The 55,543-nt window shown below is 67.1% G+C and carries 54 protein-coding genes (1 of these 54 running past the window's edge); 30 read left to right on the top strand and 24 right to left on the bottom strand.

The genetic code is table 11. The annotated features are described in order from the left end of the window. The 3 genes from V5B60_RS18340 to V5B60_RS18330 form a co-directional block, all read left to right on the top strand. On the top strand, positions 1-880 hold the 3' portion of the coding sequence (locus V5B60_RS18340) for a c-type cytochrome (RefSeq protein ID WP_332348959.1). It extends 92 nt beyond the left edge of the window; the window shows 880 of its 972 coding nt (coding positions 93-972); the start codon falls outside the window, past its left edge; the stop codon is at positions 878-880. A 249-nt stretch (positions 881-1,129) separates the two neighbouring features. Next, complete coding sequence (locus tag V5B60_RS18335; RefSeq protein ID WP_332348957.1) at positions 1,130-1,693, top strand: acetate uptake transporter; 564 nt, start codon at positions 1,130-1,132, stop codon at positions 1,691-1,693. Between the two features lie 110 nt (positions 1,694-1,803). Then, positions 1,804-2,358 carry a cache domain-containing protein gene (locus tag V5B60_RS18330; RefSeq protein WP_332348955.1) on the top strand — a complete coding sequence of 185 codons (555 nt, stop codon included), beginning with the start codon at positions 1,804-1,806 and terminating at the stop codon, positions 2,356-2,358. A gap of 121 nt (positions 2,359-2,479) precedes the next feature. Here the strand turns inward: V5B60_RS18330 and V5B60_RS18325 are convergent, their stop codons facing one another. The 4 genes from V5B60_RS18325 to V5B60_RS18310 form a co-directional block, all read right to left on the bottom strand. Next, on the bottom strand, positions 2,480-3,361 hold the full coding sequence (locus tag V5B60_RS18325) for an alpha/beta fold hydrolase (protein ID WP_332350626.1): 882 nt from the start codon (positions 3,359-3,361) through the stop codon (positions 2,480-2,482). A 38-nt stretch (positions 3,362-3,399) separates the two neighbouring features. Then, complete coding sequence (locus V5B60_RS18320; RefSeq protein WP_332348953.1) at positions 3,400-4,011, bottom strand: class I SAM-dependent methyltransferase; 612 nt, start codon at positions 4,009-4,011, stop codon at positions 3,400-3,402. Between the two features lie 168 nt (positions 4,012-4,179). Next, on the bottom strand, positions 4,180-4,698 hold the full coding sequence (locus V5B60_RS18315; protein WP_332348951.1) for an O-acetyl-ADP-ribose deacetylase: 519 nt from the start codon (positions 4,696-4,698) through the stop codon (positions 4,180-4,182). A gap of 17 nt (positions 4,699-4,715) precedes the next feature. Next, a complete protein-coding gene (locus V5B60_RS18310; protein WP_332348949.1) occupies positions 4,716-5,075 on the bottom strand; it encodes a thioredoxin family protein in 360 nt (119 codons plus the stop codon). 191 nt (positions 5,076-5,266) lie between these two features. Between V5B60_RS18310 and V5B60_RS18305 the strand changes: the two genes are divergently transcribed. The 11 genes from V5B60_RS18305 (at position 5,267) to dnaB (ending at position 19,220) form a co-directional block, all read left to right on the top strand. Further along, on the top strand, positions 5,267-5,803 hold the full coding sequence (locus V5B60_RS18305) for an Hsp20/alpha crystallin family protein (RefSeq protein WP_332348947.1): 537 nt from the start codon (positions 5,267-5,269) through the stop codon (positions 5,801-5,803). Between the two features lie 51 nt (positions 5,804-5,854). Next, positions 5,855-6,154, top strand: coding sequence for a c-type cytochrome (locus V5B60_RS18300; RefSeq protein WP_332348945.1), 300 nt, complete (start codon positions 5,855-5,857; stop codon positions 6,152-6,154). Between the two features lie 204 nt (positions 6,155-6,358). Next, the gene (locus V5B60_RS18295) at positions 6,359-6,826 is read left to right on the top strand and encodes an OmpA family protein (protein ID WP_332348943.1); all 468 of its coding nucleotides are present in this window, start codon (positions 6,359-6,361) and stop codon (positions 6,824-6,826) included. Between the two features lie 194 nt (positions 6,827-7,020). After that, a complete protein-coding gene (locus V5B60_RS18290; RefSeq protein WP_332348941.1) occupies positions 7,021-7,863 on the top strand; it encodes a caspase family protein in 843 nt (280 codons plus the stop codon). Positions 7,864-7,991: 128 nt separating this feature from the next. Then, positions 7,992-13,973 carry a CHAT domain-containing protein gene (locus V5B60_RS18285; RefSeq protein WP_332348939.1) on the top strand — a complete coding sequence of 1,994 codons (5,982 nt, stop codon included), beginning with the start codon at positions 7,992-7,994 and terminating at the stop codon, positions 13,971-13,973. Positions 13,974-14,030: 57 nt separating this feature from the next. After that, positions 14,031-16,001 (top strand): TRAFs-binding domain-containing protein, encoded by a 1,971-nt coding sequence (locus V5B60_RS18280; protein WP_332348937.1) that lies wholly within the window; start codon positions 14,031-14,033, stop codon positions 15,999-16,001. Positions 16,002-16,187: 186 nt separating this feature from the next. Beyond that, the gene (gene rpsF / locus V5B60_RS18275) at positions 16,188-16,568 is read left to right on the top strand and encodes a 30S ribosomal protein S6 (protein ID WP_332348935.1); all 381 of its coding nucleotides are present in this window, start codon (positions 16,188-16,190) and stop codon (positions 16,566-16,568) included. Then, the gene (priB, locus tag V5B60_RS18270) at positions 16,531-16,911 is read left to right on the top strand and encodes a primosomal replication protein N (protein WP_332348933.1); all 381 of its coding nucleotides are present in this window, start codon (positions 16,531-16,533) and stop codon (positions 16,909-16,911) included. Before rpsF ends, priB begins: the two co-directional genes overlap by 38 nt. Beyond that, the gene (rpsR, locus tag V5B60_RS18265; RefSeq protein ID WP_034897597.1) at positions 16,883-17,158 is read left to right on the top strand and encodes a 30S ribosomal protein S18; all 276 of its coding nucleotides are present in this window, start codon (positions 16,883-16,885) and stop codon (positions 17,156-17,158) included. The genes priB and rpsR overlap by 29 nt, the downstream gene beginning before the upstream one ends. A gap of 14 nt (positions 17,159-17,172) precedes the next feature. Continuing rightward, positions 17,173-17,631, top strand: coding sequence for a 50S ribosomal protein L9 (rplI, locus tag V5B60_RS18260; protein ID WP_332348930.1), 459 nt, complete (start codon positions 17,173-17,175; stop codon positions 17,629-17,631). 140 nt (positions 17,632-17,771) lie between these two features. Further along, on the top strand, positions 17,772-19,220 hold the full coding sequence (gene dnaB, locus V5B60_RS18255; RefSeq protein ID WP_332348928.1) for a replicative DNA helicase: 1,449 nt from the start codon (positions 17,772-17,774) through the stop codon (positions 19,218-19,220). A gap of 24 nt (positions 19,221-19,244) precedes the next feature. On the opposite strand, the gene V5B60_RS18250 is transcribed toward dnaB, so the two are convergent. The 3 genes from V5B60_RS18250 to V5B60_RS18240 form a co-directional block, all read right to left on the bottom strand. Then, a complete protein-coding gene (locus tag V5B60_RS18250) occupies positions 19,245-20,522 on the bottom strand; it encodes a transglutaminase-like domain-containing protein (RefSeq protein WP_332348926.1) in 1,278 nt (425 codons plus the stop codon). 105 nt (positions 20,523-20,627) lie between these two features. Then, a complete protein-coding gene (locus V5B60_RS18245; RefSeq protein WP_332348924.1) occupies positions 20,628-22,052 on the bottom strand; it encodes a PhoH family protein in 1,425 nt (474 codons plus the stop codon). Between the two features lie 41 nt (positions 22,053-22,093). Next, the gene (locus V5B60_RS18240; RefSeq protein WP_332348921.1) at positions 22,094-22,549 is read right to left on the bottom strand and encodes a peroxiredoxin; all 456 of its coding nucleotides are present in this window, start codon (positions 22,547-22,549) and stop codon (positions 22,094-22,096) included. 146 nt (positions 22,550-22,695) lie between these two features. Between V5B60_RS18240 and lexA the strand changes: the two genes are divergently transcribed. From lexA to V5B60_RS18195, 9 genes are all read left to right on the top strand, one after another. Continuing rightward, positions 22,696-23,298, top strand: a complete 603-nt coding sequence (gene lexA / locus V5B60_RS18235; protein ID WP_332348919.1) for a transcriptional repressor LexA — start codon at positions 22,696-22,698, stop codon at positions 23,296-23,298. A 31-nt stretch (positions 23,299-23,329) separates the two neighbouring features. Continuing rightward, on the top strand, positions 23,330-24,037 hold the full coding sequence (imuA, locus tag V5B60_RS18230; protein ID WP_332348916.1) for a translesion DNA synthesis-associated protein ImuA: 708 nt from the start codon (positions 23,330-23,332) through the stop codon (positions 24,035-24,037). Continuing rightward, positions 23,970-25,454: a Y-family DNA polymerase gene (locus V5B60_RS18225; RefSeq protein WP_332348914.1), complete on the top strand. Its 1,485-nt coding sequence runs from the start codon at positions 23,970-23,972 to the stop codon at positions 25,452-25,454. Before imuA ends, V5B60_RS18225 begins: the two co-directional genes overlap by 68 nt. An 89-nt stretch (positions 25,455-25,543) precedes the next feature. Beyond that, positions 25,544-25,981, top strand: coding sequence for a bacteriohemerythrin (locus V5B60_RS18220; RefSeq protein WP_332348912.1), 438 nt, complete (start codon positions 25,544-25,546; stop codon positions 25,979-25,981). Positions 25,982-26,256: 275 nt separating this feature from the next. After that, entirely contained in the window at positions 26,257-27,891 is a 1,635-nt protein-coding gene (gene pgi / locus V5B60_RS18215) for a glucose-6-phosphate isomerase (protein ID WP_332348910.1), read from the top strand. 68 nt (positions 27,892-27,959) lie between these two features. After that, positions 27,960-29,597, top strand: coding sequence for an alpha-D-glucose phosphate-specific phosphoglucomutase (locus V5B60_RS18210; protein WP_332350624.1), 1,638 nt, complete (start codon positions 27,960-27,962; stop codon positions 29,595-29,597). Positions 29,598-29,660: 63 nt separating this feature from the next. Further along, positions 29,661-30,929, top strand: a complete 1,269-nt coding sequence (gene glgC, locus V5B60_RS18205; RefSeq protein ID WP_332348908.1) for a glucose-1-phosphate adenylyltransferase — start codon at positions 29,661-29,663, stop codon at positions 30,927-30,929. Positions 30,930-30,948: 19 nt separating this feature from the next. Further along, positions 30,949-32,391, top strand: coding sequence for a glycogen synthase GlgA (gene glgA / locus V5B60_RS18200; protein ID WP_332348906.1), 1,443 nt, complete (start codon positions 30,949-30,951; stop codon positions 32,389-32,391). A 162-nt stretch (positions 32,392-32,553) separates the two neighbouring features. Beyond that, positions 32,554-33,804 (top strand): DUF1015 domain-containing protein, encoded by a 1,251-nt coding sequence (locus tag V5B60_RS18195; RefSeq protein ID WP_332348904.1) that lies wholly within the window; start codon positions 32,554-32,556, stop codon positions 33,802-33,804. Positions 33,805-33,854: 50 nt separating this feature from the next. On the opposite strand, the gene selD is transcribed toward V5B60_RS18195, so the two are convergent. The 5 genes from selD to hemN all read right to left on the bottom strand — a co-directional run bounded on the left by selD (position 33,855) and on the right by hemN (position 40,098). Beyond that, positions 33,855-34,958: a selenide, water dikinase SelD gene (selD, locus tag V5B60_RS18190; protein ID WP_332348902.1), complete on the bottom strand. Its 1,104-nt coding sequence runs from the start codon at positions 34,956-34,958 to the stop codon at positions 33,855-33,857. Between the two features lie 224 nt (positions 34,959-35,182). Next, positions 35,183-35,398 (bottom strand): heavy-metal-associated domain-containing protein, encoded by a 216-nt coding sequence (locus tag V5B60_RS18185; protein WP_332348900.1) that lies wholly within the window; start codon positions 35,396-35,398, stop codon positions 35,183-35,185. Positions 35,399-35,410: 12 nt separating this feature from the next. After that, entirely contained in the window at positions 35,411-37,882 is a 2,472-nt protein-coding gene (locus tag V5B60_RS18180) for a heavy metal translocating P-type ATPase (RefSeq protein WP_332348898.1), read from the bottom strand. Between the two features lie 61 nt (positions 37,883-37,943). Further along, on the bottom strand, positions 37,944-38,624 hold the full coding sequence (locus tag V5B60_RS18175) for a sulfite exporter TauE/SafE family protein (RefSeq protein ID WP_332348896.1): 681 nt from the start codon (positions 38,622-38,624) through the stop codon (positions 37,944-37,946). Positions 38,625-38,700: 76 nt separating this feature from the next. Further along, positions 38,701-40,098 carry an oxygen-independent coproporphyrinogen III oxidase gene (gene hemN / locus V5B60_RS18170; protein WP_332348895.1) on the bottom strand — a complete coding sequence of 466 codons (1,398 nt, stop codon included), beginning with the start codon at positions 40,096-40,098 and terminating at the stop codon, positions 38,701-38,703. Positions 40,099-40,197: 99 nt separating this feature from the next. Here hemN and fnr point away from each other — a divergent pair, with 99 nt between their 5' ends. Continuing rightward, positions 40,198-40,941 carry a fumarate/nitrate reduction transcriptional regulator Fnr gene (gene fnr / locus V5B60_RS18165; protein ID WP_332348893.1) on the top strand — a complete coding sequence of 248 codons (744 nt, stop codon included), beginning with the start codon at positions 40,198-40,200 and terminating at the stop codon, positions 40,939-40,941. 29 nt (positions 40,942-40,970) lie between these two features. On the opposite strand, the gene V5B60_RS18160 is transcribed toward fnr, so the two are convergent. From V5B60_RS18160 to V5B60_RS18145, 4 genes are read right to left on the bottom strand one after another with little or no spacing between them, the layout of a single operon-like run. Continuing rightward, on the bottom strand, positions 40,971-41,363 hold the full coding sequence (locus tag V5B60_RS18160) for a SirB2 family protein (RefSeq protein ID WP_332348890.1): 393 nt from the start codon (positions 41,361-41,363) through the stop codon (positions 40,971-40,973). After that, positions 41,363-42,679, bottom strand: a complete 1,317-nt coding sequence (locus tag V5B60_RS18155) for a hypothetical protein (RefSeq protein WP_332348888.1) — start codon at positions 42,677-42,679, stop codon at positions 41,363-41,365. The genes V5B60_RS18160 and V5B60_RS18155 overlap by 1 nt, the downstream gene beginning before the upstream one ends. Beyond that, positions 42,679-42,915, bottom strand: coding sequence for a DUF2249 domain-containing protein (locus V5B60_RS18150; protein WP_332348886.1), 237 nt, complete (start codon positions 42,913-42,915; stop codon positions 42,679-42,681). The genes V5B60_RS18155 and V5B60_RS18150 overlap by 1 nt, the downstream gene beginning before the upstream one ends. After that, positions 42,912-43,373 carry a hemerythrin domain-containing protein gene (locus tag V5B60_RS18145; protein ID WP_332348884.1) on the bottom strand — a complete coding sequence of 154 codons (462 nt, stop codon included), beginning with the start codon at positions 43,371-43,373 and terminating at the stop codon, positions 42,912-42,914. The genes V5B60_RS18150 and V5B60_RS18145 overlap by 4 nt, the downstream gene beginning before the upstream one ends. 298 nt (positions 43,374-43,671) lie before the next feature. On the opposite strand from V5B60_RS18145, the gene V5B60_RS18140 reads away from it, so the two are divergent. The 4 genes from V5B60_RS18140 to V5B60_RS18125 all read left to right on the top strand — a co-directional run bounded on the left by V5B60_RS18140 (position 43,672) and on the right by V5B60_RS18125 (position 45,813). Continuing rightward, positions 43,672-44,115, top strand: coding sequence for a universal stress protein (locus V5B60_RS18140; protein WP_332348882.1), 444 nt, complete (start codon positions 43,672-43,674; stop codon positions 44,113-44,115). Between the two features lie 122 nt (positions 44,116-44,237). After that, on the top strand, positions 44,238-44,915 hold the full coding sequence (locus V5B60_RS18135) for a retropepsin-like aspartic protease family protein (protein ID WP_332348880.1): 678 nt from the start codon (positions 44,238-44,240) through the stop codon (positions 44,913-44,915). A gap of 12 nt (positions 44,916-44,927) precedes the next feature. Further along, positions 44,928-45,188, top strand: a complete 261-nt coding sequence (locus V5B60_RS18130) for a hypothetical protein (RefSeq protein WP_332348878.1) — start codon at positions 44,928-44,930, stop codon at positions 45,186-45,188. Then, the gene (locus tag V5B60_RS18125) at positions 45,166-45,813 is read left to right on the top strand and encodes a CoA pyrophosphatase (protein WP_332348876.1); all 648 of its coding nucleotides are present in this window, start codon (positions 45,166-45,168) and stop codon (positions 45,811-45,813) included. The genes V5B60_RS18130 and V5B60_RS18125 overlap by 23 nt, the downstream gene beginning before the upstream one ends. A gap of 267 nt (positions 45,814-46,080) precedes the next feature. Here V5B60_RS18125 and V5B60_RS18120 read toward each other — a convergent pair whose 3' ends face one another. Then, positions 46,081-46,566, bottom strand: a complete 486-nt coding sequence (locus tag V5B60_RS18120; RefSeq protein WP_332348874.1) for a hypothetical protein — start codon at positions 46,564-46,566, stop codon at positions 46,081-46,083. A gap of 78 nt (positions 46,567-46,644) precedes the next feature. Between V5B60_RS18120 and V5B60_RS18115 the strand changes: the two genes are divergently transcribed. Both V5B60_RS18115 and V5B60_RS18110 read left to right on the top strand, forming a co-directional pair. Continuing rightward, positions 46,645-46,833 carry a hypothetical protein gene (locus V5B60_RS18115; RefSeq protein WP_332348872.1) on the top strand — a complete coding sequence of 63 codons (189 nt, stop codon included), beginning with the start codon at positions 46,645-46,647 and terminating at the stop codon, positions 46,831-46,833. 112 nt (positions 46,834-46,945) lie between these two features. Beyond that, a complete protein-coding gene (locus tag V5B60_RS18110) occupies positions 46,946-48,127 on the top strand; it encodes an acetyl-CoA C-acyltransferase family protein (protein WP_332348870.1) in 1,182 nt (393 codons plus the stop codon). A 51-nt stretch (positions 48,128-48,178) separates the two neighbouring features. Here the strand turns inward: V5B60_RS18110 and bioD are convergent, their stop codons facing one another. The 7 genes from bioD to V5B60_RS18075 form a co-directional block, all read right to left on the bottom strand. Then, positions 48,179-48,856: a dethiobiotin synthase gene (gene bioD, locus V5B60_RS18105; protein WP_332348868.1), complete on the bottom strand. Its 678-nt coding sequence runs from the start codon at positions 48,854-48,856 to the stop codon at positions 48,179-48,181. Beyond that, positions 48,853-49,623 (bottom strand): malonyl-ACP O-methyltransferase BioC, encoded by a 771-nt coding sequence (gene bioC, locus V5B60_RS18100; protein ID WP_332348866.1) that lies wholly within the window; start codon positions 49,621-49,623, stop codon positions 48,853-48,855. The genes bioD and bioC overlap by 4 nt, the downstream gene beginning before the upstream one ends. Next, a complete protein-coding gene (locus V5B60_RS18095; protein WP_332348864.1) occupies positions 49,604-50,368 on the bottom strand; it encodes an alpha/beta fold hydrolase in 765 nt (254 codons plus the stop codon). The genes bioC and V5B60_RS18095 overlap by 20 nt, the downstream gene beginning before the upstream one ends. Further along, the gene (gene bioF, locus V5B60_RS18090) at positions 50,359-51,519 is read right to left on the bottom strand and encodes an 8-amino-7-oxononanoate synthase (protein ID WP_332348862.1); all 1,161 of its coding nucleotides are present in this window, start codon (positions 51,517-51,519) and stop codon (positions 50,359-50,361) included. Before bioF ends, V5B60_RS18095 begins: the two co-directional genes overlap by 10 nt. Further along, positions 51,516-52,850, bottom strand: a complete 1,335-nt coding sequence (bioA, locus tag V5B60_RS18085; protein WP_332348860.1) for an adenosylmethionine--8-amino-7-oxononanoate transaminase — start codon at positions 52,848-52,850, stop codon at positions 51,516-51,518. Before bioA ends, bioF begins: the two co-directional genes overlap by 4 nt. A 27-nt stretch (positions 52,851-52,877) precedes the next feature. After that, entirely contained in the window at positions 52,878-54,053 is a 1,176-nt protein-coding gene (locus tag V5B60_RS18080; RefSeq protein WP_332348859.1) for a DUF2863 family protein, read from the bottom strand. Positions 54,054-54,222: 169 nt separating this feature from the next. Beyond that, entirely contained in the window at positions 54,223-55,344 is a 1,122-nt protein-coding gene (locus V5B60_RS18075) for an EAL domain-containing protein (RefSeq protein WP_332348857.1), read from the bottom strand. Positions 55,345-55,543: the final 199 nt, after the last annotated feature.

Here is a 55,543-nt window from a genome sequence, read left to right as displayed (position 1 = left end):
GGCCTACCCGGTGAACCCGCCGGACTTCGTTCCCCGCCCGGAGGACGGGGTCGCACGCAGCGTTCCCGACAGCGCGGCCCGCTACTCGGTGACGCAACTGCGCGACCGCTTTCTCGCGCCGGTGTGGCATCCGGGCGATCATCCGGCTCTGCCCCGCGTCGTTGCCGAGGGGAGGCGGCCAGACGTCTACGCCTGCGGCTACTGCCACCGGGCTGACGGCTCCGGCGGGCCGGAAAACGCCGACATCGCGGGTCTCCCGGCGGCCTACATCGTGCGGCAGCTCGCCGACTTCGCGAGCGGGGCGCGACGCAGCGCGGTGCCGACGCGGGCACCGATCCGCCTCAAGCTGCACATGGCGCCGCATCTCTCGAGCGAGGAGGCCGCTGCCGCGGCCGAGTACTTTTCACGCCTGCGGCCGCAAAGCAGGCTGCGTGTCGTCGAGACCGGCTCCGTGCCGCGGACGCAGGTCGCGAGCTGGATCCTCGAAGCCATCACGGGCGGTGGCGCGGAGCCGATCGGGCAGCGCATCGTCGAGCTTCCCGAGGATTTCGAGCGGTTCGAGAACCGCGATTCGCGGGCGCGCTTCGTCGCCTACGTACCGCCGGGGAGCATTGCCCGCGGCGAGTGGCTGGTGACGACGGGCGGCAACGGCAAGACGCTGCCGTGTGCCGACTGCCATGGGGCGGGACTGCGCGGCGATGCCGAGGTGCCGCCGATCGTCGGTCGCTCGCCGAGCTACGTCTTCCGCCAGCTCTACGACATCAGGCACGGCGCGCGCAGCGGCGAACGCGTGCAGCCGATGCAGGCCACGGTGGCGACGTTGACGATCGACGACATGCTCGCCATCGCCGCCTACCTGGCGGCAGCGGGTGTCCGCTGACCGATCACGCGCCTGTACTTGTTGTTGTGGAAACACGATTTGCAAGTGATTGAATGGGCTCAAGTTGCGAGTGCCAAAGGGCTGGTCTTGCCGACATCTGACTGGTTCCCGGCTTACCCGTGAGGACAGGATGGTAGTATAATCAAAGCCTTGCGGGGGAAGTGCGACGCTGGACGGGGTGCGCCACCGCAGTTCTCGCGGTGGCTCGTTGCGCGCGCCATCGCTCGTTTTTTTTCAGAGGGGGTAGTGATGGCGGAGCAGAAGCTGGGTAATCCGGCGGTCGTCGGTCTGGCCGGTTTCGGGTTGACGACGATGGTGTTGCAGTTCCACAACGTCGGCTGGATGGGGCTGGGCCCCGTCGTCTGGCTGGGGCTGATCTTCGGCGGGTTGGCGCAGATGATCGCCGGCTTGCAGGAGATGAAGACGGGCAACAACTTCGGCTATTGCGCATTCACTGCCTATGGCTGTTTCTGGATCGCTCTGGCGCTCCTGCTGATCGGCAACCACTACGATCTCTACACCTCGAGCAAGACCGATGTCGGCTGGTTCCTGATCGCCTGGACGATGTTCACCTTCATCCTGTGGATCGGCTCGCTGCGCATTCACGGTGCTCTGGCACTGACTTTCACACTGTTGCTGATCGGCTTCATCCTGCTCGATCTCGCGCATTTCGGCTTTCCCGAACTGACCGTCGTTGCCGGCTACGAGTTGATGGCGACGGCGGCGATGGCCTGGTACATCATGGCCCACATCATCTTCGCCGACGTCTTCGGCCGTGACGTCCTGCCGGTTGGCCGGCCGTGGATTGCCTAGGGTTCGACCGGTCGGCAGCCCGGGTGCCAGAGTGGCCGGCGAGGCCGGCGAGGCCGGCGAGGCCCGGTTCTGCCGACATCCGTGAGAAGGTTCTGAAGGAGCAGGATGCTATGAGAAATGTGAAAGTGATGGGTTTGATCTCGGCGTTTGCCGCATGCGCTTGTCTGCCCTCGGCGATGGCCGCCGAGGCGGACGCAGCGACGGCCGAAGAGGCGGTCAACAACGTTCGGGCGGCAGCCAGGTTCCTGCACGACAAGGGTTCGGCAGGTTATGCGGAGTTCAACAACAAGGACGGCAAATGGGTGTGGAAGGACAGCTATGTCTTTGTCTATGACTGCCGTCGGAACCGGATGATGGCCCACCCCCTGCGGCCCGACCTGGTCGGGCAGCCGATCATGCAGATCACCGACAATTCGGGCAAGTTCATCTTCCGCGAGCTCTGCAAGGTGGGCAGCGAACCACGTGGCGGTTGGGTCGAGTACGCCTGGCAGAAGCCGGGAGCCGGCAAGCTGTCGCGGAAGCTTTCCTATGCCCTGGCGGCGGACATCTCCTTCACCACCGGCATCCAGGTGAGCGCCGGCATCTACGATGAGAAGCTGACCGTACCGGAACTCGGCAAGGAACTCGAGAAGATGTTCGATCCGGCCAAGTATCCAGCCCTCTGACCGTCTGTGCGGGTTGCCGGGCGGCACTGCGCTGCCGTTCGGCATGCTCGCGTTGCCGGCCAGCGCTGGTCGCCGCCGGTTCTCGCCGCGCTGGCGCCTGCGCTGCGGTTCTTGCCACCGCTCATTGCTGACGCGTCGTGCCGAAGAAAGTCTCGACCAGTTCGGCGAGCCGCTCCGGCCGGTCGTGCTGGACGTTGTGGCCGCAATCGTCGATGCGTACCTGCTGGCCGTTGGCGAAGCACTCGATTCGCCGCTGCAGCTCTTCGGGCTGCCTGGCGAAGCGCTGCAGGACGTAGCCCTCGTCGGCCATCACCAGCAGGACCGGGGCCGTCATCGCGCGCCAGCAGGCCATCACGTCGTCGACATGGTAGAGGTGGGGCGAGGGCACCTTGTGCCACGGGTCACAGGCGACCACCAGCCGGCCATCGGGTCGTTCACTGGTGCAGTGGGTGGCGAGAAACAGCGCCCGTTCGGGCAGCAGGCGGCGGTTGAACTGCAGCAGGCGCGCCGCCAGTTGCTCGTGGCTGACATAGGTGCGCATCACGGGTGGTGTGCGCCGGTTGTCGAGCCATTGGCGGATGCGGGCCGGCGCCTCGCCCGCCGCGTTGTTCGGCAGGCCGAGGAAGTCGACCATCAGCAGTGCGGCGACGCGTTCCGGACGGACGCCGCCATAGATGCTCGCCACCCCGCCACCCATGCTGTGGCCGACGATGCGCACCGGCGCGTCGGGGCTGTAATGGTCGAGCAGGGCCTCGAGGTCGGCGTAGTAGTCGGCGAACCAGTAACGTCGGTGCAGCCACTCGCTTTGCCCGTAGCCGCGCCAGTCCGGCGCCAGCACGTGCCACGACTGCCGGAGTGCATCGACGGTGAACTGGAAGCTGGGCGACGAATCCATCCAGCCGTGCAGCATGAGCAGCAGCGGCGCGTCGGGCGGGCCCCAGTGACGGACGTGGTAGGCGAGGCCGTTGATCGGCACCCGCTCGCAGCGGCAGGGCGCGCCCATCGGGGAGTGACGATCGCCAGCGCCCGGCGGCGAAGCGGTCACTTGCGCGTCACCATGAGAAAGATCGGGAAGTCGGTCTGGCCGGCACTCTCGGGCTTCGACACGTGGTAGACGGTGCTGAAATCGATGTCCTGAAAGCCGGCTGCCTGCGCCTCGCCGGCGAGAGCGGCGCGGTCGAAGCCCAGGTGGCCGGTGAACCCCGGGCCGTGGAAGGAGCCATCCTCGCTGTCGAGGTCGGCGACGCAGAGGTGGCCGCGCGTGTCGAGCAGCGTGTGGAGGTCGCGCAGCAACCTGGCGGTATCGGCGACGTGGTGGAAGGTCATCAGCGAACAGATCAGATCGAAGCGTTCGGCCGGCAACGGATCGCTGACGAGGTCGAGTCGCAACGCCTGCAGGTTGTTGGCGCCAGAGGTCGCGATCTTGCCCTGCAGCGTGGCGAGCATGCCGGCCGAGCTGTCGGCGAGGGTGATGTGGCCGCAGTGCGGCTGCAAGGCGAAGCCCAGCAGGCCCGTGCCGCAGCCATACTCGAGAACCCGCGTGCTCTGGCCGGTCGCGACGCGGTTGCGGATTGCTGCGGCCACGGCCAGTGCGCGGCTGACTTTTGCCGGGTCCGAATCCCAGGTCGCCGCACGTGCGTCAAAATCCATCATGTTGTGCTCCATCGTCATCCGCCGCCGATCCCGGCGGCAACCGTGCTCGCGTCATGCCGGCAAAGCGCTGGCCGTGCCATCGACATTGTGGTGCGCGCCCGGTCGCCTTGGCAAGCTGCGCGTGGCGCGGCGGCGCCAGGGAACCGGGCGTCGGGCGCCGGCTGCCTCTCAGGCACTGCCTTCGGCAAGCAGGGTCCGGTAGATGCTGAGGTCGCCGGGCGAGAAACAGCAGAAGAGCACCTCGTGCAGCCGCGGCGCTGCGGGAACGGTTGCGCGGACCGTGCTCACCGCGATTTCGGCGGCTTCGGCAATCGGGTAGCCGTAGATGCCGGTGCTGATGCTCGGAATCGCCAGGCTGGATATCTCGTGCGCGGCGGCCAGTTCGACCAGGCGTCGGTAGCACGAGGCCAGCAGCTCGGCTTCGCGACTGTCGCCTCCACACCAGACCGGACCGACGGCGTGGATGACGTAGCGGGCGGGCAGACGGTAGGCGCGGGTGAGGCGGGCGTCGCCGGTCGGGCAGCCGCCGAGCAGGCGACACGCCTGCAGCAGTTCCGGTCCGGCGGCACGGTGGATGGCGCCATCGACACCGCCGCCGCCGAGCAGCGAGGGGTTGGCGGCGTTCACCACCGCATCCACCTGCAGGGTGGTGATGTCGGCGTGGATCGCTCGCAGCTGGGCCGGCATGGCAGGGGTTCGCCCGCTCAGGCCAAATCCTGGCAGTTGGGGTTGGCCGACTGCAGGTGGAGTGCGGCGAGCGCCTGCTCGATCGTCTCGGCGGCAGCCGGCCGCACCAGGCGGATGAGTTCCTGGCCCTGATGGAGGAACACCAGGGTCGGCCACAGGCGGACGGCGAAGGAACGGCCGAGCGGGCGTCCCGGGCCGTCCTCGATCCGCAGGTGGCGGATCGCCGGGTATGCCGCCAGCGCGGCCGCGAGCGGCGCCTGCAGCGCTTGGCAGTGTCCGCACCAGCGGGCGCCGAACTCGATCAGCACGGGGTCCGGGCAGGCGTCGATCTCGCTGCGCGTGGGTTCGCCCGGGGTCTCGCTGTGGTTGCTTCGCATGATCCTTCCTTCCGGTTCTGCGCCAGCCTTGTTGGGCGAGGGCGCAAGAGCTCTTGATTTCTGATCGGCACATACTATTTTGGTTATGGTAAGGGCGGTTGGGCCGCGGTGCAATTCGCTGCCGCCCGACCGCAGTGGCAGCCGAACGCTGCCGAGAGTGCAGAGGCAGTCATTCTGTCGAGGAGAGAGTCATGAACGACAAGGAAAGCAGTGCCGAAACCCGCGAAGAGCAGGGCGGCAAATCGGTGGCCATGCAGCGCGGAGGCCTGGCGCCATTCAGGGGCTTCGAGGAGCGCTTCGAACAGATGGAGCGGATGATGGACCGGATGTTCTCCGGTTTCTCGCCGGGTCGCTGGATGCGGCCCTTCGAGCGCGAGTGGCCGAGCTGGCTCGAGGGCCCGAGCTTTCGTGCGCCGGCGGTCGACCTGATCGAGCGTGAGAACGAGGTTTTCGTGCGGGCCGAATTGCCGGGGGTGAGCAAGGAAGGGATTTCGATCTCGCTGACCGCCGACTCGATCACGATCCAGGCGCAGAGCAGGCAGGAGGAGGCCGACGAGAAGGGCGACTACCGGCGGCGTGAAATCCGCTCGAACGCGTTCTCGCGTTCGCTGTCGTTGCCGGCCGAGGTCGATACGGAGGCGGCCAAGGCGAGCTTCAAGGACGGTGTGCTGGAGATCAACTTGCCGAAGGCGGCGGCGGCCAAGGGCAGGCAGGTGCCGATCGACTAGGGTTGCGCCCCAGCCAAGCTGCCCGGGTCGTGATCAGCGATGGAGAAGTCCATGTTGCCAAGAGTTATGGAGGTGGTTCTCGTTGCCGCGCTTGCCCTGCCGCCGGTGATCGCCGGCGGCGAGGAGCGGACTCTGGAACGCGGTGAACTGCTGTACGAGACGCATTGCATCGCTTGCCACGACCGCGAGGTACACTGGCGTGACGGGCGGCTGGTCAGCGACTGGCGCAGCCTGCGCGCCGAGGTTCGCCGCTGGCAGGCCATGGCGTCGCTGGGTTGGACCGACGACGAGATCGACGAGGTCGCCCGTTTCCTGCAGCTGCATCACTATCGCAACCTGGCGCCGGATTGAGCGCCGTCGCCACGGCGAGTGCGGCAGGTGGGTCGCAGGTGCTGGCGGCCGGTCGCGGAGGCGGGGCGATGACCTCGCTGTTGGCGGGCAGCCGAGGGGCCGTGGTGCCCGCCGTCCCGGCAATGGGATTCTCGGATCACGATCGGGGGTAGAATTCGCCCTGATCTGGGCGACAGGCCCAGCAATCTGCCTGGGGAGATGAGCATGTCGGCGCAAGACGATGAGGACGAAGTAGCTGGTGTCGTGGCGGGGGTGGTCGGCGGTATCGCGCTCTGTGTCGCGGCGGTTTACTTCAGCGGCGGCGCGTCGCCGGGGTTGCCGCAGGCGACGGCCGCCGTGAGCGAGATCGCACCGGTCGGCGAGCCGTTGGTGAAGGTCTATTTCGCCGTCGACCAGGCAGTCTTCGTCGATGAAGACCACCTGGTCGTGCTGCGGACGAAGCAGGTGCTCGCCGAGAAGCCGCTGGCGATCGTCCTCCTGTCGGGCTTCCACGATGCATCCGGTGATCCGAAGCGCAACGCCGAGCTGGCCCGCTTGCGTGCCGTTGCGGTGCGTGACGTCCTCGTCTCCGGCGGCGTTCCGGCGCTGCGCGTGAAGCTCCGCCGCCCCGAGTCGACTCTCGGCAGTGGCAGTCCGGAGGAAGGTCGCCGGGTCGAGATCCGCGTCCAGTAGGCAAGTGCCGGACCGTGGCAGAAGCGAGCTCCGCGCGGGCTCGCTTTTTTTCGCCCGCCGATTTTCGCCGCGTGCGCAGTGGCGCGTCCGCCGTGGGCGCACGGGATTGCCCCGGCAGGGGTTGTCATTCGCCGGACGCTTGCTACACTGAAGATCGCAATCCCCGATAAATCATCAGATCACAGGAGGCAGTCATGAGCAAGCGCGCGCTTTGCATCGGCATCAACAACTATCCCGGCACGCACATGGACCTGAGTGGCTGCGTCAATGATGCCAACGACTGGGCGGGCGAACTGGCGGCGCGCGGTTTCGCCGTCAGCAAGCTGCTCGACAGCCAGGCAACCAAGGCGGCGATGGTCAGTGGCATCCAGTCGTTGATCGCTGCGGCAGTCAGTGGCGACGTCGTCGTGATCACCTTCTCGGGGCATGGCACCTATGTCCCGGACCTGAATGGCGACGAGCTCGACGGGCTCGACGAGGCACTGTGTCCCTACGACCTGCAGACCGGTGGCGGCGCCCTGATCGACGACGAGATCAACAGCCTTTTTGCAGCGCGCAAGGCGGGCGTGCGGCTGCAGCTGATTTCCGACAGCTGCCATTCGGGGACGGTGACGCGGGCGGCGCTGGCCGATCCCGACGCCGAGGACGCGCCGCGACCGCGCTTCATGCCGATGGGCAACTGGCTGCCGGCCGACCAGTTGCCGCGTGGTTTCAGCGGTCAGCCTTTGACGAGCGTGCAGGTGACCTCGGGTCTGTCGCCCTTTGCCGGGGCGCTGTCGCGGATGGCTGGCGACCTGCTGCTCGCCGGCTGCAAGGAAGGGCCGAACAACTTCAGTTACGATGCCAGGATCGCTGGCCGGCCGTGCGGCGCCTTCAGCTACTATGCGTTGAAGACGCTGCGCGCGCTGCCTGCCACCGCCACCTATGCCGACTGGTATGCCCGCATCACGCCGGCCTGCCTGCCTTCGGCATCGTACCCGCAGACGCCGCAGATCTTCGGCAGCGCCGACGCGCGACAGCGCCGGATCTTCAGCTGAGCGGTCGCCCCTGGGGTACGCGCGCCATGCGCCCGTATCCTGCGGCAGCTCTGCTTTGATTGACGCCGGCAGTGGCCGGCCCGTTCGGGGTTCATCCGTCTCGCGCGGCGAGCCTGAAGGAGGACAAGATGTCGTCGACCACCATTCTCGATCTGACCGCCACACCGCAGGACGAGGCGCCCTTGCCGGCACTGCTGCGCAACGTCCGGCGCGCCACCGATGCCGGCGATGATCCTTTCATGCCGCCGGGCTACCTGCAAGCGCGCGCCTGCTTCGAACTCGGCGCGACGGCGCGCGGCGCCGCCGCCGTCAGCCAGAAGTTCGAGGTGCAGGCGGACGAGGTGCTGGTCATCGAACTGGCCGACGGCGGCGTCCTGATCACCAGCGCCAGCGAGCTGCAGGGCTCGCTTGCACGCAGTCGTCCCGATCTGCTCGGCGGCCAGGGCGAGATCCTGTTCGACCGGCTGCGTGCTGACGGCGCGGCGACGCGCGGGCTCGCCGCCGATCTCGTCGGCGGCCTGATCAGCCGGGTCTTCGCGCTGGCGGTCGGCGCCAGCGAAGACGCGATCATCAGCGACGCGCGGGCGAAGCTTGGCGAGCTGACACGGGGCAGGGCTTCCGAGGCCATCGAACTGGGGGTTTCCTGGCTCGGTACCAAGGCCTTGATGTGGGCCATCGAGAAGCGACTGGAACGGCAGCCGGGGATCTATTGCTGGCAGGCGGTGCAGGGTGCCGCGGCAGCCGAGTCGGACGAGCAGGCGCGGGCGCGCGCGCAGCGGGAGCTGCAGGCGGCTGCTGCCGTGGGTGAGCCGGTCCTCGTCTTCGTCCACGGCACGGGGTCGAGCACACGCGGCAGCTTCGGTGACCTGCAGCTCGACGAGCGCGAACTGTGGAGCATCCTCGAGCGGCAGTTCGACGGTCGCATCTACGCCTTCGAGCACCGTACGCTGTCGGAGAGCCCGATCGAGAATGCGCGGCAGTTGCTGGCAGCGCTGCCGGCAGGGCTGCGGCTCAGTCTGGTGACGCACTCGCGCGGTGGCCTGGTCGGCGATCTCATCTGCCTCGAAAACTTCGACAGCCTGATCGAACACTACCGCTCCGACCTGCCGGCGAGCGGCGAGACCGACACCGCCGCGGCATCGGTCGTGCAGCGCGAGCTTGGCGACGCGCACGGCGAACAGCGGCAGCTCCTGCGTGCCCTGGCCGGCGAGCTGGCAGAGAAGAAGCCGGTCGTGCAGCGCTACGTCCGCGTCGCCAGCCCGGCGCAGGGCACACGGCTGGCCAGCGGCAACCTCGACGTCTTCCTTTCCGGGTTGTTGACGCTGCTCGGGCAGATCCCGTTCTTTTTTGGCAACCCGCTCTATTCGGCCTGCAAGCGCGTCGTCCTCGAGATCGCCCGCCGCCGGACGAGCGCCCACCTGGTACCGGGTCTCGAGGCGATGCTGCCCGAGTCGCCGATGGCGCGCCTGCTGCGCGACGCGCCGGTACGTCCGGGAATCGAGATGGCGGTGATCGCCGGCGACATCGAGGGTGGCGGCATGCTGCAGCGCCTGGGGGTGCTGCTGACCGACTTCCTGCTCTTCGACAACCTCGACAACGACCTGGTCGTCGATACCGATTCGATGTATGCCGGAATCGCGCCACAGGCGCGCGCGCGGGCGCTGTTCGACCGTGGCGCGGCGGTGTCGCACTTTGCCTACTTCAGCAACCTCGACACGCGCGCCGCGCTGCGTGACTGGCTGGTGAGCGACGACGTCGGGTCACTGGCGGCGTTCCAGCCGTTGCCCGGGCCTTTCGCCGATGCTGCGATGCCGGCTGCCGGGCTGCGGCGTGGTGGCGAAGCGGCGGCCGATCTGCCGGTGGTCGTCGTCCTGCCGGGCGTGATGGGCTCGCATCTGCAAGTCAAGCGCCGAGACCGTGTCTGGTTCGATCCGCTGGACATCGCCAGCGGCGGTCTCGACAAGATCGCCTGGGGGCAGCCGGAAGTCGAGGCGGAGGAGCTCTTCGGCATGTTCTATGGCGATCTGTGCAAGTTCCTTGCCGCCAGCCACCGTGTCGAGTGCTTTGCCTATGACTGGCGGCAGCCGCTCGACGTGCTTGGCGAACGCCTGGCGGCGCTGCTCGATCGGCTGCTGCAGGAGACCAGGCAGCCGATCCGCCTGTTGGCCCACAGCATGGGTGGTCTGGTCGTGCGCGCCTGCATCCACCGGCGGCGGCCGGTGATGGATGCGCTGATGGCGCGGCCGGGCGCGCGGCTGGTGATGCTCGGCACGCCGAACCAGGGTGCTTACTCGATGGTCGAGAATCTGCTCGGCAAGGGAGATACGCTGCGCTCGCTGGTGCGCCTCGACGTCCGGCACGACATGCGCGAAGTGCTGCAGCTCGTCTGCGGTTTCCGTGGCGCCCTGCAACTGTTGCCGAAGCCGGGTTTCGTCGACTGCTTCCAGGGGCAGCCGGACGGCGGCCTGAACGGGCAGCAGCTGCAGCGGGCCGAGACCTGGCAGGGCTACCGGCCGAAGGTGAAGGATTTCTGGTTTGGCGACGGCAACTCGGCGACCCCGAGCCAGGCCGAGCTCGACGAGGGTAGCTGGCTGTGGCGGCAGGATGGCGATGCGACGCCCACCCTGCCGAAGGAGTACGAGCAGCAGTCGGTCTATGTCTTTGGCGTTGCGCGCAACACGCCGTGCGGCATCCGCGAGGAGAAGGGGCGGCTGAAGCTGGTCGGCACGCCGCAGGGGGACGGCACGGTGACCTGGGCCTCCGGGCGGATCGAAAACATCGGCAGCTACTATTACATGCCGGCGCAGCACGGCGACCTGCCATCGACCAGCGAGTACCATCCGGCGCTCGCCGAGTTGCTGCACAGTGGCGCCACCGGTGCCCTGCTGCGCAGTCCGCCGGCGGTGCGTGGCGACGGCGAGGCGCGACCGGTCGTCTATGATGCCGGACCGCCGACGCTGGCGAGCGGTGAGGCGGTGGCCGTCGGACTGCTCGGCGGCGCGCCGCGCAACCGTGTCGCAGCGCGTTCGAAGCGCCGCCTGGAGGTGGCGGTGCGGGCGATGGACCTGCGCTTCCTCGATCTGCCGATCCTGCTCGGTCACTACGAGTCCGATCCGATTTCCGGCGCCGAGGCGCTGATCGACCGCGAATTGCTCGCCGGTGATCTCGGCGAGCGCTACAACCTTGGCCTCTATGCCGGACCGCGGGGCAGTGCGACCGTCGTCTTGCGGCTGCCGAATGCACAGGAAAGGCGCCGCGGCAGCCTCCGCGGTGCCGTCGTCTGTGGCCTCGGGCGCTACGATGGCAGCCTCAACATCGAGGACCTGACTGCCGCCGTGCGGGCGGGCGTGCTGCGCTATCTGCTGCAGGCGATCGACGTCCTCGGTGACGAGGATCGCGACCTGCCGCTGGCGACGCTGCTGCTCGGCTACAACTCGTCGGCCAGCGTTTCGGTCGCGGCTTCGGTCGAGGCGCTGGTGCGCGGGGTCGTCGAGGCCAACGCGCGTTTCCACGAGGCAACCCGGCGTCAAATGCGGGTGAGCCGGGTGGAGATCGTCGAACTGTACCAGGACACCGCGATCACCGCCGCCTACGCCTTGCGCCGGGTGCCCGAGCGGCTTGCCGGTGTGCTTGGCCGGCACGGGGTCGCCCTCGTCTGTCGGCCGCAACTGCAGCAGGGTGAAGGTTGGCGGCGGCGCCTGTTCGACCGCAGCGGTTCTGCCTACTCGTACTGGCCGCGGCTGATGATCACCGACGACGCCGATCGGCGCGAGCCGCTGGCGGCGGCTCCGCCGCCGGTTGCTGTCGCGGCGTCCGGTGAGGCAGCCGGGCGGCCGCTGCGGGTGACGCGCACGGCGGTCAGCGATCGCCTGCGCTTTCTCTACGTCGGCCAGCGGGCGCGTGCCGAGTCGATCGTTCATCAGCGTCAGCCGGGCCTCGTCGAGATGCTGGTGCGGCAGCAGATCCACAGCTCCGTCTGGCAGGAAAGCTTCGGGCGCGCGCTCTTCCAGCTGATGGTGCCGAACGACTTCAAGGACGCGGCGCGGCAGCTCGAGCGGATCGTCCTCGTGGTCGACGAGTACACGGCGAACCTGCCGTGGGAGCTGATGTTCGCCGACTCGCCGGGCGGCGGCGGCGAGAAGCTGCCGTTGGCGCTGCGCACGCCGGTGGTCCGGCAGTTTGCCACCGCCGAGTTCCGGCGGCAGGTGCGGCAGGGATTCGAGCGCCGCGCCTTCGTCGTCGGCAACCCCTCGGTCGAAGGCTTCACGCGCGCCTTTCCCGACCCGCGGCGGCCGGATGCAAGCAATCCGCCGCCCTTGCCGGGCGCCGAGAGCGAGGCGAACGAAGTGGCAGCCCTGCTGCAGGCGATGGGGTATCAGGTGTTGTCGGCGATCGGTGCCGACTGGCGCGCCTGCGACGTCCTCACGCGACTGTACCAGGAGAACCACCGCCTGCTGCACATCTCGGCGCATGGCGTCTTCGACCAGCTGCACGCCGATGGCCGGCGGCGCAGCGGCGTCGTCCTCTCCGACGGGCTGCTGCTGAGCGCGGCCGAGATCAGGGCGATGGAGACGGTTCCCGAACTGGTGTTCCTGAGTTGCTGTCATCTCGGCAGGATCGACACCGCCGTGGCTGCCGACACGGCGCCGGAGGCGACCGTGCGCGACGGCAACCTGCTCGCCGCCAGCGTGGCGCGCGAGCTGATCGACTGTGGCGTGCGCTGCGTCATCGTTGCCGGCTGGGCGGTCGACGATCAGGGGGCACTGGTTTTCGGCAACGCCTTCTACCGCCATCTGCTGGTCGAGCGGCTGCCTTTCGGCGAGGCAGTGTACGAAGCGCGCAAGGCGGTGTGGAAGAGCAACGCGCAGGACATCACCTGGGGTGCCTTCCAGGCCTATGGCGATCCCGGCTGGCGGGCCGAGCCGAGTCTGGAGAGTGGTGGCAACGCTGAGGCGGGCTACGCTTCGGTCGAGGAACTGCTCGATGAGCTGGTCAGCCGGCGGGCCAGTCTGGCGCGCGCCAGCCGCCAGCAGACGCGACGCGAGATCGATGCCTGCGCCACGAGTCTCCGCCGCCTGCTCAAGGAGCGGTGCCCGGCTGGCTGGCTGCGCCTGCCGTCCGTGCAGTTCGCGGTCGGCGCACTGTGGGCCGACCTCGGCCAGTTCGCCGAGGCGCGCACCTGCTATCTCGATGCCTTGCGCAGCGACGATGACGCAAGCGAGGTGCCGATCGGCGCCATCGAGCAACTGGCGAACATCGAAGCGCGCCTTGGCGAGGCCAGCGCCGATGCCGGCCTGATCGAGAGGGCGTTGGCACGCCTCGCCGATCTCGATCAGGTCGTTGCCGCTGCCGGCCGGCAACAGGATGCGGCGGCGCCGGCGACGGCGGGTGGGGAGCGCAGCGCCTTGCGCGGTGGCGCCGCCAAACGCCTGGCCAGTCTCCATGCCACCCGCCTGCTCGCCGCGTGGCACGAGAGTGGGGAGCGGCAGGCGGTGGACACGGCTGCGGTGGCGGCGATGGACGGCGCGCTGCTGGACAGCGTGCGCTCTTACGCAGCCGGCGAGGGCAGGCCGGGTGAGCGCTCGTTCCGCCCCTACCATGTACTCAATCGCCTGGCCCTGCAGGCGCTGTTGCCGGATGACGGGCAGCGTGCGGCGGCAATCGCGCTCGCCGAGCACTGCCGGCAGGGCGTCACCGCCGGCAACGCGGGCGACGGCGGCGCCTGGGGTGCGCTCGTCGCGGCCGAGGCGCTGCTGGTCGAGCGGCTGCTCGACCAGCAGCTGCTGCAGGCCGGTGAACCCGGTGAGCGGGCGCATGAGGAAGTCGCCCGCGCCTATGACGAGACGCTGGCCAACCTGGCGCTGAGGCCGCGCGATCTCGACTCGATCGTCAGCCAGATCGGCATGCTGTCACGATTCTGCGCTGCCCGTCGGGTGAGCACTGGCGATTCGGGGTGGCAGCTCGCGGCCGGGCGCCTGGACGCACTGGCCGAGCACGTCTGGCCAGGCAGCGGACGACGGGCGGCCGGCGCCGCAGCTTCGCCGGCGGCCGGCGACGTGCCGCCCCGCTCCCGCCGGCCGCGCCGCACGCGACCGGCAGGCGATGTCTAGCGCCGCCCGGCCGCGGCCGCCGCCAGTGCCACCGTCCGTCGCGCCGAGGAGAAACCGATGCCGCCACACGCCTTCGTTGCCATGCCCTTCGGCAGCAAGCCCGCAGCCGATGGGCAACTGATCGACTTCAACCGCGTCTATGCCGAGTACATCCGGCCGGCCCTCGAGGCGGCGGGGCTGGAGGTGTTTCGTGCCGACGAGGAACAGCGTGCCGGCGACATCCGCACCGACATGTTCCAGGAGTTGCTGATCGCCGACCTCGTCGTTGCCGATCTCACCCTGGACAATCCCAACGTCTGGTACGAGCTCGGCGTGCGGCATGCCCTGCGCGCACGCGGGGTGGTGCTGGTACAGGGGCCGCGGCCAAGCCAGCCCTTCGACATCTACACCGACCGCAAGCTGCGCTACTCTCTGCGCGACGGGGCGCCGGACCCGGCGACCGTCGAGCAGGATCGCGCCGCGCTGACGGCGATGGTCTGCGCCAGTATGGCCAGTTCGACCCGGCGCAAGGTGAGTCCCGTCTTCCAGTTGATGCCGCAGCTCGAGCAACCGGAGTGGCGTCGGCTCCTGCTTGCCGAACGCAACGAGTTTTCCGAAGCCTATGAGCGGTGGGCCAGCCGGATGGAGGTGTCGCGGCAGAAGAACCGGCCGGGAGACATCCTCGTCCTCGCCGGGGAGACGCCGGTGCGGGCGCTGCAGCTCGAGGCCAGGCGCACCGCCGGGCAGGCGCTGCTCAAGCTCAAGCAGTACGAACTGGCCCTCGAACAGTTCGAACAGGCGTTGACGATCGACGCCGACGACAAGCTGAGCCGGGAGAGGATGTCGGTCTGTCTGGGCCGCCTCGGCCGCTTCGAGGAGGCCCGCGAACTGGCGCAGCGGCTGACCGCCGATCATCCGCGCGACGCCGAGTGCTGGGCGCTGGCCGGGCGCATCGAGAAGGAGCGCTGGGCAGCGCTCTGGCGTCAGCCCGGACTCTCGCCGGCGCAGATGCGCGAGGCCGCGACTTTGGAGACTGCGGCGCTGGAAGAGGCCATCGATCCCTATCATCAGGCCTTCGTCGCCGATCCCGCGCACCATTACGCTGGCGTCAACGCTTTGACGCTGATGCTGCTGCGGCAGCATCTGGGTGGCGACAGCGATCCGCGGCTGATCGAGAATCTCGCAGGGGGCGTGCGCTGGGCCAGCCTGACGGCGCAGGAGCGTGATCGCAAGGACTACTGGGCGCGTGCCAGCTACGCCGAGGCGTGCCTGCTGCTGGCGCCGGTCGAGTCGGTGCGCCGGGAGTTCAGCCACATGGTCGCCGCGGCCAACCAGGACTGGTTCGCCCTCGAATCGAGCCGGCAGAGCTTGAGCCTCCTGCGCGACGTCGATTTTCGCCCGGTGGAGACGGCTGCTGCCATGAGCATCGTCGAGCGCGAGATCGCGCGCAGTACGCCACCCTTTGCGCCGCGGCAGGTGCTGCTGTTCAGTGGCCACATGATCGATGCGGCAGGTCGCGCGCCGCCGCGCTTTCCTGCCGACCGGGAAGGGCTGGCAGCCGAACGGATTGCCGCGGTTCTCGACCAGCTTGGCGTCGCTGCCGGTGATCTGGCGCTGTCGCAGGCGGCCAACGGCGCTGACCTGTTGTTTCTCGAGGCCTGCCAGGCACGCGGCGCCCGCCTGCAGGTGATGCTGCCCTTCGCCGAACCGGAGTTCATCGAGCGCTCGGTCCTGCCGGCGGGCAATGGTGAGCAGTGGCGAGAGCGCTACTTTGCCGTCATCGGGGCTTTGGCCGAGGAGCCGCGGATCATGCCGGAGGAACTGGGGCCACTGCCCGCGGGAGGCCGGGGAAAGGCGGTCAACGCCTTCGAACGCTGCAACCTCTGGCTGCTTCATACCGCGCTGGCCTGGGGTGTCGACAAGGTGCGCTTCGTCTGCCTGTGGAACGGCGGCGGTGGCGACGGGCCGGGCGGTACGAGCCACATGTACAACGAAGTGAAGCGACGCACCGGGCGTGTGAACTGGATCGATACGCGCAGGCTGTGGTGACGTCCGCTGGCCACGGCTGGCGAAGTCGCTGGCTGCAGACACGCCTGGCGCCGTGTGGCGCTGTCGCGAGATCTTGCGGGTCTTGCGAAGTGATTGCCCGGAAGGTTCCGGGAGCGCTATAATCGCGGGCTTTTCACCTTGCTCCACCGCTCGCATGGCGGGGGGCTTCAGCCATAAGGAGTGTTCATGCGCCATTACGAAATCGTCCTGATCGTCCATCCTGACCAGAGTGAGCAGGTGCCGGCGATGGTCGAGCGCTACAAGGGGCTCATTGCCTCGCGTGGCGGACAGATCCACCGCCTCGAGGACTGGGGTCGTCGCCAGCTCGCCTATCCGATCCAGAAGCTGCACAAGGCCCACTATCTGCTGCTCAACATCGAGTGCGACAGCGTGACGCTGAACGAGCTGGAGCACGGCTTCAAGTTCAACGATGCGATCCTTCGTCATCTGACGATCAAGGCCAAGCGCGCCGTCAGTGCGCCGTCGCCGATGATGAAGGACGAGAAGTCCCGGTCGCTGCTGGAAGTCCGTGACCCGGCCGCCGCCGGCGAGCAGCCAGCGGCCTGAGTCGGCGGCGCTGCGCAACCGTGTCGAGCTCGGCGGCGTCCTGCTCGAGCGCAAGGCGCTGCGCTTCACCCCGGCCGGCGTGCCGGTCACCGAGTGCCTGATTGGTCACCAGTCGGAGCAGCTCGAGGCCGGCAGCAACCGCCGCGTCGAATGTGAGGTGCAGGCAATCGCGCTCGGCGAGACGGCGCAGTGGCTGCAGGCAGCGAATCCCGGGGCGCGGCTGCAGTTGAGCGGCTTTCTCGCTGCCCGCAGTCGCCACAGCAGGCAGCCGCGGCTGCATGTGACCCAGATCGAATTTGTCGAAGGAAATCAAGATGCCAAGGTTTTTCAAGAAGAAGGATGACAAGAACGTCAAGAAGCGCGGAAGCGGCCTCTTCAAGCGGCGCAAGTTCTGCCGCTTCACTGCCGAGAAGATGGAGGAGATCGACTACAAGGATGTCGATCTGTTCAAGGAGTACATCGCGGAGAACGCCAAGATCATGCCGGCCCGCCTGACGGGTACCAAGGCGGGTTATCAGCGGATGCTGTCGGTGGCGATCAAGCGCGCGCGTTTCCTGGCGCTGTTGCCCTACACCGACAATCACCAGTAAGCGAGGAGACGACGATGCAAATCATTCTGATGGAGAAGGTCGCCAACCTCGGCAATCTCGGCGATCTGCTCAAGGTCAGGGACGGCTACGCGCGCAATTTCCTGATTCCGACCGGCAAGGCCAGGCGCGCGACGCCGGCGGCGCTGCAGGAGTTCGAGGCGAAGCGGGCCGAACTCGAGCAGGCGGCCGCGGCGAGGCTGGCCGACGCGCAGGCCTATGCCGAAAAGCTGGCGGGTATCGTCGTGCGCATCGAGCGCAAGGCGGGCGTCGACGGTCGCCTGTTTGGTTCGGTGACCAACTTCGACGTCGCCGACGGCCTGCGTGCGCAGGGCTTCGAGATCGAGAAGTCAGCCGTACGCATGCCGGGTGGACCACTGAAGACGATCGGCGAGACGCAACTGGAAGTGGCGCTGCACAGCGACGTGCTGGCGACGATCACCGTCGCCGTGGTCATCGAGCAGGCGAAGATCTAGGGCAGCGGCCCGGCAGGCCGGGTTGCCTGCGGTCAACGAGGAGCCTTGCCTGATGGCAAGGCTTTTCTGCTTCTGGGCCCCGGAGCGTGCGCCGGCGCGCTAGACTCTTGGCCTTGCCCGTTTTTCGTCTTGGATCCCCGATGGCCAGTTCGTCCGATGCATCCAGCCCTGATGACGGGCAACGGCGCCCTGCCGGGCGCAGACCGGGGCGAGGGAGCAGCCCGCAGCCCGACTCCGTACTGCCCGAACTGCGTGTACCACCCCATTCGCTGGAAGCCGAGCAGTCGGTCCTCGGTGGCCTGCTGCTCGACAACGCGGCCTTCGACCGGATCGCCGACTTGGTCGGTGAAGGGGATTTCTACCGCGATGAGCACCGGCGCATCTATCGCCAGATGCGCAAGCTCCTCGAGAGCGGCAAGCCGGCCGACGCGGTAACGGTCGCCGAGAGTCTCGATCTCGCCGGTGAGGGCCAGGCGACCGGTGGTCTCGCCTACCTCGGCGAACTGGCGGCGAACACGCCGTCGGCGGCAAACATCCGTCGCTATGCCGAGATCGTCCGCGAACGCGCGATCCTCCGCCAGCTGGTGACGGCTGGCGACGAGATCGCCGGCAGCGCGCTCAACCCGCTCGGCCGCGACGCGAAGACGCTGCTCGACGAAGCCGAGGCGAAGGTGTTTGCCATTGCCGAGGGCGGCTTCCGCCATCAGACCGGCTTCGTCCACATCAATCCGCTGCTGACGCAGGTCGTCGAACGGATCCAGGAGCTGCACGACCGAGACAACCCGTCCGACATCACCGGTGTGCCCACCGGCTACCATGATCTCGACGGCAAGACGTCCGGTCTGCAGAGCGGCGATCTGCTGATCGTCGCCGGCCGGCCGTCGATGGGCAAGACCTCGTTCGCGATGAACATTGCCGAGCACGTGGCTCTCGAGGTCGGGCTGCCGGTGGCGATCTTCTCGATGGAGATGGGTGGCACGCAGCTGGCGATGCGCATGCTCTGCTCGGTCGGCCGCCTCGACGCGCACCGGGTGCGGACCGGGCGCCTGAACGACGATGAATGGTCGCGCCTGTCGTTCGCCCTTGGCCGCATGCACGAGGCGCCGATCTACATCGACGAGACGCCGGCCCTCAACCCGATCGACCTGCGGGCGCGCGCCCGCCGTCTCTACCGTCAGTGCGGCCAGCTCGGGCTGATCGTCATCGATTACCTGCAGTTGATGTCGGCAACCTCGCATGGCGAGAACCGGGCGACCGAGATCTCCGAGATTTCACGTTCGTTGAAGGGGCTGGCAAAGGAACTCGGCGTGCCGCTGATGGCGCTGTCACAGCTCAACCGCTCGCTCGAGCAGCGGCCGAACAAGCGTCCGGTGATGTCCGACCTGCGCGAATCCGGAGCCATCGAGCAGGATGCGGACGTGATCATGTTCATCTATCGCGACGAGGTCTATAACCCGGACACGCCCGAAAAGGGCGTCGCCGAGATCATCATCGGCAAACAGCGCAACGGTCCGATCGGCACCGTGCGCCTGACCTTCCTTGGCGAATACACGCGTTTCGAGAGTTTTGCCAGCCCGGGATCGTACTGAGCGCCGGACGCAGGCGCCGTTGCCTCAGCCCTCGACGCGGCTGGAGGTGACCGTGTAGCTGCAGCGCTGGCTGTCGCTGCTGTCGAAGCGCTGGCCGCCCGCCTCGATCTGCGGCAGCACCAGGAAGGGCAGGGGGGCGCCGGTGGCGCCGTGCAGCTGGACATCCTGGGCGGTATTGAGCGCCAGCCAGTTCCTCTCCCAGAAGCCGAACAGAAGCTTGCGCAGGACGACCAGCTTCGGGTCGGCATAGCCCAGGTTCTCGTCGCGGATGGCTTTGCGCACATCGCCGGGGTCGACCGGGATCCATCCGTAACCCGGGGTGTAGAACTCGGCGCGGCAGTGCTGCCCGGTGCGCAGGTTGCCGGTCGCACCAAGCCCGGAGAAGAGTCGTGAACCGTCGATGCGCAGCCCGAAGACCGGTCGTGCCGGGATGCCGATCGAACGGCACAGGGCAACGAAGAGCAGGGAGATGTCGGCGCTGCCGCCGCTCAGCCGTCCGCTGTCGAGCATCGCCTCGACGTCGCCGCGGCCGATGCCGGTCGGCACCGGGTCGTAGGTGGTGTTCTCGATCACCCAGTCATAGATCGCCTTGCCCTGGGCCACGGGATCCTTGATTCGACCCACCGCCGTCTCGGCGGTACGCCGCACGAGTCCGTCGGTCGGCACCAGGTTGCTCGACTGCAGGCAGCGGCGCAATACCTCGCCACGCTCGGCGACACCGCCGCGGCGGGTGATGTCGAAGTTGCGGTCGCGTTTGGCCACCTGGCTGACCAGTTGCAGCTTCGGTGTCGCCGCACCATCGTTCCAGTCGGCGTAGAAGACTTCCAGGTCGGCAACCGGGTCGCGGTAGACGCCAGCGCTGTCGAAATTGCCCCGCCAGTCGTGCCCGAGCGCCCGTTGCCAGGGGTTGTCACGGTATTGCGCCAGCGGCAGCCAGAGGCGCACCCTGCCCTTGACGTGGTTGAGCGTGATCAGCGAGGTGACGTCGTAGGTCCGCCACTGCGGCTGCGGCTCGTCCGGCAGCGCAATGGCGTTGTAGGTCTGTTCGTTGGTCGCCGCCGGAGAACTGGGCGCCACCGCCGCGGGTGCCGCCGGTTGCTCTGCGACCGGGCGGTAGCTCTGTCTGCCGCGCGACCGCCCGCGGTTGTCGGCTCTCGTCTCGCGCTGGCTGCGGCTGGCCGATTCGCTTGCCGGTTTGCTGCCTGGTTTGCTGCTCTTTTCCTTCTTCCTGGCGGCGAGCGCCGGCGCCGGCGCCAGCAGTGAAATCAGTGCAGAAAGGGCAAGGAAACGGCGTCGTTTCAATCGGTTCTCCGGCAGGCTCGGTACTGCCGGCAACGCTCGGCGGCAGCGATCGGTGGCCACAAACGGCTGGGCCGTGTCACCAGACACGGCCCAATCTGGCCACGATTATAGCACTTCACCCGCGTAATCCGCGAGGCGGGAGCGCTCGCCGCGTTGCAGGGTGACGTGGCCGGCATGTTCCCAGCCCTTGAAGCGGTCGACGACGTAGCTCAGGCCGGAACTGCCTTCGCTGAGGTAGGGCGTGTCGATCTGCGCGACATTGCCGAGGCAGATCACCTTGGTCCCGGGGCCGGCGCGGGTGATCAGTGTCTTCATCTGCTTCGGCGTCAGGTTCTGTGCCTCGTCGATGATCAGGTAGCGGTTGAGGAAGGTGCGGCCGCGCATGAAGTTGAGCGACTTGATCCGGATGCGGTGGCGGATCAGGTCGCGGGTGGCTGCCCGGCCCCAGTCGCCGGCCTGCTCGTCGCTCCGGTTGAGTACCTCGAGATTGTCCTCGAGGGCGCCCATCCACGGTCCCATCTTCTCTTCCTCGGTGCCCGGCAGGAAACCGATGTCCTCGCCGACCGGTACCGTCACGCGGGTGACGATGATTTCGCCGTAGCGCTTGTCGTCGAGCACCTGCGTCAGGCCGGCGGCCAGCGTCAGCAGGGTCTTGCCGGTACCGGCCTGGCCGAGCAGGGTGACGAAATCCACTTCCGGGTTCATCAGTGCATTGAGAGCGAAGTTCTGCTCGCGATTGCGCGCCGTGATTCCCCAGACGCCGTTCCGCGAATGCGTGTAGTCGATCAGCGTCTCGAGCTCGGCGCTCGTCCCGGCGAGCGAGCGGACGATCGCCTGCAGCGGGCGTTCGCCTTCCTGGTAGAGGAACTGGTTGACCAGGAACTGCGGGCACAGCGGACCGCTGATGCGATAGCGCGTTCGCCCGTCCCGGCTGCGCGACACCATGTCCTGCTCGTGCTCGTCCCAGAAGTCGGCGGGCAGCTCGCGCATGCCGGTGTACAGCAGGTCGGTGTCTTCGAGCACCTTGTCGTTGAAGTAGTCCTGCGCCTGCAATCCCAGTGCACGCGCCTTGATGCGCATGTTGATGTCCTTGGAGACGAGGATCACCGTTCGTTCGGGGTGGCGGTTCCGGAGGTGGATGACGACGCCCAGGATCTGGTTGTCGGCCTTCGCCGTCGGCAGTCCCGCCGGTAGTTCGCCGGTGATCACTTCCGTCTGCAGGAAGAGCCGGCCACTCGCCAGTTGGTGCGAAGGGCCGTCGAGAGCGATGCCCAGATCGATCGCGGCGGCCGTGCTGTTGACGATTTCGTCGAGGGTGCGCGTCACCTGGCGGGCATTGCGGGCGATTTCCGACATGCCCTTCTTGTGGCCGTCGAGTTCCTCGAGGGTCATGATCGGCAGAAATACGTCATGCTCCTGGAAGCGGTACAGGCAGGTCGGGTCATGCATCAACACATTGGTGTCGAGGACGAAGAGCTTCCTCGCGGCAGCGGGCGCGGCGTTGCTGTCGTCGGAGTTCCTGCGGGACATGTCGGGGACCTTCCGGAGTGATCGCAGCGTTGTTCGGGCGCTCAGAGGTGGTTGACGAAGTCGAGGACTTCCTGCGCGTGCCCGGCCACCCGGACGCCACGCCACTCGCGCCGCAGGACGCCGTTGCCATCGATGACGAAGGTGCTGCGCTCGATGCCGCGCACCTGCTTGCCGTACATCGATTTCATCCGGATCACCGCGAAGCGGTTGCAGAGCATTTCGTCGCTGTCGCTGATGAGGATGAAAGGCAACTCCTGTTTCGCCGTGAACCGGTCGTGCGAGCCGATGCTGTCGCGCGACACGCCGGCGATGATCGCGCCGGCGGCGACGAACTGCGGGTGCAGGTCACGAAAGTCCTGCGCCTCGCTGGTACAGCCGGGCGTGCTGTCCCTGGGGTAGAAATAGAGGACCACGGTGTTGCCGCGGCAGGCGGAGAGGGTGAAGGTCCGGCCGCCGCTGGCGGGCAGGCTGAAGTCTTCGACGGGCTGCTCGATCATGGCTGGCCTCGGAGAACGGAAGTGAAGGAAGCGATTGTGGTAAGAAAGGGGAGGGCGGGTCAAGCACCCGCGCGCTCCTGCCGGCACGCTTGCTTTTTTCTCGGCGCTGTACAAAAATACAGTCATGCCAACAGAGGGTGCCGATCATGCTCAGGATCACGACGCGGCAACAGGAAATACTCGAATTCATTCGCAACACGCTGGAGAACTTCGGCGCGCCGCCGACGCGGGCGGAGATCGCCACGGCCTTTGGCTTCGCCTCGCACAACGCGGCCGAAGAGCATCTGCGGGCGCTTGCCAGAAAGGGGCTGATCACCCTCGAGCCGGGCTCGGCGCGCGGCATCCGCCTGGTCGAACAACTCGGCCTGCCATTGATCGGCAGCGTCGCTGCCGGTAGCCCGATACTCGCCGTGGAGAACGTGCAGCGCCGTTACACGCTCGATGCCGGCCTGTTCTCGCCGCGTGCCGATTTCCTCCTGCGGGTGCGCGGCCTGTCGATGATCGATGCCGGCATTCTCGATGGCGACCTGGTTGCCGTACACCGCAGCAGCGAGGCACGCAACGGCCAGATCGTCGTCGCCCGGCTCGATGACGAGGTGACGGTCAAGCGCTTCCGGCGGCGCGACGGCATCGTCGAGCTGATTGCCGAGAATAGCGATTTCGCGCCGATCATCGTCGATCCCGAGCGGCGGGCCCTGGTCATCGAAGGCATCGCCGTCGGCTTGATCCGCAGCGGCGAGACGATCTGAGAGGCACCGCGGCTGCCGCCCGGATTCGATCATGTCATCATCGACCACGCTGGCGCAGATCCTCGAGCGTCCCGATGTCTGGCGGGGGGATGCGCTGGCCAGGGCAGCGCTGCCTGGCGTGCCGACGGGTTTCGCCGATCTCGACCGCGAGTTGCCCGGTGGTGGCTGGCCGCGCGGCGGTCTGACCGAACTCCTGCCGCGGCGTCACGGCGTCGGCGAACTGAGCCTGCTGTTGCCGGCGCTGGCCCGTCTTTCGCGTGACGAACTGGCCTGGCTGGTCTGCATTGCCCCGCCCTATCTGCTTTATGCACCGGCATTGCAGGCCGGGGGCGTCGATCTCTCGCGCCTGTTGGTTGCCAGTGCTCCCGGTCGCGATGCCGCCTGGGCCTGCGAACGCTCGCTGGCCGCCGATGGTGTCGGTGCCATCGTCGTCTGGCTGCCGGAGGTCCAGGCCGCCCCGTTGCGCCGCCTGCAGCTGGCTGCCGAGGCGAGTCAGTCTCTGCTCTTCGTCTTTCGTCCGGCAACCTGTTCCGGCCAGCCTTCGCCGGCGCCGCTGCGGCTGGTTCTCGAAGGGGAGGGCGAACACCTCGTCGTGCACCTGCTCAAGCGCCGTGGCAGCGCGCAGCCGCTGCCGCTGCCGATCGCCGTGCAACGCCCGCTGTACCTGCGCCATGCTCTGGCTCGCCCTGCATCTGCCCTGCCTGCCGCTCGAAGTCTTCCCCGAACTGCCGTCGCCTAGCGCCATCGTCGATCGCGAGCGGGTCATTGTCGCTGACCGCGCGGCGGTCTCGGCGGGCGTCGTGGCCGGCAGGCGGCTGGCCGAGGCACGTGCATTGCTGCCTGATCTGGCGGTGCGGGAGCGCGCCGTCGAGCGTGAGCAGGCCGCCTTGAGGCGACTCGCCTGCTGGGCCGGTGGTTTCACCTCCGAGCTCTGCTGCCTGCCGCCGTCGATGCTGCTGCTCGAAGTGGCCGCCTCGCTGCGCCTGTTCGGTGGTGCCGCGAAGCTGTTCGCAGGCGTCGTCGCCGGCTGCATCGCACAGGGTCACCTGCCGCAGGCCGCGCTGGCCCCGACTCCATTGGCCGCACAGTGGCTGGCCATCGGCGGTGGCGACCCGTGCTGTCGCACGCTCGACGAACTGCCGCATCGCCTCGGCCGTCTGCCGCTGTCGGTACTCGCCCTGGCAGCAGCGGATGAGGCTCGTCTCGTCAGCTTCGGGGCGCGCTCGCTGGCCGACCTGCTGCGCTGGCCGCGCGCCGGCTTGGCGCGGCGGCTGGGCCCCGGGCTGTTGGCTGATCTGGCGCGTGCACTGGGCGAGCTGCCGGATCCCCGTCGACGTTTCGTTTTTCCCGAGTTTTTTGCCGACCGACTGGAATTGCCGATGCGGGTCGAGCACGCGCCGGCGCTCGGCTGGGCTGCGCGTCGCCTGATCGATGCCCTGTGCGGCTGGCTGGCTACGCGTGGTGGCGGGATCAGTGAATGCGTTTTCGAGTTCGGGCATGAATGCGGCGCGAGGCAGCAGCCGGCGACCGTGCTTGTCCTTGGTTTTGCCGGTGCCACGCGTGACCCCGAGCGGATCAGTCGCATCCTCGGCGAGCGGCTGCAGCGGCTGCACCTGCCGGCCGCGGTCGAGGGCATCGGCTTGCGGGCCGAGGCGCCGACAGCACTTGTTGGTCACTCGCGCAGCCTGTTCGCCGAGCGTGGTGAGGGCGCCGGCGGCCAATCGATGGCAGGGCTGCTCGAGCGGCTGCAGGCACGCCTTGGCGACGATGGCGTGCACGCGCTGTCGGCTGTGGCCGAACATCGGCCGGAAAATGCCTGGCGGCGGGTTGCGGCGGCGTCGCTGACCGGAGGCAGATCGCCGCCCAGCCCGTTTCTTGCCGCGGCCCTGCGCCATTCGGCTGCTGGCCCGCGTCCGCTGTGCCTGCTGGCGCAGCCACAGGCTTTGCGCGAGCAGGCTGGCCGGCCGCAGTGCGGCGGTCCCCTCCGCCTGCTTGCCGGTCCCGAGCGAATCGAGAGTGGCTGGTGGGATGCGGCGGAGCCGGATGCGCTCGGCGATGTCTGTCGCGACTACTTTGTCGCCATCTCACGCCGTGACGAATGGCTGTGGATTTTCCGCTGCCGGTCGGGCTGGTTCCTGCACGGCGTCTTCGCCTGAATTCGGGCTGATTTTACTGGAATTCTGCGAGCGCCCTTTTTATACTGTGTGAACTTGCGAAACAGACCGTTTTCCCGGAGAGACTCGCTGTGGATCTCAACCTTGCCGGACTGCTGCCGGAAGCATTGCTGATCGATCTGCCCGAAATTGATGCACAACACGAAGAAATCTTTCGCCGTATCGAATCGTTGAAGTTAGCCTGTTTCGGAAGCGGCCCCGTTTCCTTTGACGATTTCGCAAGCCTTCTAGATTATCTCGAATACCACTTTGCCAGCGAAGAGCGTATCGCGACGGCGGTCGGCGTTGACTTCGCCGGGCACGCAACCGTCCATCGTGACAACCTGCATGCCTTGCAGAAGGCCTTCGCCGAAGTGCGCAACGGCGCGCGCGACGTCCATTCCTTTCTGCGCTATGCCGAGTACTGGTTCGAGCGCCACATCGCCGTCGAAGACCGTCCTTTCGCAGCCCGCGTGAAGAATTGCCGGGCGCACTCCGGAGACGGTCCGCGACCGGCCGACAGCAGTTGAATCTGCCTGCCAGTCGGCTTTGACTCGGCACGGCTTTCTGGCCATCGACGCAGCGAGAAAAATTTCCAACCATGATCGGCAGCAGGGCAAGATAACCAAGAAAAATACTCGGAAATGGCCTGCGCGCGGCCCGGTTGCCATTCTTTTTTGCGTTCTGCGACGCATTCTGGCAAGCTGACAACCGATACGGAATATCCCTTTGGATTGCATCCAGAACCTCTTTCCATGGGTCGTCTGCAGACGGCCCGATCATTCATCAATGACTGTCATCAATCATGAACATCACCAACTCAGTCGCCTGGAAGGCTATTGAAGCGCATCGGCAATCTCTTTCGCCGCTGCATCTCAGGGAACTCTTTGCGCGCGATCCGGGTCGCGTGGCATCCCTCTCGCTGAGCTTCGACGGAATCCTCTACGATTTCTCGAAGCAGCGCATCGATTCGACCAGCCTGCCGCTGCTGGCCGGGCTGGCCCGTGAGGCGCAGCTCGAGCATTGGACCGGGCGCATGTTCGGCGGCGAGCAGATCAACGCCAGCGAAGGCCGCTCGGTGTTGCACGTGGCTTTGCGCCGCTCGCGGAGCCCGTTCCCGACGCCCGCTCTCGACGTGATGCCCGACGTGCTGGCGACGCGGCAGCGGATGGCTGGCTTCGCCGAAGACATCCGTTCCGGGAAGGCGCTTGGATTCACCGGCCTGCCGATTCGCAGTGTGGTCAATATCGGCATTGGCGGCTCGGACCTTGGGCCGAAGATGCTTGCCTACGCCCTGCGTTCGCTTTCACAGCCGGGACTCGATGTGCATTACGTTTCGAACCTCGACAGCGCCCAGCTGGCGCCCCTGTTGCAGACGCTCGATCCGCGCACGACACTGTTCCTGGTGGCGAGCAAGACCTTCACCACCCAGGAAACGATGCTCAATGCGCAGACGGCGCGTGACTGGCTGCTCGCCGGGCTCGGCGACGTCGCCGCGGTGTCCTGCCACTTTGCCGCTTTGACCGCCAAGCCGGAACGGGCAGTGCAGTTCGGGATCAGGGAGGAGGCCGTATTCCCGCTCTGGGATTGGGTCGGCGGGCGTTTTTCATTGTGGTCGGCGGTCGGCCTGGCACTGATGATCGCCATTGGACCGCAGGCTTTTGCCGAGCTGCTGGCAGGCGCCGAACGGATGGACGAGCATTTCCGCAGCGCACCCTACGAGCGCAATCTGCCGGTGGTGATGGCGCTGATCGGCATCTGGAACACCAACTTCCTTGGTGCCACGAGCAATGCCGTGCTGCCGTACAACGAATCGTTGAAGTACTTCCCATCCTTCCTGCAGCAGCTCGAGATGGAGAGCAACGGCAAGGCGGTCGGCAGCGATGGGCAGCCGCTGGCCTGCGCCTCGAACCCGATCGTCTGGGGCGAGCTGGGCAACAATGGCCAGCACGCCTTCTTCCAGTTGCTGCACCAGGGCGGACGGCTCGTCCCCTGCGATTTCATTGCTGCCGTGCGCGCCGACTATCCGCTGCCCGGACACCAGGAGGCGCTGCTCGCCAACTGCTTCGCGCAGAGCGCGGCGCTCGCCTTCGGCAAGACGGCTGCCGAGGCGCGCAGCGAACTCGAGGGAACGATGTCCCCGGCAGCGCTCGAGGCGCTGCTGCCACACAAGGTGTTTCCGGGCAACCAGCCGTCGTCGACGCTGCTGCTGACGCGGCTTGAGCCGCAGACGCTGGGCGCGCTGATCGCCCTGTACGAACACAAGGTCTTTGTCCAAGGTGTCATCTGGGGGCTCAACTCCTTCGATCAGTGGGGTGTCGAGCTCGGCAAGGCGGTGGCCAACAGCATCCTGCCGGCGATCGGCAACCCGGCGCTGGCCGCACCACTCGATGCCTCGACGCAGGCACTGCTGGCGTTCACCAGGCAGCACATCGGCTGAGCGGGTGTGCCGACGACCTTGACGGTATTGATTCAGGCGTTCAATTTGTGACGAGGCATGAAATGACTATGCAGGTGATCAGTGTTCCGAGTACCCCGTTTACCGGCCAGAAGCCGGGCACGTCGGGGCTGCGGAAGAAGGTGAAGGTCTTCAGTCAGGCGCGCTATCTGGAGAACTTCGTCCAGGCCATCTTCGATACGCTGTCGGGACAGCAGGGACAGACCCTGGTGCTCGGTGGCGACGGCCGCTACTACAATGACGTGGCGATCCAGACGATCCTGCGCATGGCCGCTGCGGCGGGTTTCGGCCGCGTGCTGGTGGGCCGTGACGGAATCCTGTCCACGCCGGCGGCCAGTGCCGTGATCCGCAAGTGGCAGGCCTTCGGCGGCATCATCCTCTCGGCCAGCCACAACGAGGGCGGCCCCGAAGGCGATTTCGGCATCAAGTACAACCTGGGCAATGGCGGACCGGCGAACGAAGCATTCACCGATGCCGTCCATCGGCGGACGCAGGAGATCAGTGCCTATCGCACGCTCGAGTCGCCGGCCGTCGATCTGAGCCGGATCGGCGAGTCGCGGATCGGTGAGATGCGGGTCAGCATCATCGATCCGGTGGCCGTCTATGCCGAACTCCTCGAGTCGCTGTTCGATTTCGATCGCATTGCGGCGTTGCTCGCCCGTCCCGATTTCCGCATGCGTTTCGACGCCATGCACGCGGTGACCGGTCCTTACGCGCGCGCGATTCTCGAGGACCGGCTGGGTGCTCCGGCGGGTACCGTCGTCAACGGCATCCCATTGCCGGACTTCGCCGGTGGCCACCCCGATCCGAACCCGGTGTGGGCTGCCGACCTCGTTGCGGCACTCGCCGACCCGGCTTCCGGCCTGTCCTTCGGTGCCGCATCGGATGGGGATGGCGACCGCAACATGATCGTTGGACCGAACTTCGTCGTCAGTCCGAGCGACAGCCTCGCCGTGCTCGCCGCCAACCACGCTTTGGTGCCGGCCTACGCCGGCGGTCTGGCAGGAGTCGCGCGCTCGATGCCGACGAGTTGCGCCGTCGACCGCGTCGCCCAGGCGCTCGGCATTCCCTGCTACGAGACACCCACCGGCTGGAAGTACTTCGGATCCCTGCTCGATGCCGGCAAGGCGACGCTCTGCGGTGAGGAGAGCGCCGGTACCGGTTCCAACCACGTGCGCGAGAAGGATGGCCTGTGGGCGGTTCTCTACTGGCTCAACATTCTTGCGGTACGCGCGACTTCGGCCGACGTGATCGTGCGCGAACACTGGCAGCGTTTCGGGCGCAACGTCTATTCGCGCCATGACTACGAGGCGATCGAGACCGATCGTGCCGATCGTCTGATGGACGAACTGCGCGCGCGCCTGCCGCAACTGGCGGGTTCGGAATCCTGTGGTCTGCACATCGCTGCCGCCGATGATTTTTCCTATACCGATCCAGTCGATGGCTCGCGTTCCGAGCGTCAGGGCGTGCGGGTCATGCTCGACGACGGTTCGCGGGTCGTCTTCCGCCTGTCGGGCACCGGCACCGAGGGTGCGACGCTGCGCGTCTATCTCGAGCGTTTCGTCGCCGACCCCAGCCAGCACGAGGTGCCGACGCAGGAGGCACTGGCGCCGCTGATCCGGTTGGCCGATGCGGTGGCACGGATCCAGGCGGTTACCGGGCGCGAGAAGGCAGACGTGATCAGTTAGGGCAGGGTGGCATCCGGCGTTCCCGCCGGATGCGATGAAGCGAGTCAAACTGGGGATACGACGATGGTTGACAAGAGGACATTCCAATTGCCGCGCAGGGCGATCGCCCTGGTACTGGCCGGTGGACGTGGCAGCCGGCTGCATGAATTGACGGATCGCCGGGCAAAGCCGGCAGTCCATTTCGGAGGCAAGTTCCGGATCATCGATTTCGCACTGTCGAACTGCGTCAATTCGCAGCTCCGGCGCATCGGCGTGGTGACGCAGTACAAGTCGCACAGCCTGCTGCGCCATCTGCAGCGAGGCTGGAACTTCCTGCATGGCGAGGTCAACGAGTTCGTCGACCTGCTGCCGGCGCAACAGCGTGTGGACGAGGAGTCATGGTACCGTGGCACCGCCGATGCCGTTTACCAGAACATCGACATCCTCGAGACCTACCGGCCGTCACCCGAGTATGTGATCGTTCTGGCCGGCGACCACGTGTACAAGATGAACTACGCGCTGATGCTCGTCGACCATGTCGAGAGCGGTGCCGAGTGCACGATCGCCTGCATCGAGGTGCCGCGCCGCGACGCCAGGGAATTCGGCGTCATGGCCGTCGACGACCGGGGGATGATCACCGACTTCGTCGAGAAGCCGGCCGATCCACCGGCGATGCCGGGCAATCCCGATCTGTCGTTGTGCAGCATGGGCGTCTATGTCTTCAACGCCAAGTACCTCTATGACGAACTCGAGCGTGACATCGCCGATCCCGGTTCCAACCACGACTTCGGCAAGGACATCATTCCGCGTGCCGTTGCCAACCGCGTTGCCGCCGCGCATGCGTTCTCGCGCAGTTGTGTGATTGCGCCGGACGACGTGCGGCGCGAGCACTACTGGCGCGACGTCGGTACCATCGACGCCTACTGGGACGCCAACGTCGATCTCACGGCCACCGTGCCATCGCTCAATCTGTACGACCGCAACTGGCCGGTGTGGACCTACCAGCAGCAGTTGCCGCCGGCAAAATTCGTCCATAACCATATGGACCGTCGCGGGACCGCAGTCGAGTCGACCGTTTCCAGCGGCTCGATCGTCTCCGGCGAGGTCAATCGTTCGCTGCTCTTTTCGAGCTGTCGAGTCCATTCGTACGCTCGCGTCAATCTGTCCGTGCTGCTGCCGGACACGACGGTTGGTACCCGGGCCCGCCTCAGCCACTGCGTCGTCGACGCCGGTTGCAGCATCCCGGCTGGAATGGTGATCGGCGAGGATCCGGAGGACGATGCCCGTCGCTTCCGTCGCACCAATGGCGGTGTCACGCTGGTGACGCGCAAGATGCTCGAGCGACTGGTCTGACGCGAACGGGAGAGGGAGGTTGCGCGTCCTGCACGTCGCCACAGAGATCTACCCGCTGGTCAAGACCGGCGGTCTGGCGGACGTCGTGGCCGCCCTGCCGGCGGCGCTCGCCGCGCGTGGGCTCGACGTTCGCGTCCTGCTTCCGGGAATGCCGGCGATCCTCGGCGGGATCGTCGAAGCAAAACGGATCATCCGCCTCGGTCCAGCCTTCGGCGCTGCGGTGGTGACGCTGCGCCGCGGCCGTCTGCCGGACAGCGGGCTGCCGGCGTATGTCATCGATGCACCCTTCCTGTATCGGCGCGACGGCAGCCCCTATCTCGGTCCCGACGGTCGCGACTGGCGCGACAACCACCGCCGCTTCGCTTTGCTCGGCTGGATTGCCGCCCATCTGGCCGCAGGCGAACTCGACCCTTCCTGGCAACCTGAGGTGGTGCATGCGCATGACTGGCACGCCGGGCTGGCGCCGGCGTACATCGCGCAGTGTCCGGCGCTGAACACGGCGACCGTGTTCACCATCCACAACCTGGCTTTCCGTGGTCTGTTTCCGCTCGATCATCACAATGATCTGGGACTGATGATCTCCGGCGCGGATCAGAGTGCGCTCGAGTTCCACGGTCAGCTGTCGTTCATGAAGGCAGCGCTGTTTCATTCCGCGCGCGTCAATACGGTCAGTCCGACCTACGCGCGCGAGATCTGTACGGCGGAGTTCGGCTGGGGCCTTGATGGATTGCTGCGCGGCCGTGGCAGCAATCTGTCGGGAATCCTCAATGGCGTCGACTATTCGATATGGGATGCGGGCAGTGACCGGGCGTTGGCGCACAACTACACTGCCGACAGGCTGCGCGGCAAGAGGGTCTGCAAGCTCAGGCTGCAGGCGGAGCTCGGCTTTGCGCTCAGGAGCAAGGCGCCTCTGCTCGCCGTGGTCAGCCGCCTGACGTCGCAGAAGGGGATGGATCTGGTCCTCGGGGCGCTGCCGGATGTCTTGGCGGCGGGCGGCCAGCTCGTGGTCATCGGCAGCGGTGACGCCGAGATCGAGAATGCCTTCCGGGCGGCAGCCAGGGCGCACCCGGCCTCCGTCTCGGTCTATCTCGGTTTCGACGACGCCTTGTCGCACCGCATCATGGCCGGAGCAGACATCCTGCTCGTTCCCTCGCGCTTTGAACCTTGTGGTCTGACGCAACTCTATGCCCTGCGTTACGGTACCATTCCGCTCGTGCGACGGGTTGGCGGTCTGGCGGACACGGTGGTCGACGCAACCCCCGAGCATCTCCGGGCCGGGACGGCGAACGGCTTCGTCTTCGACCACGCCAGCAGTCGTGTTCTTGCCGCGCGAATCGGCGACGCGCTGAAGCTGATGCGTCATGCGGCCGCGTGGCAACAGCTGCAGAAGCGCGGGATGGCGCAGGACTTCTCGTGGGCCGACTCCGCGTTGCGTTATGAGGCGCTGTACCGAAGCATCTGAGATGCCCCAACGGGCCGCTGAGCTGAACCCCGTCCGCAGGACTGGCTGCGGCAGGCGAACGCCTGCGACGACAGAGGTTTGCGGTGCAGAGCCAGATGGCGCCACCGGCCGCCGCCGCGCCGCCGCCCCCTTTCCAGGAACTCGCTCGAACGGGAGACGCATGTGACATCCGATTCATCCCTGATCCGGCCCTTCGCCGGTTTGCGGCCGCGCAGCGCCGATGCTGCGGCGGTCGCCGCACCACCCTACGACGTCCTGTCGAGTGACGAGGCGCGGCTGGCTGCGGCCGGCAAGCCGCTGTCCTTCCTGCATGTGTCGAAGGCCGAGATCGACCTGCCACCGGAAGTCGATCACTACGCCCCAGAGGTGTACGCCCGGTCGGCGCTGAACTTCCGGCGACTGATCGAGGACGGTGTCCTGTGCCGCGACCCGCGACCCGCCTATTACGCTTACCGCCTGGTGATGGGTGAGCACGTGCAGACCGGGCTGGTGGCCGCCGCTTCGATCGTTGCCTACGACAGCAACCGCATCCGCAGGCACGAGTTTACCCGGCCCGACAAGGAGGATGACCGGGTACGTCAGATCGAGGCGCTGAATGCGCAGACCGGGCCGGTCCTGCTGGCCCACCCCGACGACGCGCAGGCCGAAGAGCTACTTGCGGGGGCGACCGGGCAGACGCCGGTCGCCGACCTGAAAGCGGCGGATGGCATCCGGCACACGCTGTGGCTGATCGATGACGGTGCCACCATGGCACGCATCAGCACCGTCTTCGGCGCCATGCCGGCGCTCTACATCGCTGATGGCCATCACCGTTCGGCGGCGGCATCGCGCGTGGCGGCCAACCGGCGTCAGGCCGGGCGGGGTGGTGCCGACTCGTTCCTGGCGGTGATCTTCCCGGCGAGGCAGATGCAGATCCTCGACTACAACCGGGTCGTCAGGGATCTGAACGGCCTCGGCGTGGACGCTTTCCTGCTGGCGGTCGGCGAGCGCTACCGCGTCAGTCCGGCGGCAGGTCCGCTGCGACCCGAGTGCAGCGGGGTTTGCGGCATGTATCTCGCTGGTCGCTGGTACCGGCTACAGGTACGAGCGGATCTGGTGCCGCTGTCCGACCCGGTACGCCGGCTGGACGTCTCGGTTCTCGCCGAGCAGCTTCTCGCGCCGGTTCTCGGGATCAGCGACCTGCGTCGCGATACGCGCATCGACTTCGTCGGCGGCATGCGCGGCCTTGGCGAGCTGGAGCGGCGGGTCGACAGCGGCGAAATGGCCGTCGCCTTCGCAATGTATCCAACGCAGATGGCGGACCTGATGGCGGTTGCCGACATCGGGCAGGTCATGCCGCCGAAGTCGACCTGGTTCGAGCCGAAGCTGGCTGACGGGCTGGTCTCTCTGATGCTCGACGGTGAGCCAGGGTAGGTGGTCAGGAGGGCGGCGCGTGGCATCCTGCGCGCCGATCCGCTCGGGCGTCAGTGACTCCTGATGACCGATACCTGCGGTTTGCCTTCGCCCAACTCACCAATCACCGTCGCCTGCTCGAAGCCCTCCTGCAGGAAGACCGCCAGGACCTCGGTGACAACCTCGGGCGCGCAGGCAACGAGCAACCCGCCGCTGGTCTGCGGATCGGTCAGCAGGGCACGTTCGAGGTCGCCGAGCTTCCTGTCGAGCTCGACATGCTCGCCATAGCTCGACCAGTTGCGGCCGGAGGCACCGGTGATGCATCCCTTGGCAGCGTAATCGACGGCGTTCGGCAGGACCGGGATCGCCGGGTAGTCGATGACGGCCGAAAGCCTGGATGCCTTGCAGATCTCGACCAGATGTCCGAGCAGCCCGAAGCCGGTGACATCGGTCATCGCATGCACGCCAGCGAGGCAGGCGAGGGCGCGGCCCGGCGTGTTGAGCTGCGTCGTCGACGCGATCATCACCGCATAGCAGGCTGGTGAGAGGAGTCCCTTCTTCAGTGCCGCACTGAAGAAGCCGACACCAAGGCCCTTGCCGAGAATCAGCTTGTCACCGGGGCGCGCGCCGGAGTTGCGCTGCACGTGTCGCGGGTGGACGAGCCCGATGGCGACGAGGCCATAGATCGGTTCCACCGAGTCGATCGTGTGTCCACCGGCGATCGGGATTCCGGCTTTCGCGCAGGTCGCCTCGCCGCCTTCGAGGATGCGCTGGATGGTTTCCAGCGGCAGGCGGTTGACCGGCATGCCGACCACCGCCAGTGCCAGGAGCGGGGTTCCACCCATGGCGTAGACGTCGGACAGCGCATTCGTCGCCGCGATGCGGCCGAAGTCGAAAGGGTCGTCGACGATCGGCATGAAGAAATCGGTCGTGGCGATCACCGCCTGCTCGTCGTTGAACTGGTACACGGCAGCGTCGTCGCTGGTCTCGATGCCGACGAGGAGCTGGCGCGGCACCACTGCCGGGACACTCCGGGAGAGGATCCGTTCGAGCACTCCGGGGGCGATCTTGCAGCCACAGCCACCGCCATGCGAGAACTGCGTCAGTCGCAGGGGTTCGGCCGCAGCCGTTGTGGGAACCTGGGGTTCGACGGTTCTTTCCTTCTTTCTCGACATCTTCTTCCTCGGGCGAAGTGTGGGTCTGTCCGGATGACGGGGACCCAGGGCAAACGGGGAGCTCAACGATCGGACCGTCGCTTGGGCAGTCTGCGACCGGGCGCCGCAAGCGGCGTGCAGCCCTGCACGTGCGCACATCGTTTCACCGGGCGGGTCCCGTCGTGCAGGCACGCGGACCCCGTCCTCGCGTCACGGCATGCCGGCGGCGATTCATTCACCGTCACTCAGGGCGCCGGCCGGGCCTCGAAACCTGCTGCCTCGATCGCTTCAGCCAGCCGGCCAAGGCTGACGAGCGACGGGTCGAAACGGACCGCGGCCTGTCCTGACTGCAGCGAAACCTCGACCTGCTCGACGCCGGCCACTGCTGTCAGGGCAGCGGTGACGCTCTTCACGCACCCCTGGCAGCTCATCCCGGAGACATCGATCAGCATTCTTTCCATCCATCATTCCAATCAGGTCAAGCGCTGCCCGGATCGTCCGCCGGGCGCGCTGCTTTGCGGGCGCCACCGCCGCAGGAGGAGCGAGTTGGAGACCACGGACACCGAACTCAGGGCCATCGCCGCGCCCGCCATCACCGGGTTGAGCATGCCCAGAGCCGCGAGGGGAATCCCGAGCACATTGTAAACGAAGGCGCAGAAGAGATTCTGCCTGATTTTGCGCAGCGTCGCACGCGACAGCAGGATGGCGTCGGCGATGCCATTCAGATCACTGTGTACCAGCGTCACATCCGCCGCCGCAATCGCCGCATCCGAACCGGCACCAATGGCGAAGCTGACGTCGGCCGCCGCCAGTGCCGGTGCGTCGTTGATGCCATCGCCGACCATCGCCACGACCTTGCCGCTCCCCTTGAGTGACTGGATCACGGACGCCTTGTCGCCGGGCAGGACGCCGGCGCGGAAATCGTCGATGCCACTCGCTCGGGCGATCGCCGCGGCGGTTGCCGCGTGGTCACCGGTCAGCATCACCAGCCGCATGCCCAGGGCGGCAAGGCGCCCGACGGCCTGTGGCGAGCTCGCGCGCAACGGGTCGGCAATCGCCAGCACGGCCAGTGCCACGGCTGCCGGCACCGGCTGTCCGCCAGCAGTGGCGCGATGGCTTGCCGGCAGTTCGCCGAGAACGACGACGGTCTTGCCGGCGTTCTGCAGGCGCCTGATCACCGCCTGCGGCAAGGCCGCGTCGACGAAGGCGGCGGGCGCCCCGAGCTGCAGCCAGCGGTCGGCAACGCGGCCCTCGACGCCGCGCCCGGGAATGGCGCGGAAATCCTCGACCGTCGGCAGGTTCAGGCCTGCGGTCTGGGCGCGTTGCAGGATCGCGCGCGCCAGCGGGTGTTCGGAGGACTGCTCAAGGCTGGCAGCGAGTTGCAGCGCCTCGTCCGCAGCCGCGGCCAGGGGAACGACCTCGGTCAGCTCGGGTTCGCCGCGGGTCAGCGTGCCGGTCTTGTCCAGAGCGAGTACATCGATCTCACCGGCCCGCTCGAGCGCCTCGGCGTTCCGGATCAGGATGCCGGCTGCCGCGCCGCGTCCACTGCCGACCATGATGGCGGTCGGCGTGGCGAGTCCGAGGGCGCAGGGGCAGGCGATGACGAGCACGGCGACGGCATTGATCAGCGCCGTGCTGAAGATGCCGTCGTAGAGCCACCAGCCGAGGAGAGTGCACAGTGCGACCAGGCAGACGACGGGAACGAAGACCTCCGATATGCGGTCGGCCAGCCGCTGCACGGGGGCCTTCGAGCCCTGCGCCGCGGCCACCAGGCGGATGATTCCCGCCAGCAGCGTGTGCTCGCCGACGCCGGTGGCACGGCAGCGCAGCATGCCTTCCGCGTTGGCGGTGGCGGCGAAGACGCGTTCGCCGCGATGCTTGGCTACCGGCATGCTCTCGCCCGTGAGCATCGCCTCGTTCACATTTGAGGCTCCGTCGATCACCTCGCCATCGACCGGGATGCTGTCGCCGGGGCGGACGATGAACACATCGCCCGGGATCAGCAGGGAGGCATCGAGCTCGATCAGCCGGCCGTCGCGTTCGACACGCGCCGTTCGCGGTTGCAGGCGGACGAGTGCCTCGATCGCTTCGCCGGTTTTCGCCTTGGCGCGCGCCTCGAGCAACTTGCCGAGCAGGACGAGGGTGATGACCGCGGCCGACGCCTCGAAATAGACGTGCAGGTCCGGCGCACCCGACAGCGTGACGAAGAGGCTGAAGAAGTAGGCCATCGAGGTGCCGAGCGCGACCAGCACGTCCATGTTGCCGCCACCACCGCGCAGGGACTTCCAGGCGCCTTCGTAAAAGCGCCAGCCGATCCAGAACTGCACCGGTGTCGCGAGAACGAGCTGCAGCCAGCGGGGCAGCAGATCCGCGTGCGCGTGCGCGCCGCCGGCGAACATGGTCAGCATCTGCGCCGCCAGCGGCAGCGTGAGGGCAGCGGCGATGACGAAACGAAGCAGCTCGCTGCGCTGCTCGGCGATCCTGCGCGCGCGTTCGTCGGCGCGCGACTGCGCATCGGCCAGGCGTCCGTGGAAGCCCGCGGCTTCGATTGCGGCGATCAACCCGACGGCGGAGACGAGGCCCGGACGGTAGCGGATCGTCGCCCTCTCGCTGGCCAGATTGACTGCCGCCTCGACACCCGGCAGGCGGTTGAGCACCTTCTCCAGCCGCGTCGAGCAGGCGGCGCAGCTCATGCCGCCGATCGCCAGCTCGAGCGTCTGCAACGGCACCGCGAAGCCCGCCCTGTCGATGGCGGCAACGACCTGCGTCGCCGTCGTTTCGTCGCCGGCGATCTCCACCTGGGCGCGCTCGGTCGCCAGGTTGACGTTGGCCCGGACACCGGGCATGCGGTTCAGCACGCGCTCGATACGGCTGGCGCAGGCGGCGCAGCTCATGCCGCTGATCGGCAGGTCGAGGTGCTGCGGGCTGTCGTTCGGGGTGCTCATCACGCCGCCGGTGCGCGGCCTGCTGCCGTCGCGCCCGGATGTCGTTGCGCCGTCGGCATGGCTAAACGGCAGCGAACGGGTGCCACAGATGCTGCAGGCCAAGCAGTCCCCAGACACCGAAGCCGAGGACGACGAGGCCGGCGACGGTGCGCACGGCCGGCCGGCTCGTGTAGGCGCGCAGGCGTGCGGCGAGCAAGCCGGCGAGGAGCAGGTTGGGCAGCGTGCCCGCGCCAAAGGCGAGCATCAGTCCGGCTCCCCGCGCGGCGGAGCCGCTGCTGAGGGCGGTTGCCAGAGCACTGTAGACCAGACCGCAGGGCAGCCAGCCCCACAGCAGCCCGAGCGGAAAGGCCTGCAGCGGGCTGCGTGCAGGCAGGTAGCGCCGGGTCAGCGGCTGCAGCTGTCGCCAGAGCCTGTCACCGATCCGTTCGGTGAACGCGAGGGCGCTGCTGACGCCGAGCAGGTAGAGACCGAGGGCGATCAGCATCAGGTTAGCGAACAGGTAGAGGATGCCGCGCAGCGGCAGCTGCCCGGCCAGCGCGATGCTTGCCTCACCGACCGCACCGACGATCGCGCCCGCCACGGCGTAGCTCAGGATGCGCCCCGCGTTGTAGGCGAGCAGCAGGCTGCAGCGGGCAGGCGCACCCATCGCCAGGGCGCCGACGATGCCGCCGCACATGCCGACGCAATGGGTTCCGCCAAGCAGGCCGACGAGCAGCAGGGCGAGGAAACTCGATTCGGGCATGGCTGGCGGGCGGCAGTCCGGGGAACGGGAGCTGCGATTCTACTCCTTCGTTCCCGGCTGATCGTCGCCCTCCGCCTCAGATGACCTTCGAATAGCGGGTGCGCTGCCGGTCGGCTCGCAGGTAGCGGTCGAAGACCATCGAGATGGCACGCACCAGCATGCGGCCGCGGGGCAGGACGGTGATCCAGCGGTCATCGACGCGCAGGAGGCCGGCATCGACCATCTCGCGGAGCTCATCGAGTTCGGTGGCGAAGTACTTGCGGAAGTCGATCAGGTGGGCGATCTCGATCGACTCGATCGACAGCTCGAAGTGGCACATCAGCGACTGGATGATCGAACGGCGCAGAAGATCGTCGGCATTGAGCTCGATGCCGCGGTACACCGGCAGGGTGCCGCTGTCGAGCAGGTCGTAGTACTCGTCGAGCGTCTTGACGTTCTGGCAGTAGGTCGGGCCCACCTTGCTGATCGAAGAGATGCCGAAGGCCAGCAGGTCGCAGTCGGAGTGCGTCGAATAGCCCTGGAAATTGCGGTGCAGCCGCCCCTGTCTCTGGGCGATCGCGAGTTCATCGTCAGGCTTCGCGAAGTGGTCCATGCCGATGAAGACGTAGCCCGCTGCGGTCATCTGCTGGATGGCGAGCGCCAGGATCTGCAGACGGCTGTCGGCCGACGGCATGTCCGCTTCGAGGATGCGCCGCTGCGGCTTGAAGAGGCTCGGCAGATGGGCATAGTTGTAGATCGAGACGCGGTCCGGGCTGGCGTCGATGACGCGTTCGAGCGTGCGGCCAAAGCCGGCGACGGTCTGCCTCGGCAGCCCGTAGATCAGATCGATGCTGACCGACTTGAAGCCGCTGGCGCGCGCCGCGTCGATCACCGCACGGGTTTCCGCCTCGCTCTGCAGCCGATTCACCGCCTGCTGCACGCCGGCATCGAAATCCTGCACGCCGACGCTCATGCGATTGAAGCCGAGTTCGCCGAGCAGGGCGACGGTCGCCTGGTCCACCTTGCGCGGATCGACCTCGATCGAGTATTCGCCACCCTCGACCAGCCGGAAGTGCCTGCGGGTCGCGGCCATCAACTGGCGCATCTCGTCGTGCGACAGGAAGGTCGGCGTGCCACCGCCCCAGTGCAACTGCGCCACCTCCTGGTCGCCGCCCTCGAGGCAGCTGCTCTGCAGTGCCAGCTCGCGCGCCAGGTATTTCAGGTACTTGGCGGAGCGGCCGTGGTCCTTGGTGATGATCTTGTTGCAGGCGCAGTAGTAGCAGATAGTGTTGCAGAACGGGATGTGGAAGTACAATGACAACTGCCGGCTGATGGCGCCGATGTTGCGCTTGCCGAGCCAGAGTCTGGACGCGTCCGCGCCGAAGGCCTCGACGAAGCGATCCGCGGTCGGGTACGACGTGTAGCGCGGCCCGTTGACGTCGAAGCGGCGGATGATCTGTGGATCGAAAACGAGGTTGCCAGTGACGGATCTCATCGTCCCGGTGCAAGGTTGGTTGGCGGCATTATCAGCCGCCATGCCGCGTGCAGGGTTGACGTGGATCAAACACGGCAGTCAGTGAAGCGAAGGGCTGACATGTCTACCGATGCTGCAACGGCGAGGCTGGCGTTCGAGGTCGTGAAGACTGCCTGTTCCAACTGCAACTTGCGCGAGCTGTGCCTGCCGATCGGCCTGCCACAGGATGATCTGCGTCGCCTCGACGAGCTTGTTTCGACACGCCGGCGCCTGAAACGGGGTGATCATCTCTATCGTGCCGGGCAGGCATTCGAATCGATCTATGCCGTGCGCAGCGGTTTCTTCAAGACCGACGTGCTGATCGAGGATGGGCGTGACCAAGTCACCGGTTTCCAGATGACCGGCGAGCTGCTCGGCCTCGACGGCATCAGCAGCGAGATCCACACCTGCAATGCGATTGCCCTCGAGGACAGCGAGGTCTGCGCGATCCCGTTCTCGCATCTGGAAAGCCTGTCGCGGCAGATCCACACCTTGCAGCACCATTTCCACAAGGTGATGAGCCGCGAGATCGTGCGTGACCATGGGGTCATGATGCTGCTCGGGACGATGCGCGCCGAGGAACGTCTGGCGGCCTTTCTCCTCAACCTCTCGCAGCGCTTCAAGGCGCGCGGCTATTCGCCGGCCGAGTTCAACCTGCGCATGTCGCGCGACGAAATCGGCAGCTACCTCGGCCTCAAGCTGGAAACCGTCAGCCGTGCCTTTTCGCGCTTTCAGGAAGACGGACTGGTCGCCGTGCACCAGCGCAAGGTGCGCATCCTCAACACCGCCGGTCTGCGCAAGCTGATGACCCATCAGCGCGGCTGAGCAACGCGCCTGGCCGCTGCGCGCGGCGTTCAGCCGAGGGCGGCGAAGAAACCCAGCGGGTTGCGCGTCAGCGCCACCGAGACGATCCAGGCGAAGCTGAGCACTGCGGCAAGCAGGAATGCGGCGCGTTGCGGCTTGCTGCGCGCGCGTTTCAGCGCCATCGTGCCGCAGACGATGTAGAGCAGCAGGCCGGCGAGCTTGGCGGTCAGCCAGCCGCTGACGAAGGGGTACTGCTGGCTGATCAGCATCATCGCGATCGCGCTGCCGAGCAGGACGGTATCGACGACATGCGGCACGATGCGGACGCTGCGCCGCTGCAGTAGCGGTGAGTCGGCAAGCATCCACAGACCACGCAGCAGGAACCCGGCGCCGCTGAGAACGACACAGCCGACGTGCAGGTGTTTCAGGATCAGGTAGCCCATCACCCCGGCCTGTGCACTGGCGTCGCGCGAGCCTGGCTGGCGATTCGCTCGCGATGCTGGCGATAGAATGCCGTTGCTGCCAGCAGGTTGCGCAGCAGCCAGCCGCTGGCGACGAGCAGCGCGGTTGCCGCCGGATAGGTGAACCATTCGGGCTGCACCGCCGCCGCCGACAACAGGGCGAGGGCGACGAGGTGTGCGTGCAGCTGGTGGTCGATCTGCCGCCTGTCGATCACCTTCTGCATGTTCGGTGCCAGGATGCGACCGCCGCCGGCGTTCTGCAGATGCAGCCAGACGAGAAAGGGAACGATCTTGTAGAGCATTCCGTTGATGACCGAAATCAGGCTGCCATGCAGCACGAGAACACCCCAGAGCAGCGGCAGCGGCCGACTGGCAGCCGCTTCCGGCAGGAGCACGGAAAGCAGCGCGAGCGCGCACGCGGTCAGCGCCGAAAGCATCGCCAGGCGCCAGTAGCGTTGCGTGGCGTCGAGACGGGCACGTTTGCTCTGTCGCTGCAGGTGCAGGGTCAGGGCGGCGAACACGGCCAGCAGCGCCAGCATGCCGGTCGCCAGAAGCGTTGCCGGCCAATGCCACCCGGCGAGGCTGGCGATGCTCCAGCAGGCGAGCACGACGAGCAGCGACCAGAAGAATCGGCGGGCAAACCACTGCGGGTACGCCGGCGTCAGCTGGAACATCGGCACGACGACCAGGGCGACGGCAGCCAGCAGGATGGTGCTCCAGCCGACGAGGCCCCAGGCGAGGTGGATGCCCGTCAGTTGCAGAACCGGCAGTTCGGGTGATCCGTCGAGCGCCAGCGCCAGGACGACGCCGAGCCCGCTGGTGATGCCGAGGCCGAGCAACGCCAGCTTCAGGCCCAGGATCGTCGGATTGCCGGATGGCACGCCGCCAAGCGCGTGGCCAGCGGCGACGAGGAAGAGCGTGACGCCGAGGGCGAGCGCCACTGCCGCCAGCCGCAGAGCCAGTGGATCGGAGGTCAGCAGGCCGGCTGCCAGCAACAGCGTACCGGGAACAAGCAGGGCGTGTACCCAGGTGGCGACGCGCAGCGGGTGGGCGATGTTCGCGCCGGCGACCACCGGCAGAATCTGTATCAGCGCGCCGAGCATCACCTGCAACATGAAGCCGACGGTGATCAGGTGCGTCAGCGCCAGCGCTGCCGGCGTCCAGCGCGAGGCGAGGAGTTGCGGACCGCTGGCCAGCATGAGCAGGCCGGCGAGCAGGGTGAAGACCGGTGCCGTCAGGAAGAAGCGGAAAGGCGCCGCGATCGGTGGTGCCTGGTCGAAGCTGAGCAGCGCCTGCATTACTGCCGGCGGTGCTCGATCAGGACCGTCACCGTTCCGTCGGCCTGATGCTCGGTCTGCCAGGAGAAACCGTTGAGCTCGAGAGCCCGGTAGAGCGGGAAGGGCTCGCGCGGCAGCAGCACCAGCAGCTTGTGATTCGGCTCGAGATGATCGAGCGCCTCCATGGTGCGCAGCATCGGCTCTGGAGGCTCGAGGCCGCGGGCGTCGATGACGACGTCGGCGCGAGGACGGGTCATGGCGCAAGCCCGCGGTCGGCGGCGATTTCCTGCTGCAGCTCTCCCAGCAGCGTCGCCAACTCCGCCGCCAGGCTCTGATCGCACATCGGATAGAGGACGTTCTCTTCCTTGACGTTGTGTTGCTGCATCATGATCAGCAGGGTCTCGGCGTTGCCGGAGTAGTCATCCGCATCCCGCGCGGCCAGTGCCGCTGCCGCCACGGCCAGCAGTTGCCGCATCTGCAGGTGCTCGGCGCGCATCACCTGCGTCGGGCCGCGGTAGATGCCGGTGCTTTGCTCGAAGCGCGGAAAGAGGAGCGATTCCTCGGCGCCGAAGTGGTGCAGCATGCCCTCGCGAAAGCGCTCGAAGGCCGCTTGCGCGGGCTCCCATCGGCCGTCGGCCAGTGCGTGCTCGACGACGGCAAGCAGTTCATCGCAGGCGCGATGATCGGCGGACAGGAAAGCGGTGATCGTCTGCATGAGAAACCTCGGTGGAAGCGCTGTCCGGATTGTCCTGCCAGCGGACGGCGGCACTGTTGATCAGGGTCAAGGAATTCGCAGGAGCGCGTCGGCGGCGCGAGCCCCGCGGATACCCGCAGGCAGCGGACGATGATGCCGGTGCCCGACGCCGCCGTCGAGAGGACAAAATGTCGCAGGCCGTTCCGTCGCGCCGGAGCGGGCGCGGGACGCAGCAGCTTGATCTGCTGCTTGATCTCGATCAAGATTGATGTCGCTGTTCATGCTTACATTGCAATCACTTGACAGTGGAGGTGGCGCCATGTTCAAACACATTCTCGTTCCCACGGACGGCTCTGAACTCTCCAGGGATACGGCCCGCCGGGCGGTCTCCTTCGCCAAGGAAGCCGGTGCCCGCATCACGGCCTTCTATGCCAAGCCGGAGTACCCGGTGAGCTACTACGGCGAAGGCGCGCTGATCGATCCGACGACGCCGGAGAAGTTTGCCGAACTGGCCGAGCGGCAGGCAGCAGAAACGCTGGATTTCGTCGCCGGACTGTGCGAGAGCGCCGGCGTTCCGGTCGACAGGCTGTCGATGACCAGTGACATCCCCTACCAGGCAATCATCGACGCGGCGACCGAGGCCGGCTGCGACTTGATCTTCATGGCATCGCATGGGCGTCGTGGCTTCACTGCGCTGTTGCTCGGCAGCGAGACCAACAAGGTTCTGACGCACTCGAAGATTCCGGTTCTCGTCTATCGCTGATCGGCGCGCGCGCGGCGACGAGGTTGAGTTGCCTGGCGCCGGCAGTGGAATGTGGCAAAATGCCTTGGCGCGGCCGCCTGGCGATGGCCAAATGCAGGGGCCAGCCAGAGCAAGGAGGATGCGTGCACGACGTTGAGCGGTTTCTCGCGAGGATCGCCCGGGATGCGGGGCGCCGCGCCCCACTGTCGGTTTTCTGCCTGCTCGCCGCTGCGGCACAGGCCGCCGATGTCGGCCTGGCCGGCGTCTTTCCCGGCAAGGCGCTGCTGACGATCAACGGCGGCGCGCCGCGGATCGTTGCCGTCGGCAGCACGACTGCCGAGGGTGTGGCGGTACTGGCGGTCGATGGCGAGACGGCGACGATCGAGTCCGATGGCAGGAAGCGCAGGCTGCGCGTCGGCGAGAACGTTGCCTCGCCGGCGGCGCCAACGGGCGGCGCCCGGGCGACGCTGATGGCCGATGCGCAGGGCCATTTCCTCACCACCGGCAGCATAAACGGGACGACGGTGCGCTTCATGGTCGATACCGGCGCGACGATGATCGGGCTGGGGGCAGGCGACGCGCGGCGGATCGGCATCGACACCAGCAAGGGCGTGCCGGACTTTTCCATGACGGCCAACGGCCCGGCGCGGGTCGTGCGCGTCAAGCTCGACAGCGTGCGCGTTGGCGAGATCACCGTCAACAATGTCGATGCGCTCGTTCACGAACACGACCTGCCACTGGCTCTGCTCGGCATGAGTTTCCTCAACCGCATGGAGATGCAGCGCGACGGTCAATCGATGACCCTCAGGAAGCGCTTCTAGGAAAGGCTTGACATGCGTCGTCGCGATGGTACGGCCAGCCTGCTCGGGCAGGAAATCGAGATGTTGATGCGCGAGCGCGAGACACTGCTGCAGGTCGTCGGTGCGACGGCGGCGCTGATCGCTTCTCTCGACAGCCGGGATTTGCCGTCGGCTTCGGTCCGCGCGGCCGATCGTGCTGCCAGTGCGATCAACGCGCTGTCCGAAGAGAGCCTGCGCGACGCGCTGGCCGTGGCACAAGCGAGGATCGACGATGCGTGCGCAGTCGCCGGCTGACCAGACACTGGCTCCACCACCGCCTGAGCGCCGGATGGTCGACCTCGATCGCGTGCGGCAGGTCCTGCATGCGGTGCCGTGCGCGACGCGGATCGTCCTCGAGGACGGGGTCGGCGACGAGGAGTTGATGCCCGCTGCGGTGCTGTTTCCGATCGTCCAGCGCAATGAAGAGCCGACCGTGCTGTTGACGCAGCGGACCGCACACCTGAAGGATCATCCGGGCCAGATCAGTTTCCCGGGTGGCCGTTGCGAGTCGTCCGACCCGTCGCCGGTGCATACCGCCCTGCGCGAGGCAGCCGAGGAGATCGGCCTGGGAGCAGCGCATGTCGATGTCGCCGGCTATCTGCCCGAGTACCTGACCAGTACCGGCTTTCGCGTCACCCCGGTCGTGGCCATGGTGAGCCCCCCGTTCGAGCTGCAGCTCGATGCCTACGAGGTGGCAGAAGTGTTCGAGGTGCCGCTCTCCTTCCTGCTTGACCCGGTCAACCACCAGCGGCATTCACTGCATTACCGTGGCCGGCTGCGGCACTACTACGCGATGCCCTACCGCGGTCACTTCATCTGGGGCGCGACGGCGGGAATCATCATGTCGCTGTACCGCGCGCTGGCTGAGGGCGAGCCCTAGCAGCCTGTCGGACTTGACCAAGTCGGCTGCAAAAAGTGGGAAGACGGCTCATTTCTCCCCGTATTTCTGCACGAATAGAACAGCTATTCGCTTGAAATCCGTGAAAAACTGCGCTCGTCTCCCACTTTTTTCGCTTCGACCCATCAAGTCCGACAGGCTGCTAGCAATCCGTTGCGCCGAGCAATCGGCGCCGCAATCGCGCTTGCCGGCGCCGGGCGGCGGAGCATGTCGCCCCTTCCTGCACTCTCCTGCCGACGCAGGCAACGGTCAATCGAGGACCAGCTCGATCTGGTCGAGCAACTGCCTGGCACGCGTCTGATCCGGCGCTGCGGCCAGCGCAGCCCGCAGGCGGCCGAGATTCTGCTGCAGTTCATCGCGCGTCCGGACCTGTTCGATCTCGGCAACCAGACTCGCTGCCTGATCACCCAGCAGCTCGCGCAGGCTGCGGGCGGCGTAGCTGCGCGCCAGGCTGATGTCGTCGTCAGCCGCTGCGTTCGCGGTGCCGTGGCTGGCTCCTGCCACGACACTGCGGCGACTCGGCGGATGCGTCTGGACGAAGCCGCCGGCGAGCAGGGCCGACAGTTGTTTCCGGCCCTCGCTGACCGAACTGCTGAGGGCGACCAGCTCACTGCCGGTGCGGTGGCCATCGACCAGGATCAACATGGCCCGCATGCGCGAAGGCAAGTGGTGAGCCCGCGTGGCGATCTCATCGAGGCCCTTCGGCGCTTTGTAAAAGACTGACGACAGTTTCATTGTGGAGCGATCTTCCTGACCTGGCAGCGAGATGTTGCGTGAAGTGACGGCGTTCCGCAAGTCCCGCGCAACTGGGCCATGTACCGCGTCCGCCTGGCGTTGCCAGACGACGCCGCCCGTGGTGGCGCCGAAGAGGAGTTCCTGATCAGCCTGCGTCACCTGCAGGCCGCGCTGCTCCGCGCAAGATGGCGACCGCTGCGTGAGCGTCAGTCCGTCGCCAACGGCTGGCGATCGGCAGCTCTGCCGAGGCTCATGCAGATTGCATGAAAAGCGCCAGGGCTCTGGTTTGGCGCGATTTGCTGCTATGCTTGCTGTCGTCGTTGCTGGTGGGCCTTGCCGCTATGGTAGGGGTTGATCGAACATTTACAGGAGTTTCTTCATGACTAGAGAAGTCGTCGTATTGAGCGCGGTCCGTTCAGCCATTGGCACCTTCGGTGGTTCACTCGCCAACATGGAGCCGCATGAGCTGGCCGGTGCCGTGATGAAGGAGTCGATCGCCCGCTCAGGTGTCGATGCGCAGCAGATCAGTTATGTCACGGTGGGCAACTGCATTCCGACCGACTCGCGCTTCGCTTACGTCGCCCGCGTCGCCTCGATCCAGGCGGGGCTGGCGATGGATTCGGTCGCCATGGCGGTCAACCGCCTCTGCGCGTCGGGCTTGCAGGGGGTGGTGACGACGGCCCAGAACATCATGCTGGGCGACGCCGACTACGGCATCGGTGGTGGCGTCGAAGTGATGTCGCGCGGTTCCTACATGCTGCCGGCGATGCGCACCGGCGCCCGCATGGGTGACAGCAAGGCGATCGACATGATGGTGGCGACCCTGACCGATCCCTTTGGCGTCGGCCACATGGGCGTCACCGCCGAGAACCTGGCGACGAAGTGGAACATCAGCCGCGAGGAGCAGGACGCCTTCGCCGTCGAGTCGCAGCGCCGGGCTGCCGCCGCCATCGCCGAGGGGCGCTTCAAGTCGCAGATCGTGCCGATCGTCCTCAAGTCGCGCAAGGGCGATGTGGTGTTCGATACCGACGAGCATGTCAAGGGCGGCACGACCATCGAGACCCTGGCCAAGATGAAGCCGGCCTTCGCCAAGGATGGTACCGTCACTGCCGGCAATGCCTCCGGAATCAATGACGGGGCCGCTTTCCTCGTCCTCGCCGCGGCGGATGTGGCCGCCAGTGCCGGCCAGAAGCCGCTGGCCCGGCTGGTCTCGTATGCGGTCGCCGGTGTGCCGAACGACATCATGGGTGAGGGACCGATCCCGGCGACCAGGCTGGCGCTGAAGAAGGCGGGGCTTGCACTGGATCAGATGGACGTCATCGAAGCCAACGAGGCCTTTGCGGCGCAGGCCATCGCGGTCAACAAGGGGCTTGGCCTCGATCCGGTGAAGACCAACCCGAACGGCGGCGCGATCGCGCTGGGCCATCCGGTCGGCTGCTCGGGCGCCTTCATCGCCACCAAGGCGATCCACGAACTGCAGCGCACAGGTGGTCGCTATGCGCTGGTCACCATGTGCATCGGTGGCGGGCAGGGGATTGCGGTGATCTTCGAACGCGCCTGATCGTCGTCGGCGGCCAACCGGACCCGGCCGCTGTGCGGCCGGGTCCTTTTTTCAGTGGCCAGGTGCCTGCGGAAGCCGTAGCGAGAGTCCTGCCTCGGCCGGCGTCGTGCCGTGCTCGACGACGCCGAGCAGCGGCGCCGGCAGCCGGCTGCGCAGCGCCGCCAGGTTCTCGCTGAAACGCGACATCGCCGGATCGATCCGGTTGGCAACCCAGCCAGCCAGGGGCAGGCCGCGTGCCGCGATCGCCTGTGCCGTCAACAGGGCATGGTTGATGCAGCCGAGGCGCATGCCGACGACCAGGATCAGCGGCAGATCGAGCAGTGCAGCGAGGTCAGCCGTATCGGTCGTGGCGTCGAGCGGAACGCAGAAACCGCCCACTCCCTCGACTAGGACCACGTCGGCCAGCGAGCGCAGCTCGGCGAAGGCGGTGGCGATGGCCGGCAGCTCGATCTGCCGGCCTTCCTCGGCGGCTGCGATGTGCGGGGCGATGGCGGCGCGGAAGGCGTAGGGGTTGACGAGCTGCCGCGGCGGCGCGAACGACGACGCCGCGAGCAGTCGCTCGACGTCGTCGTTGATCCCGTGTTCGTCGCAGCCGGCAGCGATCGGCTTCATCGCCACCGCACGCGCGCCAGATCGGCGCAGGGCGTGCAGCAGCGCGCAGGCAACGAAGGTCTTGCCGATCTCGGTGTCGGTGCCGGTGATGAACCACGCCAAGGGGATGTTCTTCATTTGTTGGCGTAGGCAAGAATGACATCGTAACGCGCCGGCAGGCCGTCGCTCGTGCGGTGTCGTTCGTAGGCCGCCTGCACGCTTTGCCAGGCGCGGCGTCCGAGCATGCCGCTGCGCACACCGTCACCGACCGAGTTGGCGCCGATGTCCTTGACCGCGCGCAACAGTGATACGAGGTCCGGGTAGTGATGGCTGACGGTTTGCCGGTGCAGGCGGACGCCGGCGAAGCCGGCGTGGCGCAGCGCCCCGGCGATCGCCTCCGGTTCTCTGAAGCGGATCGTGTGGCGGTGCTGGTCGATGCTGGCGAAGGCTTCGCGCAATTCGGCAAAGGTCGCGGGACCGAGCGTGCTCAGCGCCAATTCGCCGTGCGGACGCAGGACCCGGTGCGCTTCCTGGCAGACTGCCACGAGATCACACCACTGCACGGTCAGGTTCGACCACCAGATGCTGCAGCTGGCGTCGCGGCAGGGCAGGGCCTCGATGTCGGCGGCGATGCACAGATCGGCGCCCTGGCGGGCGGCGGCGAGCATCGCCGGCGCGAAGTCGATGGCGAGGATCTCTGCCGCAGGCCACCGCTGCTGCAAGAGGCCGATTCCGTAGCCGGTGCCGCAGCCGGCATCGAGGATCGAGTCCGGCGTGGTCGAGGGTCGGAATTGGTCGAGCAGCAACTGACAGACCTGTCGCTGCACGATCGCCGCCTCATCATAGGAGGCCGCGGCGCGGTCGAAGGATTCGCGGACACGCTGTCTAGTGGGCACGGGTGGCATGGCAATACTGGTTGATCAGTTCGGAGCAGCGTGCGGGGTCGGCGAGAAAGGGCGCATGCCCGGTGCCGGGGAAGACCTCGAGCCGGCCTCCGGGCAGTGCCTGTGCCAGCCAGCTCGCGGCGGCGAGCGGATTGAGGGCATCGCTGGCGCCGTGCAGGAGCAGGCTGCGACAGCGGATGCCGGCCAGCAGCGGGCGCAGGTCGGTGTCGCGCAGCCATTCGAGACCGCGCTGCAGTGCCGCCGGCGACGGTAGAGGCTGTTGGCGGAGCTGGCCGAGCAGCATGCGCGTCAGCGTCCGCGCCTGCCGGTCTCCCTGGCAGAGCAGCGCGACGAAGCGCTGCAAGGTCTCGGCCGGCCACTGGCCGACGCGGTCGGCAAAGCCGGCCAGCACGCTTGCCGGCTGTGCTGCCGGCCAGTCCGGGCGCTGCACGAAGCATGGGGTGCTGCCGATCAGGATCAGTCCGCCGACCTGTTGCGGTGCCAGCAGCGCCGCGCGCAGCGCCAGCAGGCCACCGAGTGACCAACCGCACAGCGTCACCGGTGCCGGCAGGCTGGCGAGCAGCGACTCGGCGCAGGCCGCCAGGCTCGTCGATTCGTCGGCCGTGCGCCCGTACCCCGGCAGCTCGACCAGGTGCAGTCGGCACGAACGTGCCAGCGGTTCGAGCAGTGGCCGCCAGACCGCACTGCCCAGTCCCCAGCCGTGGATCAGTGCGAGATCGGGCCCGTCACCGGCGATCAGGCGCACGCCAGTTCCCGCAGTGCATCGACCAACACCGCCACCTGCGCCTCACTGTGGGCAGCGCTCAGCGAAACCCGCAGCCTTGCCGTTCCTTGCGGTACGGTCGGTGGCCGGATCGCCGGCACCCAGAGACCGCGCGCGTCGAGCGCGGCGGCGAGCCGGAGTGCTTCGTGGTTGTCGCCGACGATCACCGGCTGGATCGCCGTCGGCGACGGCAGCAGGCGCCAGCGGGTGCCGGCCAAGCCATCGCGCAACTGTGCGACGAGTCGCCAGAGATGGGCGCGGCGCTCGTCGCCGGCGGCGATCAGCTCAAGGCTGGTGGCCAGTGCGCAGGCGACCAGCGGGCTGCCGGCAGTGGTGAAGATGTAGCTGCGGGCGCGCTGGACAAGCCATTCGATGACCGTCGCATTCGCCGCGACGAAAGCCCCGGCGGCGCCGGCGGCCTTGCCGAGGGTTCCCATGCAGATCAGCCGGCGGCTTGCCGGCAGGCCGAAGTGGCCGATGCTGCCGCGGCCCTGTGGGCCGAGGACGCCAAAACCGTGCGCGTCATCGACCACCAGCCAGGCGTCGTAACGCTCGGCGAGCGCCAGCAGGCCGGGCAGCGGCGCGAGGTCGCCGTCCATGCTGAAGACGGCATCGCTGAGGATCAGGCGCCGCCGGGCGGTGCTGGCAGCGAGCAGGCGCTCGAGCGCAGCCAGGTCGGCGTGTGCATAGCGCTGGCCATCGGCGCGCGAGAGTTGCACGGCGTCGATCAGCGACGCGTGGTTGAGACGGTCGGCGAACACCGCGTCGCCGCGCCCGACCAGCGCCGGGACGATGGCCAGGTTGGCCATGTAGCCGGTGGAGAAGAGCAGCGCGCGGTCGAAGCCGGTGAAAGCGGCGAGCTTCTCCTCGAGCGCCGCATGCGGTCCGAGGTGACCGCTGACGAGGTGCGAGGCGCCGCTGCCGACTCCCCAGGTGCGTGCGCCGGCGCATGCCGCCGCGACCAGTGCCGGATCGTTGGCCAGGCCGAGGTAGTCATTGCTGCAGAAGCTGATCAGCGAGCGTCCGTCGACCCGCGCCAAGGGGCCGCAGGGCGCGTCGAGGGTGCGTCGGGCGCGTCGCAGGCCAGCGCGTTGCAGTGCGTCGAGTTCGCCCTGCAGTTCGTCCCAGATCATCGCCGCAGGGCTGCCTCCAGCGCCGCCGTCGCCCGCTCGACGAGAAATTCGATCTCGCCCGGGCTGATGATGTACGGCGGCATGAAGTAGACCGTATTGCCGATCGGTCGCAGGAGAATCCCGTTCGCCAGCGCCTCGACGTAGAAGTGGCGCGAGAAGAGCGGATCGTCGCTGACGACGTCGAAGGCGGCGATCATGCCGCGTTGCCGCAGGTGGCGCACCTGCGGATGAGCGGCGAGCGGCTGCAGGCAGGTGCCGAGGTACCGGGCGAGCACCTGGTTGCGCTCGATCACCCGCTCGTCGGCGAAAATGTCGAGCGTTGCCAGTGCGGCACGGCAGGCCAGCGCGTTGCCCGTGTAGGAGTGCGAATGCAGGAAGCCGCGGCTGGTGGCGTCATCGTAGAAGTCCGCGTAGACCGCATCGCTGGTCATGACGATCGACAGCGGCAGGTAGCCGCCCGAGATGCCCTTCGACAGACACAGGAAGTCCGGCCGGATCGCCGCCTGTTCGTGCGCGAAGAAGCTGCCGCTGCGACCACAGCCGACGGCGATCTCGTCGCAGATCAGGTGCACCCCGTAACGGTCGCAGAGGCTGCGGGCGAGGCGCAGGTACTCCGGATCGTGCATTGCCATGCCGCTGGCGCACTGGATCAGTGGCTCGACGATGAGCGCGGCGATGTGCCGGTGTTCCCGCTCGAGACGCACTTCGAGGGCGCTGGCGGCTCGCCTGGCGACATCGACTGCGCTCTCGCCAGCCGCCGCGAGGCGCGCGTCCGGCGAATCGACGACTCCCGCCGGGCGAATCAGTGCGGCGTAGGCATCCCTGAACAGCGCGACATCGGTCACTGCCAGCGCGCCGACGGTCTCGCCGTGGTAACCGCCCGCCAAGCAGAGAAACTCCCGTTTCTCGCCATGACCGCGGTTCTGCCAGGAATGGAAGGACATCTTGAGGGCGATCTCGGTCGCCGAGGCGCCGTCGGAGGCGAAGAAGCAATGACCAAGGCTGCCGCCGGTCAGCGCCGCCAGTCGCTCCGACAGTTCGACCACCGGTCGCTGCGTGAAGCCGGCGAGGATGACGTGCTCCAGTTCATCGAGCTGCGCACGCAGGGCGGCGTTGATCCGTGGATGACAGTGCCCGAACAGGTTGACCCACCACGAGCTGATGCCGTCGAGATAGCGATGGCCGTCGAAGTCATGCAGCCAGACGCCCTGGCCTCTGGCAATCGGTACGAGGGGCAGCGCCGCTTCCTGGCCGGCGTGGTGCTTCATCTGCGTGCAGGGGTGCCAGACGGCTCGGAGGCTGCGCTCGAGCAGTTCGCGGTTGCTGGTCATCGGCGTCGTGGGTCCGTCGGCATCTGTTCAATGCAGGGTCTGCGAGGGGTGGTTGTCCTGTTCCGGCATCTCCGCGTGTACGGTTTCACCGTCCGCGTTCGGGTAGAGCGGGGCACCGCAGTCGTCGCAGAACTCGTAGGGGAACTGCTGGTCGAGTAGCAGAACCTCCTTGACCCCCGCCTTGCGCAACGTGGTTTCGATCTCGCCGGCAATGTCGGTGTTCTCGTCCTCGATTCCCAGCAGTGGCCAGACGACTCCGTGGAAGATCAGTTCGCTGTCGCGTGGACCAAAGCCGACGCGGAACTCCTCGAGGCGCTGGTCGTGGAAGGCGCCGACCACCGCCCGCAGGTTCTCCGGCGACAGGCCGAGGGCGCCCTGCAGGAAAGCGACCGAAGCATCGAGCGAGTAGGGGCGGGATGCACTGTCGGCAGCGCGGCAGGCCGCATGGTAGGCGTCGGCCAGCAGTGGCTGGTAGGCGCAGCCAGTGAGCAGGGACTCGAAACACGGCCCGCCCTGTCGCAGCCACTCTTTCTGCACCGTCTCGCGGCTGCTCTTCGTGTTCTCGTTCCAGTGGAAGATCGGCAACGGGTGCGGCACCACCACGGCGCCGAGCAGGTAGCGCGTGTCGGAGAGGAAGCGATTGGTTTCGGGCATCGCTGCCGCATCGACGTTGAGATCGCTACCTTCCAGCGCCGCCTTGCCGAGCTGACGCATCATCTGCCAAGTGTCGACAAAAGTATGCGGCAGCTGGTCCGGGCTGTAGAAGTAGTCAGCCAAAGCCAGTCGCGCATCGCTTGCCAGAACGTGTGCGCCCAGATGGACCTTCAGCGTTTGCAGCGTGCTGCGCGCGATCGCCGGCGTCGGGATCGAGAAGCGTGACCAGGCAAGCACCGGCGCGGCCAGCAGGAGGACATCGAAATCCTGCCCACCATGTCTGACGACGCAGGATTCGGCATTCGCTTCGATGATGTCGGCGAGGTCGTCGTGCGCCATCGGATGGGCGTCGAAGAGACGGTCGAGCGCACTCGTGAAATCATCCTCCGTGCCATCGTGGAACAGCCTGTTGACCAACTCCACCAGGCGCCCCTGCCAGAACTGGTCTTCCATCTTGCTGCCGGACTCGGCAAGGCCGATCGCCAGGCGGCTCAGTTCGGTGGCATCGGCCGAGATGCGTTTGCGGGAAGAGAAGCGGGAGCGTTTCATGTGTGGGCGCCTGCAGGACGGTCAATCCGGCATTGTACCAAGCCGACAGGGTCGGCGCTGCTCGCTCGCCGCTTGATCTGGTCGGTGTCGTCGGGCCCGCGCCCGCGATGCCCGCCTGTGCGCGACGCTTTCCTCCGGATCCGGGGAGCGGAAGCCCCCCGCCACCATCTCAGGAGTCAGTGAGCACGCTCGCCGGCGGCAGGTCGTCCGCCGCGATCGGTCTGCCGACGTGGAAGCCCTGGATGAGTCTGAACCCCATCGCGTGACAGGTCGCGGCGGACTCGGCGCACTCGATCCCCTCGGCGAGCGGAACCGAACCGAGGTCGAGGACGAGCTTGACGAGGTCGCCCACGACGTGCCGTTTGCGTTCGCTGGCGCGGTGGATGTTGCGCACGAGCCCAATGTCGAACTTGACGAAATGTGCTGGTGCCTCGCCCAGTTCGTTGAGGCGCGCCTGTCCGGCGCCGAAGTCATCATAGGCGAAGCGCACGCCCATGTCGCGCAGGCGGGCGGCCAGTTCGACCAGTTCCTTCGCGTCCGTCACGGCGCTTTCGTGTACCTCGATCACCAGGTCAAGCCGGGGCAGGTGCTGGCGTGTGTGCCGCAGCGCGGCGAGGAAATCGGCGCTGAAGGTCTCTTTGGGATGGACGTTGGCAAAGAGCGTGAAACCGTCCAGGCGCGGCGCCATCACCGTCAGTGCGAAGTTGCGGAATGCCTGGCTGAGCTCGGCCTCGCGATTGAGGTTGCGCGCGATCTTGAACAGCGGCAGCGGCGCGACCGGCAACTGCGGATGGTAGGCACGGCCGAGAAACTCGTAGGCGACGATCGTTCCGTCGCCGGTATCGGCGATGGCTTGCGCTGCACCGCTGATGCCGTGGCCGGCGAGCAACTGGTGGAACTCGTCCTCATTGGTCACGAAGAGTTCGGACAGGGTCGAGTCCGCAGGAGCCAGCATCGTCTGCGACTGGTCGAACCGGGGCAGCTCCACCGTGCGCAGGCCCAGGCGGAACTCGACGCCGCCGAAGTGCACGATGTCGTTCTCCTGCAGCAGGCACGAGCCTTCGAGACGCTGCCGATTGACCGAAGTGCCGTTCAGGCTGTCGAGATCGGTCAGCCTGAGACGGCCGCTGAGGTCTTCCGTGAGTACCGCGTGATGCCGGCTGAGGCCGGCGGCCGCGACCGCAAGGTCGTTGTCCGTATCGCGACCGATCCTGAAGGGCAGATGACCCACGTTGTAAACGATGCGCGAGCCGTGGGCGCTGACCGACTCGAGAAACCAGAACCCGTTCACCAGCTTCTCCGACGCGTGACCTCTACCCAAGCGGCCGACCGCCCATCGTCGCGGCGGCGAAGTCGGCCGGATGCCGTCACCGGCGGAGACTTGCACGGGCCGTCGTTCCGCGATGGGAGATCCGGCGGAGTCATCGAAGTGCCTCGGTGAGCAGACATCAGGCCAGTGCTCCAAGTGTGCTTTGAGGTCGAAGGGTAGC

The sequence above is a fragment of the Accumulibacter sp. genome, from assembly GCF_036625195.1.
Taxonomy (GTDB): domain Bacteria; phylum Pseudomonadota; class Gammaproteobacteria; order Burkholderiales; family Rhodocyclaceae; genus Accumulibacter.
The sequence above is the reverse complement of the archived record's forward strand: the minus strand, read 5'-3'. Positions and strand labels throughout refer to the sequence as shown.

Coding starts and splice junctions, on each gene's coding strand:
- bioF (WP_332348862.1), bottom strand. CDS start 51,519: ATGATCTGGGACGAACTGCAGGGCGAACTCGACGCACTGCAACGCGCT.
- V5B60_RS18115 (WP_332348872.1), top strand. CDS start 46,645: ATGTACCGCGTCCGCCTGGCGTTGCCAGACGACGCCGCCCGTGGTGGC.
- bioA (WP_332348860.1), bottom strand. CDS start 52,850: ATGACCAGCAACCGCGAACTGCTCGAGCGCAGCCTCCGAGCCGTCTGG.
- glgC (WP_332348908.1), top strand. CDS start 29,661: ATGGTTGACAAGAGGACATTCCAATTGCCGCGCAGGGCGATCGCCCTG.
- V5B60_RS18305 (WP_332348947.1), top strand. CDS start 5,267: ATGAACGACAAGGAAAGCAGTGCCGAAACCCGCGAAGAGCAGGGCGGC.
- V5B60_RS18325 (WP_332350626.1), bottom strand. CDS start 3,361: ATGGGCGCGCCCTGCCGCTGCGAGCGGGTGCCGATCAACGGCCTCGCC.
- V5B60_RS18315 (WP_332348951.1), bottom strand. CDS start 4,698: ATGCCGGCCCAGCTGCGAGCGATCCACGCCGACATCACCACCCTGCAG.
- V5B60_RS18175 (WP_332348896.1), bottom strand. CDS start 38,624: ATGCCCGAATCGAGTTTCCTCGCCCTGCTGCTCGTCGGCCTGCTTGGC.
- V5B60_RS18280 (WP_332348937.1), top strand. CDS start 14,031: ATGCCGCCACACGCCTTCGTTGCCATGCCCTTCGGCAGCAAGCCCGCA.
- dnaB (WP_332348928.1), top strand. CDS start 17,772: ATGGCCAGTTCGTCCGATGCATCCAGCCCTGATGACGGGCAACGGCGC.
- lexA (WP_332348919.1), top strand. CDS start 22,696: ATGCTCAGGATCACGACGCGGCAACAGGAAATACTCGAATTCATTCGC.
- fnr (WP_332348893.1), top strand. CDS start 40,198: ATGTCTACCGATGCTGCAACGGCGAGGCTGGCGTTCGAGGTCGTGAAG.
- selD (WP_332348902.1), bottom strand. CDS start 34,958: ATGTCGAGAAAGAAGGAAAGAACCGTCGAACCCCAGGTTCCCACAACG.
- V5B60_RS18185 (WP_332348900.1), bottom strand. CDS start 35,398: ATGGAAAGAATGCTGATCGATGTCTCCGGGATGAGCTGCCAGGGGTGC.
- V5B60_RS18295 (WP_332348943.1), top strand. CDS start 6,359: ATGTCGGCGCAAGACGATGAGGACGAAGTAGCTGGTGTCGTGGCGGGG.
- rpsR (WP_034897597.1), top strand. CDS start 16,883: ATGCCAAGGTTTTTCAAGAAGAAGGATGACAAGAACGTCAAGAAGCGC.
- V5B60_RS18140 (WP_332348882.1), top strand. CDS start 43,672: ATGTTCAAACACATTCTCGTTCCCACGGACGGCTCTGAACTCTCCAGG.
- hemN (WP_332348895.1), bottom strand. CDS start 40,098: ATGAGATCCGTCACTGGCAACCTCGTTTTCGATCCACAGATCATCCGC.
- V5B60_RS18225 (WP_332348914.1), top strand. CDS start 23,970: ATGCTCTGGCTCGCCCTGCATCTGCCCTGCCTGCCGCTCGAAGTCTTC.
- V5B60_RS18310 (WP_332348949.1), bottom strand. CDS start 5,075: ATGCGAAGCAACCACAGCGAGACCCCGGGCGAACCCACGCGCAGCGAG.
- V5B60_RS18300 (WP_332348945.1), top strand. CDS start 5,855: ATGTTGCCAAGAGTTATGGAGGTGGTTCTCGTTGCCGCGCTTGCCCTG.
- V5B60_RS18080 (WP_332348859.1), bottom strand. CDS start 54,053: ATGAAACGCTCCCGCTTCTCTTCCCGCAAACGCATCTCGGCCGATGCC.
- V5B60_RS18120 (WP_332348874.1), bottom strand. CDS start 46,566: ATGAAACTGTCGTCAGTCTTTTACAAAGCGCCGAAGGGCCTCGATGAG.
- bioD (WP_332348868.1), bottom strand. CDS start 48,856: ATGAAGAACATCCCCTTGGCGTGGTTCATCACCGGCACCGACACCGAG.
- imuA (WP_332348916.1), top strand. CDS start 23,330: ATGTCATCATCGACCACGCTGGCGCAGATCCTCGAGCGTCCCGATGTC.
- V5B60_RS18130 (WP_332348878.1), top strand. CDS start 44,928: ATGCGTCGTCGCGATGGTACGGCCAGCCTGCTCGGGCAGGAAATCGAG.
- rplI (WP_332348930.1), top strand. CDS start 17,173: ATGCAAATCATTCTGATGGAGAAGGTCGCCAACCTCGGCAATCTCGGC.
- bioC (WP_332348866.1), bottom strand. CDS start 49,623: ATGCCACCCGTGCCCACTAGACAGCGTGTCCGCGAATCCTTCGACCGC.
- V5B60_RS18330 (WP_332348955.1), top strand. CDS start 1,804: ATGAGAAATGTGAAAGTGATGGGTTTGATCTCGGCGTTTGCCGCATGC.
- V5B60_RS18155 (WP_332348888.1), bottom strand. CDS start 42,679: ATGCAGGCGCTGCTCAGCTTCGACCAGGCACCACCGATCGCGGCGCCT.
- V5B60_RS18320 (WP_332348953.1), bottom strand. CDS start 4,011: ATGATGGATTTTGACGCACGTGCGGCGACCTGGGATTCGGACCCGGCA.
- V5B60_RS18245 (WP_332348924.1), bottom strand. CDS start 22,052: ATGTCCCGCAGGAACTCCGACGACAGCAACGCCGCGCCCGCTGCCGCG.
- pgi (WP_332348910.1), top strand. CDS start 26,257: ATGAACATCACCAACTCAGTCGCCTGGAAGGCTATTGAAGCGCATCGG.
- V5B60_RS18180 (WP_332348898.1), bottom strand. CDS start 37,882: ATGAGCACCCCGAACGACAGCCCGCAGCACCTCGACCTGCCGATCAGC.
- V5B60_RS18210 (WP_332350624.1), top strand. CDS start 27,960: ATGCAGGTGATCAGTGTTCCGAGTACCCCGTTTACCGGCCAGAAGCCG.
- V5B60_RS18145 (WP_332348884.1), bottom strand. CDS start 43,373: ATGCAGACGATCACCGCTTTCCTGTCCGCCGATCATCGCGCCTGCGAT.
- V5B60_RS18290 (WP_332348941.1), top strand. CDS start 7,021: ATGAGCAAGCGCGCGCTTTGCATCGGCATCAACAACTATCCCGGCACG.
- rpsF (WP_332348935.1), top strand. CDS start 16,188: ATGCGCCATTACGAAATCGTCCTGATCGTCCATCCTGACCAGAGTGAG.
- V5B60_RS18335 (WP_332348957.1), top strand. CDS start 1,130: ATGGCGGAGCAGAAGCTGGGTAATCCGGCGGTCGTCGGTCTGGCCGGT.
- V5B60_RS18285 (WP_332348939.1), top strand. CDS start 7,992: ATGTCGTCGACCACCATTCTCGATCTGACCGCCACACCGCAGGACGAG.
- V5B60_RS18110 (WP_332348870.1), top strand. CDS start 46,946: ATGACTAGAGAAGTCGTCGTATTGAGCGCGGTCCGTTCAGCCATTGGC.
- V5B60_RS18240 (WP_332348921.1), bottom strand. CDS start 22,549: ATGATCGAGCAGCCCGTCGAAGACTTCAGCCTGCCCGCCAGCGGCGGC.
- V5B60_RS18125 (WP_332348876.1), top strand. CDS start 45,166: ATGCGTGCGCAGTCGCCGGCTGACCAGACACTGGCTCCACCACCGCCT.
- V5B60_RS18160 (WP_332348890.1), bottom strand. CDS start 41,363: ATGGGCTACCTGATCCTGAAACACCTGCACGTCGGCTGTGTCGTTCTC.
- V5B60_RS18150 (WP_332348886.1), bottom strand. CDS start 42,915: ATGACCCGTCCTCGCGCCGACGTCGTCATCGACGCCCGCGGCCTCGAG.